Origin of the sequence: Brevundimonas sp. TWP3-1-2b1 (assembly GCF_049896165.1) — a bacterium.
Classification (GTDB): Bacteria; Pseudomonadota; Alphaproteobacteria; order Caulobacterales; family Caulobacteraceae; genus Brevundimonas; species Brevundimonas subvibrioides_B.
Window position 1 is genome coordinate 112,175 of the sequence record NZ_JAFCTT010000003.1, and the last position, 55,730, is coordinate 167,904.

Here is a 55,730-nt window from a genome sequence, read left to right on the forward strand (position 1 = left end):
GCGCGACGCCATTCTGGTCGGGGTGATCTCGTCCTCGTGGCGCACCGATGGCGCCAATCTGGACGGCGCCCTGACCGACAAGGGTTCGGCCGGCGAACCGGTGGCCCAGCTGCCGGCGGCCGAGATGCTGCACGAACATGCCAACTGGTGCGAGACCGGCGGGGTCGAGGGCCAGCCCTCGGTGTTCGACGACGTCGATCTGCGCGGCCTGGGTTCGATCACAGGCCTTAACCTGACCGCACTGTCGGCGAAGCGCGCCGTGTTCTACGGCCTGAACATGGAAGGGGTGCAGTTGCAGGGGGCGCATCTCGAGGGGGCGGACCTGAGGTCGGTCAACCTGCGCCGGGCCGACCTGCGCGGGGCGCGACTCGTCGGGGCGCGGCTGAATGGGGCGGACCTGCGCGAGGCGCAACTGGGGCCGTTGATGCTCGGGCCCGAGCGGCTTCTGCCCGCCGACCTGACTGAAGCCGTGCTGCGCTCGGTCGATTTTTCCGGGGCGGATCTGCGGCGCTGCGTTCTTGCGGGCGCGGATCTAACCCGGGCCGGGATGCATGGCGCCCAGACGCGCCATGCCGATTTCACAGACGCGGTTCTCGCCGGGGTCCGCGGACTTCAGCGGGAGGGAGAACCGGCATGACCATGACCCGACGCCGCCTCGGACAGGGCGATTTCGACATGTTCGCCGCCGCCCATGAGCGGTTCGTCACCGGCAGGCCGGGCGGGCGCAAGCTTTCGCTGAAATTCATCGACCTGACCGGCGTCTCGATGGCGCACCGGATCCTGGACGACGCCGACTTCTCTGGTTCGATCCTGGAGAACTGCAACATGGCCGGGGCGCGGCTGGAACGCGCGATCCTGTTCGGCTGCGACCTGCGCGGCGCCGATCTGACACGGGCCTGCCTGAGGCGGGCGGATATCCGGGGAACCTGTCTGCAGGGCGCCGACCTGTCCGAGGCGGACCTGACCCAGGCCGATTTCCGCGAGGGCGTCATCGCCGTCCCGCATGAGACCAGGGGTCTCGCCTCGGCCCGCCATGAAACCCGCCAGGGGCTGGCCGATGGAGCCCGGTTCGCGGGAGCCACTCTGGACGGCTCGCGTTTCGACGGCGTCAGCGCCTGCAAGGCCGATTTCACCGACTGCTCGATGCGCGGCGCTCGGCTGAACGGCGCCAATCTGAAGGATGCGGACCTGTCCGGCGCCCTGCTGGAAGGCGCCGATGTCGGCGGGGCCAATCTGGCGGGCGCGCGCCTGTGCGGCGCCATCCTGACCGGCGTGGCCATGGATCGGGCCAGGCTGGACCGAACCGACACGACCGGCTCGATCCGCGAGCCCGACGCGGCGACCATCGCCCGGGCCGAGGAACTCTATCAGATCGCGCTGGACGCCAACGCCTGGGCCGAAAGCGGCGGTGTCCTGGGCGGGCCGGCGGTTCTGGACGGCGAGGATCTTCGCCCGCTCGGCGATCGGCTGAAGGGGCTGAAACTCTCGGCCATGAGCGCCAAGGGCGCCTGTCTGGCGGGTCTCGACCTGCGCGGCGCCCAGCTGCAGGGGGCCAATTTCGAAAAGGCCGATCTGCGCGGCGCGCTGCTGGGTAAGGCGGACCTGCGCGGAGCCCGCTTCGGCGAGGCCCTGATGACCAAGGTCGATCTGACAGCCGCCGACATCAGCCCGCTGCCCCTGGGTCCGACCCGCTGCGTGCCGTCGAACCTCGGTGGAGCGCGCATGCGCTATGCCGAACTGGTCCGTGCAGACCTGTCGAAGGCCAATCTAACGGGCGCGGACCTGTCCGGCGCCAACGCCACGGGGGCGAAGCTGGACGGCGCGACCCTGACCGACGCCCGTCTCGACCGCGTCACAGGCCTCGTCCAGCCGGCGGTCGCCGCCTGACAAAAAAGGGCGGCCCGAGGACCGCCCTTTCCCTTCATTCGCGAAGGCCGAGGCTTACGCCGCTTCGCCTTCGATCAGAGCCGCAGTCGGCGCACCCGTCGCGATCTCGATGCGCCGAGGCTTGAGGGCCTCAGGCAGCTCGCGCTTCAGGCTGACGGCCAGGAGACCGTTGTCGAGCGAAGCTTCGGTCACCACCACATAGTCAGCCAGCTGGAAGCGGCGCTCGAAGTCGCGCTCGGCCAGGCCGCGATGCAGATAGGTGCGGTTCGCCGACGCATCGTCATTGGCGGTCTTGCGGCCGATGACGGTGAGCAGGTTTTCCTTGACCTCGATGTTCAGCTCGTCGGGCCTGAAGCCGGCGACGGCGATCTCGATCCGATAGGCGTTCTCGCCCGTCGTCTCGATATTGTAGGGCGGCCAGCCGGTCTCCGGGCCAGTGCGCGCGGCGCTTTCGAGAAGGCCGGCCAGGCGGTCGAAGCCCACGGCGGAACGATAGAGGGGGGTGAAGTCGATGGTACGCATGTCGATCTCCTGATCATCAGCAAGATTGAGCCGCTCCGCGTTGCCCGGAGCAGCGGTGGGAATCAGTCCGAGCAGTCCCTGTTGGGCCCCGTCCGGTCTGCGAGAGCCCGGGATCGGCGCTCTCAGATGAACAGGTGGGATGCCTGAGTGCGACGTCAAGGGCGGGCCGGTTGCGGGATCGTCACTTGCCCGCGTGCGACCTGTCCGTAAGGTGCCGCCCAACCCTTCCTCTGTTTCGGAGCCGACCATGCGCGCGTCCAGACTCGTCCTTGTCACCACCCTCGCCCTGCTCTCGGCAGGAGCCGCCGCCGCCCAGACCGCACCTTCCTCTGGAGAGACCCCAGCCCAGCGCGAGGCGCGACGTGAGGCCATGCCGCCGCCGGTGCTTCAGGAGGATGAGGCGCTCCAGGCCGCGATCGGCTCGGATACGCGCCCGGCCGCAGATGTCGCGCGTGACGCCTTCCGCCATCCGTTCGAGACCCTGACCTTCTGGGGGCTGACGCCCGGCTCGACCGTGGTCGAGATCGAACCCGGTCGGGGCGGCTGGTGGAGCGCGATCCTGCAGCCCTACGCCCAGGCGACCGGCGGGACCTATGTCCCCGTCAATCGTCCGCTGGAAGGGATGGTCGTGGCTGACGGCACGGCGGACATGATCGTCGTCGCCCGCGCCTTCCACAACTGGCACCGCTCGAACCCGCAGCGCACCGGCCCCTACCTGGCGGCCTTCTTCAAAGCCCTGAAACCGGGCGGCATCCTGGCCGTGGAACAGCACCGCGCCTTTGAGGGGCTGAACGCGGATGTCACTGCGCCCACCGGCTATGTCCCGGAAAGCCATGTCATTCATGCCGCGCAGGCGGCCGGCTTCGTGCTGGAGGCACGCAGCGAGCTGAACGCCAATCCCGGGGACGACCGCAACCACCCGTTCGGGGTCTGGACCCTGCCGCCGGTGCGGACCAGCGCCGCGCGCGAAGGCAACGCCACCGATCGGGCGACGCCCCTGACCGAGGCCGAACGGACCGAATATGACGCCGTCGGCGAGAGCGATCGGATGACCCTGAGGTTCCGCAAGCCCGCCTGAGTTTCAAGCCTTTGACGGCATTGGCGAACCCCTCTATCCCAACCCGATCCGGGGCGACGGCCGGCTGGGGAGAGTTGATGCGGGATCAGGCGCGGATAGGGCGAACGGGACCATCGCGTCGGGCCATGCTGTCCGGCGTCGGTCTCGTGCTGATCTGCGGCGTCGCGGCCTGTGGCCGGAAGGAAGAGGAGACCGCCGACCCCGAGGCTCCCGCCGGACCGCCGGAAGGCTCACTCGAATGGGCCATCCAGGGGCCATGGCGAGCCGCCGACCGGCCGCGTGACATCTATCGCCACCCCCTGGAGACGCTGCGCTTCTTCGGCCTGCAACCGTCGATGCATGTGGTCGAGTTTTGGCCGGGCAGCGGCTGGTACACCGAAATCCTGGCCCCCTATCTCGCCAAGGGCGACGGCGAATACTACGGCGCGGGCTTCGCGACCGGGCCGGGGACAGATCCTGCCCAGGCGGCTCTGGTGGCCAATTTCGAGCGCCGGTTCGGTTCGGACCGCAGGCTGTACGGCGACGTGAAGTTCAGCGCCTTCGGGTCCGGGACCGGACCCGTGGCGCCGGCCGGGACCGCCGACATGGCTCTGTTCATGCGTAACATCCACGCCTGGATGGCGGCGGGCATCGCCGAAAAAGCTTTCGCGGACGCCTATGCCGCCTTGAAGCCCGGCGGCGTCCTTGGCGTGGAGCAGCACCGGCTGGCTCCCGACGGGGATCAGGATCCGGCCGCCTCCAACGGCTATGTTCAGGAGGCGTTCGTCAAACAGCTGGCGGCCGAGGCCGGGTTCATCTTCGTCGCCGCTTCCGAGATCAACGCCAACCCGGAAGACACAAAGGACCACCCCTTCGGCGTCGAGACCCTGCCGCCGCGCCTCTTGACGGCGGCCCAGGGTGAGGCGCCCGACCCGGCGTTTGATTCCGCCAAATACCGCGCGATCGGCGAAAGCGATCGCATGACCTTGAAGTTCAGGAAGCCCGAGTGAACCGCGCCGCCGCCTTCGCTGCCAATGCCCCGCTGATGGGCGTGCCCGGAGCCGCCGCCCCGCCCGGAGGGGTCGGCGAATGGTTCCGGGGCGCGGGGGGCCTGCGTCTGCGCGCTGCCTTCTGGACCCCGTCCGCCCTGGTCGCGCCGAAGCCGCGAGGCACTGTGGTGCTGTCGCCGGGCCGGACCGAACCGATAGAGAAATATTTCGAGGTCATCGGCAACTTCCTCGCGCGCGGGTGGTGCGTCCTGGCCCACGACTGGCGCGGCCAGGGCCTGTCGGCGCGACTGCTGCCGGACCGGTTGAAGGGTCACGCCCGCGCGGTAGAGGAGTTCCAGGACGACTACGCCCGGCTGCTGGACGCGTTCGAGACGCGCGCGCCCAAGCCCTGGATCATGGTCGGCCACTCGATGGGCGGGGTGCTGAACCTGCTCTGCCTGGAGGCCGGCGAGACCCGGTTCGCCGGGGCTGTCCTGTCCAGTCCCATGCTACGCATCAAGACCGGCAAACGGTCGATGTGGTCGGTCAAGCTGGCGGTGCGCTGGAACGTGCGCCACGGCAAGGCCGGCGACTTCGTGCTGGACGACGCTGACGATCCCTTTGACCATACGTTCGAGAAGGACGCACTGACGTCCGACGAGACCCGCTACGAACTGTGGCGTCAGCAGCTCTACGCCTGTCCGCACCTGGCGGTCGGCGGCCCCACCTGGGGCTGGCTGGCGTTCGGCATCGACGCGGGCGAAAGATCGCTGAAGCCCAAGGCGCTCAAGTCGGTCCAGATTCCCTGCACCATCGTGCAGGCGGGCGACGACGACCGCGTCTGGAAACAGACCAACCGCTGGGCCGCCAAGCGGCTTGGCCGAGGTCGCTATGTCGAGATCGATCACGCCAAGCACGAGGTCATCATGGAGACGGACGACCTGCGGGCGATCTTCCTGAACGAGTTCGACGCGATGGCGGACTATGTCTCGCCGATCGCCGACCTCGAGCCGGCAAGGGCGGAATCCGAAGCGGTGGCCTGAGCCGCTGCTTCGGATGCCTTGATTACATCGGGCGAGTGACGCTGCCGCCGATGTTGGCGATCACTTCGCGGGCGTCGAAGGCGTTGGCGTCGCCGGAGGGCTTGGCGCCGCGACCCATCACGATTTCGGTGGTCGCCTCGTATCGGTCGATCTGGCGAACGTCGAAGTCGTCGCGGCCCCAGAACGGATCGTTCCACCGGCTCCAGCCGCGCGGGCCATAGTAGCGCCACGACGGGCCCCAGAACGGGCTGTAGCGGTTGAAGAACGGATCGCCGATGGTCTGGTAGCGGGTGTCGCGATCGGTGGCGCGATTGACCGTTGAGAACCAGTCGTAGCCGTTCTCGACTGTCAATTCGGCCGAGCGCAGCAAGAGGCCCATCTCGACCTGGTCGCGCGAGGTGACAGAGTTGCCTGAGAAGCTGACGCGATAACGGTCATTCTCCAACCGCTGCTCGGCATAGCCCCCGCGCTGGCCATTGTAGCCGGCAGGGGCGTAGGCGGTGGAGGTGGCGCAGGCCGCCAGCGTCAGGGCTGAGGCGGCCACCACGAGAAGGGATTTGATCGAAGAGGTCATTGGGGGCTCCTGAACTCGAGCAGAAAATCCGTCATTTCACCTGAACGGCGCATGAACAGGGACGTTCCGCCAACCCACAAACCTCTATAATCGCGAGACAATCAGGACCGCGGCAATCAGAAGCAGGGAGCCGACGAAGACACCGAAGCCGCGCCGGAAACGAGGCTCGCCCATCCGCCGCGCCAGAACGGCACCGCTGAGACCGTAGGCGCTCATGGTCAGGACGTCCATGCCGATGACCGCGACCGCGAACAGGGCCAGTTGGGGTGCGGCGGGACGGTCGATATCGAGGAAGGGGGGCAGGACGGCGGTGAAGAAAAGCACCGCCTTCGGATTGGCGATCTGCACCAGGAAACCATCGACGAAGGCGGGTCGGCGCAGGTGGGTTCGGCCCTCGGTCGAGACCTCGCCCGGGGCAGGTTTGAACGCGGATCGGATCGAGGACGCGCCCAGCCAGGCGACATAGAGGGCGCCGGCGACCGCGACCCAGCGAAACACCTCGGGAAAAGCGGTCACCAGGGCGCCGAGTCCAAGCGCGGCGGCGCCGAACCAGACCAGGGTCGCCACGTTCATGCCGGCCACAGCGATCAGCACCGCCCGCCTGCCGCGCTCCATGCCGGTGGCGATGGAGAAAAGGTTGGCGGGCCCCGGCGTCACAGCCATGACCATCATCACGCCCAGGAAGACGAGATAGAGATGCGGATCGACGGGCAGGGCGCTCACCTCGACAGACAGACCACCTGGGCGACCCGCAGGTCGCGGCGCAGGTCGTCCGAGACCCGGCCATAATTATCGACGGTGACAGGCTCGCCCAGCAACTGTTCGTCCGCCTGCTGTTCCCCCCGGATGGCGGGGCCCAGGGTGTCGGGCGCGGTGGTGTAGAGCCGTCCCCGGCGCGGCGCCTCGGCGATGGTCAGGGCGACGACCCGTCCCCGCCTGTCCAGCACGGGGGCGCCGGACAGGCCCGCGAGCGTGCCCTCCAGCCCGGAGGTTCGCCCGACCTCGGCCCAGGCCAGCACGGGCTCGTCATGGGCGCCGCGTCCCCGGACCTTTAGCGTCTCGCGGCCGAGCAGGCGCGAGGTGACCTCGCCCGGCCTGCCCTGCGGGAAACCGGGATGGAAGGCCCGCTGGCCGACGTACAGTGGCGTCTGGGTCGTGACAGGCAGGGCGGGCGGACCGCCGGCGGTGATCAGAAGGGCGATGTCGGCCCGGGGCGACAGCCGCACATCGGCCGCCACGGCGCGACCGCCGCCGACGACCAGCGCCGGCCGACGACACCCCTCGACGACATGGCGCGCGGTCAGCCAGCGCCCGCGCCCGGCGATCGAGAAGGCGGTTCCGGCGACAGGCTGGAAGGGCGCGTCCGGCGCGGTCACCGTCACCGAAGGATCAAAGGGAGTGACGGGCCCCAGCAGGGCGCCCTCGATCTCGTCGGGCGGCGGGGGCGCGGGCGGGGCATCGGCGTTCTCGCGCCGACTGAGCGAACCCAGGACCAGGGCGAAGACCACGCTGGAATAGATCAGCCAGTCCGGCGGACGGGGAAAACGCATCCGCGCGAGCTCAGCCTGTCAGGGCGGCGGCGAGGATCAGGGCGGTCGCCAGCTTGGCCGACACCAGAAGCACGGCGGCGGAGATCTCGCCCTCCTGAATGCGTTGGGGAAGGCCGGTCAGGACCAGATCGACGATGCGGAAGGCCAGAAGCTGCAACACCAGGGTCGCCAGGCCCCACAGGACTATATCCGCCACTGAGGTCGACACCGACATCGACACCGCCAGAGGAATGGCGAGGCCGAGCAATACCCCGCCGAAGGCGACGCCGGCCGCGGCGTTGCCTTCCCGGATCAGGCTGATCTCCTTCCACGGCGTCAGGAGGGCGTAGATGACCGCTCCCGCGCCCAGCAGGCCGAAGGTGACCATGAGGTGGACGACCAGCACGGGGAATCCGCTGGCGAAGGCCTGGACCTCGGGGCTCGACAATGTGTCTGACAGGGAGGAGGGGGCCATGGCGGGCGGTAACGATCTCACGGTGAAGCCGTCGTACGCCGACGGAACGAAAGCAAAGCTGCTTGCCTGATTGTCGCCCCAATCCGCAAGGACGTGGCGGACACACTGGATGACCAATGATTGCAGTCGCGTTACGCCAGACGGTATTGGGCGGCATGACCGAAGCCGCCCTCCCCCCCGTTCTTCCCACCGTCCTTGTCGTCGCCGTCGCCCTGATCGACGTGGACGGCCGGGTGTTGATCGCCCAGCGACCCGAGGGCAAGGCGCTGGCGGGCCTGTGGGAGTTCCCGGGCGGCAAGGTCGAACCCGGCGAACGGCCCGAGGCGGCCCTGATCCGCGAACTGCACGAGGAGTTGGGCATCGACGTCAACGAGGCCTGTCTGGCCCCGTTCGTCTTCGCAAGCCACGCTTACGAATCGTTTCACCTCTTGATGCCACTGTACCTGTGCCGGCGCTGGTCCGGCGTGGTCGTCAAGCGCGAGCACGCCGCCCTCGCCTGGGTGAAGCCGAACATGCTGTCGGACTATCCCATGCCGCCCGCCGACGCCCCGCTGGTCGCCTGGTTGCGCGATCTTCTTTAGGTTTCGCCCAACGGAGGGCCGAATGATGCGCCTGATCCGCCGGTTCCTGAAAAGCGACAGCGGCGCCACCGCCATCGAATACGGACTGATCGTGGCGATGATCTTCCTGGTGATCGTCGGCGCCGTCTCCCTGTTCGCCGGCAAGGCCACAGGAACATTCGACAAGGTCTCGACCGCCGTGAGCGCCGCCACCAGCTAGGCGACGGCGTTCCTGTGACGGATTGGGCCGTGGCGGTGACGACCGCAGGCCGCTAAGGCTGCGGGCGATGTTGCGCCTTTTCGCCCTCCTCTTTTCGCTGCTGCTGTCGACAGCGCCGGCGCTGGCCCAGACGCCGGCGATCAGCCGCGCGCCCGCCTTCGCCCAGCCCGGCCCCCAACGCACGGTGCGGATCGAGGCCGAACTGGTCCCGATGAGCCAGTGGGCCGCGCCCGGCTCCACCGCCATCGTCGCCGTCCGCCAGATGATAGAGCCCGGTTGGCACACCTACTGGCGCAACCCGGGCGATTCCGGCGGCCCCACGACGCTTGACTGGACCCTGCCCGCAGGCGTCGTCGCCGGGGACATCGTCTGGCCGACGCCCGAACGCCAGCGTCTCCAGCACCTGATGAACTACGGCTACTCCGGCGAGGTGCTTCTGCCGGCGCCGATCGAGGTTCCGGCCGACGCCCGTCCCGGCTCCACCCTGCCCCTCATCGTCCGCGCCCTCTTCCTGGTATGCAGCGACGAGATGTGCGTGCCGGATGAGCTGACGCTCAGGCTCGACCTCCCGATCCGCCAGGGCGCGGCGCCGCTGGATGCCCGCTATGGCGCCGCGATCCAGGCCGTCGTCGAGACCGCACCCCGTCCCGCCGGCATCGCCGCCCGGGCTGTTCTGGAGGGCCGGACGCTGCAGCTGACCGCCACGGGAGGACCCCTCGCGGGTCTCGACCTCCGCCGTGCATGGTTCTTCCCGTTCGAGGCCGCTCTGATCGACCATTCCGCGCCCCAGCCGGGCGAGCGGGGGCCGGACGGGGTGACCCTGAACCTGTCCGTCGGCGGCAAGCTGGCGGCCGAGGGGCTGACCGGGCCGATCGGGGGCATCCTCGTCACCGACGACGGCGCCTGGGAGATCGAAGCCACTCCGGGCCCGGCCCTGACCGGCGCGGGCGGAGGCGGCGCGCTGGACCTGTCCGAGGGGCCGGCAGGCGGCGCGCCGTCGTCCTGGACGGGCTTCCTGCAGGCGGCGGCCTTCGCGCTTCTGGGCGGGCTGATCCTGAACCTCATGCCCTGCGTCTTCCCGATCCTGGCCATGAAGGCGGCCGCCCTGACCGCCGGCGCCCACGCGCCCGCAGAGGCGCGGCGAGACGGCCTGGCCTTTCTCGCAGGCGTACTGACGACCTTCCTCGTCCTGGCCGGAATCCTGCTCGCCTTACGGGCCGGCGGGCAGGCGGTGGGCTGGGGCTTCCAGCTTCAGTCGCCGGGCGTTGTGGCCGTCCTCGCCCTTCTGATGCTCGCCGTGGGCCTGAACCTGTCGGGCGTCTTCCATGTCGGCTCCGGTTTGCAGGCCGCGGGTTCGGGGCCCCTGTCACGGCTTTCCGGCGGGGTCGGCGCCTTCTTCACCGGCGTGCTGGCGGTGGTGGTGGCGGCGCCCTGCACCGCGCCCTTCATGGCCTTCGCCCTCGGGGCCGCCCTGCTGATGCCCTGGCCGATGGCGCTGGTCGTCTTCGTGATGCTGGGTCTGGGTCTGGCCCTGCCATATCTCATCGTCTCCCTTTCGCCGCGTCTGCTGGCGCGACTGCCTCGCCCCGGCGCCTGGATGGATCGGCTCAAGGGCCTGCTGGCCTTCCCCATGTACGGCGCGGGCCTGTGGCTGGTCTGGGTCTTCGCGCGGCAGGCTGGGGCAGATGCGCTGGGCGTCCTCTTCCTGGCGATCCTCTTCCTGGGTCTCGGCCTGTGGCTGGCGGGGATCAATCAGACCCGTCGCGCGCAAGGCGGGGCAACCGTGATCAGCGCCGTGACAGCGACCCTGTCCATCGTCGCCGCCATCGCCCTGACCGGCGTCGCCATCGGTCAGGCACGGGCGGAAGGCGGAGACGTCACGGCCGCATCCGGTCCGCTGGCCTCGCAACCCTGGTCTGTCGAGGCCGTGGCGGCGGCCCAGGCCGAGGGCCGGCCGGTGCTGGTCAACTTCACCGCCGACTGGTGCGTCACCTGCAAGATCAACGAGCGGACCTCGCTGAGCTCCCCCAGGGTCGCCGAGGCCCTGACGAAGGCGAACGCCGTCTATCTGGTCGGCGACTGGACGCGACGAGATGACGCGATCACCCGCGAGCTGGAGCGCCGACGACGCTCCGGCGTTCCGCTATACCTCTTCTACGCGCCCGGCTCGCCCGAGCCCCGCATCCTGCCCCAGCTCTTGACCGAAGGGGTCGTGATCGACGCCCTGGAGAGCGCCCGTCCCTGACTCGACCCGAAGGAGACCGCCGCCGTGACCCGTCTGCCCATCCTCGCCGCCGCCCTTCTGACCCTCGCGGCCTGCCAGCAGGCCGAGGCCCCCGCCGCCGCCCCGGCGACCGGGGCGACCCCCGCCGTCGCGACGACCGGTCGGGCCCAGGTCGCTCCAGCCTTCACCCTGATCGACAGCGAAGGGGTCGCGCGTTCCCTCGCCGATTTCCGCGGCAAGACCGTCGTCATCGAATGGACCAACGAGGGCTGCCCCTATGTCCAGAAACACTATTCCTCAGGGGCCATGCAGGCCCTGCAGCGCGAGGCCGTCGCCGACGGCGTGGTCTGGCTGACCGTCATCTCGTCAGCACCGGGCAAACAGGGCCATGTCGAGGGCGAGGGGGCCCGCGCCTGGCGGACCCGTAATAACGCCGCCTCGACCCATCTGCTGCTGGATCCCGAGGGCACTGTCGGCAAGGCCTACGGCGCGATGACGACGCCCGACATGCGGGTGATCGACGGCGAGGGCCGCATCCTGTTCACGGGCGGCATCGACGACCGTCCGACCAACGAGGTCAGGGACCTGGAAGGCGCGAACAATTTCGTCCGCGCGGCGCTCGAGGACGTGGAAGCCGGCCGGCCCGTTCGCACGGCCTACGCCCAGCCCTATGGTTGTTCGATCAAATACGCGGAAGAGGCCTGATCAGACCTCGGGCTGGGGCGGCGCCGTGATGACTTCGACGTTGTCGTTCAGCAGGTAGGACAGTTCCGCCAGGGCGGTGGCGCGGGTCTCGTCCGTGGTGGCGGCTTCCACAGCCCCGAGTTTCAGCGGGATGTCCTCGGAAATGCCGCGCAGGATGCATTTCAGGTCGCCGTCCGTGCCGCGCTCCTTGAGGATCAGGTGCGCCTGCATGTCGAGAGCGGCGAGTTCCTGCGCCCGAATCTTGAAGGCGTCGAAGTCTGTCAGCACGCCGTTCCAGCCCTCGACGACGGTCTTCAGGGCGCCGGCGCGGCTGACGATGTCGATGAACAGGGGCTCGGACGCGACCGAGACCGGCGCTCCGGCCACCGCGGCCGGCTCGGCGGCGGCCAGGACCACATTGGGGTCGCTCAGGAGGAGGGCGGCGGCGATGGCTATGCCACAGGACATGGTGAACGACCTTTTCGCGAATCTACGATTGAACCGGTCTACGCCCCACCCGTAAACGAGACCTTGCTCAAGGGGATATGTTCGCATGACCGACTGGACCGCCTTCGATGTCGCCGCAGCGCGGGATGCCGACGCGCGCATCGTCGACCAGTTCGCGGCTGACCCGGATCGGCTGGCCCGGATGACGGTCGAGGCGGCCGGCCTCTATCTCGACCTGTCCAAGCAGAGCTGGACAGAAGCCGCCTTCGAGACCTGTCTGGACCTGGCCCGCTCGGCCGGGGTCGAGGCGGCCCGGGCACGGTTGTTCGGCGGCGAGGCGATCAACTTCACCGAGGGCCGCGCCGTGCTCCACCCCGCCCTGCGCGCGGCGACGGGGGCCGACTTCCACGCCCTCGGCGAAGCCGTCTCCGCCGGGGTCGACGCCGTCCGCGCCGACATGGCCGCCTATGCGACCGCCGTCCGCTCGGGCGCCGAGACGGGCGCGACCGGCAAGCCCTTCAAGGCCATCGTCCACATCGGCATCGGCGGCTCGGACCTCGGTCCCCGCGTCGTCTGGGACGGGCTTCGTCCTGTCGACCCGCAGATCGACCTGCGCTTCGTCGCCAACATCGATCCGCGTGACATGGCCGAGGCCCTGACCGGCCTCGCTCCCGAGACCACCCTGGTCGTCGTCGTCTCCAAGACCTTCACCACCCAGGAAACCCTCGCCAATGCCGAGGCTGCCAGGGCCTGGCTGGCGGCCGGCCTGCCCGAGGCCGGCCGCGACAGGCATTTCATCGGCGTGACCGCCGCGCCGGACAAGGCCAAGGCTTTCGGCTGCGCCCGCACCTTCGCCTTCCGGGACTGGGTCGGCGGTCGTTATTCCCTGTGGTCAGCGGTCAGCCTGAGCTGCGTCATCGCCCTGGGGCCGGACGTGTTCGACGCCATGCTGGCCGGCGCTGCGGCCATGGACGACCATTTCGTTTCGGCGCCGCTTGAGAAGAATGCCCCCGTCCTGATGGCCCTGGCCCAGATCTGGAACGTCGACGGCCTGAACCGGCCCGCCCGCACGGTCGCCCCCTACGCCCACGCCCTGCGTCGTCTGCCCTCCTTCCTGCAGCAGCTGGAGATGGAGTCGAACGGCAAGCGGGTGCATCGCGACGGCTTGCCCGTTACACGCCAGACCTGCCCCGTCGTCTTCGGCGAGCCCGGCACCAACGGCCAGCACGCCTTCTTTCAGCAGATTCACCAGGGGCCGCAGGTCGTCCCGGCCGAGTTCGTCATCGTGGCGAAGACGCACGCCGCCGCGCCTGAAAGCCCGCTGTGGTCGAATGCTCTGGCTCAGGGTCAGGCGCTGATGCTGGGCAAGACGACGGAGGAGGCGCGGGCTGAACTGCTCGCCTCCGGCGCGGATGCGGCCGAGGCCGACCGGCTGGCGACGCACAAGACCTTCCCCGGCAATCGACCCTCGACCGCCATCGCCATGGAGCGTCTGACGCCCGGGACGCTGGGCGCCCTTCTGGCCCTCTACGAGCACAAGACCTTCGTCGAAGGGGTGATCTGGGACATCAACTCCTTCGACCAGTGGGGGGTGGAGCTGGGCAAGGTGTTGGCCAGGGAGATCCTGAAGGATGTCTCCGCCGGCGGACCGTCGGCGACGCTCGATCCCTCGACCGCGTCCCTGCTCACGCGCCTGATGTAGAAACGGGCCCCGAAGGGCCCGCTTCAGGTCTCAGTAGTTGCGCCAGCGGCGATCGTCGCGCCGGTCGTCCCGGCGATCGTCTCGCCGATCCGAACGCCACTCGCGGCGATCATCCCTGCGGTCGTCGCGGCGGTCCCAGCCCCGTTCGCGGCTGTTGATGCCTTGCTCGCGCTCCCAGTGGCCGCGATTGCGCCAGCAGCGTCCGTCCCGCCAGTAGTCACAGTCGGAGCGGTATCCACTGTTGCCGTAACCGTAACCATAGCCCGAACCGTAGCTGTAGCCGTAGCTGCTCCCGCCATAGGAGCGATAGCCGCGACGGTCGTCGTCGCTGGCCGCCGCCGCGCCCAGAGCCGCCCCGGCCAGGGCTCCCCCGGCGACATAGCGATCGTCGCCGTCGCCGAGCACCGCGCCGGCGATCCCGCCGACGACCGCGCCGACCAGCAGCCCCGCGACCACATCGCCGTCGTCATTCCGATCGTGCCGGTCATGGCCGCGACCGTAGTTCTGGGCGGCGGCGGCCGGCATGGCGACGGCGCTCAGGGTCAGGGCGGCCGCGCCGACAGCGATCATCCGAAACATCTTCATTCTCTGGCCCTCCAAGGCGGTCAGTGAAGCCTGCTCTACCACCCGGGCGAACAGCGACTGACGAAATCCATTGCTGCGCTCGTGAACCTGAACGGCTGAATTGAATTCCTGTTCATCTGGCGTTCATCGAGCGCGCACGTCTTGACGCTGCTGGGCCGCGACCCTACTTCCGCTGCGCGTTAGCACTCGTGGGGCCCGGCTGCCAAAAAGCCGCCTCCGAGCCGCTACGATGAACTTTTGAAGTCTTCACTGGAGAATACACAGATGGCGTTTCGTCCTCTCGGCGACCGCGTGCTGGTCAAGCGCGTGGAAGAAGAATCCAAGACCAAGGGCGGGATCATCATCCCCGACACCGCCAAGGAAAAGCCGCAGGAAGGCGAAGTCGTCTCCGTCGGCCCCGGCGTTCGTGACGAGCGCGGCACGGTCAACGCCCTGGAACTGAAGGCCGGCGACCGCATCCTGTTCGGCAAATGGTCGGGCACCGAGGTCAAGCTTGAAGGCGAAGACCTGATCATCATGAAGGAATCCGACGTCCTGGGCGTGCTGTAAGCATACCGATCGTCCGACCTTACTTCAACGAAATCAATATTTAGGAGCTGCCCTCAATGGCTGCCAAGATCGTACAGTTCAACACCGACGCGCGCGACAAGATGCTGCGCGGCGTCAACGTCCTCGCCAACGCCGTCAAGGTGACCCTGGGTCCCAAGGGCCGCAACGTCGTGATCCAGAAGTCCTTTGGCGCCCCGCGCTCGACCAAGGACGGCGTCTCGGTCGCCAAAGAGATCGAGCTGGAAGACGCCTTCGAGAACATGGGCGCCCAGATGATCCGCGAAGTCGCTTCGAAGACGAACGACAAGGCGGGTGACGGCACTACCACCGCGACCGTCCTGGCCCAGTCGATCGTGCAGGAAGGCCTCAAGGCCGTCGCCGCCGGCATGAACCCGATGGATCTGAAGCGCGGCATCGACAAGGCCGTCACGGCCGTCCTCGCCGACATCAAGGCCTCGGCCAAGAAGGTCTCGAACAACTCCGAGATCGCCCAGGTCGGCACCATCTCCGCCAACGGCGACGTTGAAGTCGGCGAGATGATCGCCAAGGCCATGGAAAAGGTCGGCAATGAGGGAGTCATAACTGTCGAAGAGGCCAAAACCGCGGAGACGGAATTGGACGTCGTCGAGGGCATGCAGTTCGACCGCGGCTACCTGTCGCCCTACTTCATCACCAACGCCGACAAGATGGAGGTTCAACTCGAAGAGCCCCTGATCATGCTGCACGAGAAGAAGCTGTCGTCGCTGCAGTCGATGCTGCCGATCCTGGAAGCCGTGGTCCAGTCGGGTCGCCCGCTGCTGATCATCGCCGAGGACATCGAGGGCGAGGCCCTGGCCACGCTCGTCGTCAACAAGCTGCGCGGCGGCCTGCGCGTCGCCGCCGTCAAGGCTCCGGGCTTCGGCGACCGCCGCAAGTCGATGCTGGAAGACATCGCCGTCCTGACCGGCGGCCAGGTCATCTCTGAAGACCTCGGCATCAAGCTCGAGAACGTCACCCTCGACATGCTCGGCAAGGCCAAGAAGGTCACCATCACCAAGGACGACACCACCATCGTCGACGGCGTCGGTGAGAAGGACGCGATCGAGGCCCGCATCGGCCAGATCAAGAAGCAGATCGAGGACACCACCTCGGACTACGACAAGGAGAAGCTGCAGGAACGTCTGGCCAAACTGGCCGGCGGCGTCGCGGTCATCCGCGTCGGCGGCTCGACCGAAGTCGAAGTGAAAGAGAAGAAGGACCGCGTCGACGACGCCCTGAACGCCACGCGGGCCGCGGTTGAAGAAGGCATCGTCCCCGGCGGCGGCATCGCCCTGCTGAAGGCGACCAAGGCGCTGGAAGGTCTGAAAGGCGACAACGCCGACCAGACCGCCGGCATCGCCATCATCCGCCGCGCCATCCAGGCCCCGATCCGTCAGATCGTCGAGAACGCCGGCGTCGAAGGCTCGATCGTGGTCGGCAAGGTGCTCGAGAACCCCTCGCTCACCTTCGGCTTCAACGCCCAGACGGAAGAGTACGGCGACCTGGTCGCCATGGGCGTGATCGACCCGGCCAAGGTCGTGCGCACGGCCCTGCAGGACGCGGCCTCGGTCGCCGGCATCCTGATCACCACCGAGGCCGCTGTGGCCGATGCTCCCAAAAAGGGCTCGGGCGGCGGCTCCGGCGGCATGGGCGGCGGCGGCATGGGCGGCATGGGCGACATGGACTTCTAGTCCAGGAAGCTCGGCTCAGGCTGAACCAACAGGAGGGCGGGTCCGGAAACGGGCCCGCCCTTTTTTTCTTGGGCCGCGCCAAGCTGCCCGATCAAACCTGTCGTGAAGCTCATTTTGTTGCGGAGAGGCCATGAGGGCTAACCGGCTCGTTTGCCAGAGGCCAGAATGGGATCAAACAGGAACTGCCAGAGGGTGCGGCGGTCGATGGGAATGTCAGCCCGCAACGCCATGCCCGGCTGCAGCCTCAGGCGCTCTCCGTACGCATCCACGTAGTCCCGCGAAAGCGAGACCCGAACTTCATATACGGCCTCCGTTTGTTGGATTGGAAAGAGTGCCTCGCCAGGACGAATGACTGTTCTGGTCACGTCGAGAATGCGCCCTTCCACAAACCCGAACCGCTGAAAGGGAAACGCTTCGATCTGAAGACGGGTAGTCTGGCCAACCTTCAAGAACCCTGATGCGCGGGTTGGAACGAGCAGGCGAGCTTCAAGCGGCGAACCGTCAGGCGAAATCGACAAGAGCGGCAGATCGGCAGCGGGCGTCATGCCAGGACGCGCCTGTAGGCTGGAAATCGTCCCGGCAATCGGTGCGAGTAGCTGATGCCGTCGTGCCACCTGAAGCTCGGCGCGGCGCTGCGCAACGCTGGCCGCGTCACTTGCCACCCTGGCCGTCGCTTCTGCCAACCGCGCTGGCAAAGCGGCTAGTTGAGACCGCAACTCTGCCGATGTGGCTTCAGACTGAGATATCCGCGCGTCTAGATCAGCCAGCGCCGTGCGTTCGGCGAGGACCGTGCGTCTGCGCCGGTCTACCTCGACGGCGGGTGCATATCCCTGAGCCTGCAAACGCGCCAGGCGCTCCGTATCAGCTTCAGACAGCGCCAGTGCGTCAGCTTGGACTGCGCGCTGCTGGAGGAGGATCTGCTGCAGCCGATTTTGGGCGGCGATCTGATCACGGAGCCGCTCTTGATCGCTCTCGTAGCCTCGGGAGAGTGCGTCCTGCCGATCGTCGAGCGCGGCGCGCTGACGCTCTGTTTCGGCGAGTTGCACGTCAAGGACCGGTCCCTGTCCCAAGCTCGACACGTCGGACGTAAACTCAATGATTGATGCGCCCTCTTCGACGCTCTGTCCTTCCCGCACCAACACCCGCGAGACGCGCCCGGCTTGGACCGCCGTAACCTGAACGATGCCCGCTTCTGGTAGAAGAAAGCCCTGTACAGTTTCCTTGCGGGTGAAGTGCCCGAAAATGAGCGCTGCAAACACGAAGACGCACAAAGCGGTCAGCACCGCAGTCCAGATCACTAAGGATGGCGGCTGGGCCAGCCGTACCTCACCCCAAAGGCGTCGGCGTTTGGCCTCAACTGCTTCCGGACGGAACAAACCCATCATTCGGTCTCGCCAGGCATGGAATGGGTCGAGAGGCCGTCATGAGTTTGAACGGACGGGCGGGCGATCTCGGTAATCAGACCTCGATCAACGCGAAAGACTCGGTCGGCACCGCTCACTGCCGCCTCGCGATGGGCCACCATCACGCGCGTAATCTTCATCTCGGAGAGCGAGGCCATGACCTTCCGCTCTAGCTCTGGATCGAGGTTTGCGGTGCCTTCATCCATGAACAGGATGATGGGGTCTTTGTAGAGCGCGCGGGCCAATAGCAAACGCTGCTTTTGGCCGCCGGAGAGGACGGATCCCATATCGCCTATCAGACTATGGTAACCCATGGACGTCCGCATGATGTCCTCGTGCACTTGCGCGCGCCGGCAGGCGGCCTCGACGCGGTCCATGTCGATATGCGTGTCGAAAAAGCAGATGTTGTCCGCGATCGTACCGCTGAGGAGCTGGTCGTCCTGCATGACCACCCCGAGACGATCCCGGACGGCCCGCAGGCCTAGCGATCGCATTGAGTGGCCGTCGATGAGCACGTCACCTTCAATCGGTTCGTAAATCCCCATCAGCAGCTTAAGCAATGTCGACTTGCCTCCACCAGACGGGCCGACGATGGCGACGGCCTCGCCCGGCCGTATCGACAGCGACGCGCCGTCAAGAACCCACCGCTCATACTGGCCGTAACGGAAGCGCATATTTTGGACGTCGATTGCGCCGACCAGCGGTCGAGCCAACATCGCGGGCCCGTCGAGCCCCCGTTCCGGGTCTGCGTGTACGATGTCTGCGAGACGCTCCAAGTGAAGGCCTAGCATGCGGTACGTGAACAGCGCGCTGATGAGACTCGATACGCGGCCTGAGAACTGTCCAGCGTAGGCCTGAAACGCGAAGTACATACCGAGCGTCATCTGACCGTCGATAACTTGGAGCGCCCCGAAATAAAGCATCGCAAGGCCATGTAGACCTTGCCACACGCCCATTCCTGACCCGCCCCACATGCCAAAGGCTGTCTGGCGGAAGGTGGCGTTTTGGAAGTCCGCGACCGCGTTCTGCCAAAGGCCGTGTCGTTCGGTTTCGCGGCCTGCAATCTTGATTGCCCGAGCACCTCTGACCGTCTCCAGAAAGATGGAATCGGTCTTGGCAGACAGGTTTAAGCTCTCTTCGGCAAACCGCCGTGTGACGGTAAACGTCACCATCCTCACCAGAAAGATCACGATCAAGTTGACCGCCAAGAGCGCCGACAAGATTGGGGAGTACAACACCATCACGATCCCCACCGGAATGACCATCACTGCGTCAAGCAGGGTGCCGACCAAGCCGCCAGTTAGGAAAGATTGAGCCGGATTGAGAGACCCGAACCGGGACATGACATCGCCCACGTGTCGACGCTCAAAAAAGTCAGTGGGTAGGCGGAGCAGATGCTTGAGCAAGTTTCCAGACAACTGGATCGAAAGCCGCTGGCCCGCATGGAGCTGCACAAACCCACGGAGGGTCGAAAGCGCCGTCTGAATGAGCGTTAGAGACCCGAAACCGACCACGATGGCGACCAACAGGTCGCGATCCGAGCGACCGATGACGTCATCAATGACCAACTGGCTCGCCAGGGGCGTGATCAGCCCAATCCCTTGCATGAGCAGGGTCAAAAGGAACATCTGGAATAGGAACCGCCGCAGGCCTGATAGCCGGCTCCAGAGGTCGCCAAGTCGCACTCGCTCAACCGTCTCCTTCTTTTCGAAATGCGGAGCAGGCGTGAGTTCAAGAGCGACGCCAGTGAAGTGACGTGACACCTCCGCCAACGGTAGTTTTCGCTCGCCACGGGCGGGGTCGGCTATCCAAGCGTGGCGGCCCGTGACGCGACGCAACACCACATAATGGTCGAGGCTCCAATGGACGATGGCAGGGGTAGCGAGCTGCCTGAGCTCACTGAGTTCGCACCGAACCGGGCGGCCGGATAAGCCGAGGGTGTCGGCAATGGCCATCAAGTCCTTCAAGCTTGACCCACCGAGGGAGATGGGAAACCGTCGGCGCAGCTCTGAAAGGGTCTCGCGATGGCCATGCGCTGCGGCCACCATCGCTAAGCACGCCAAACCGCACTCGGCAGCTTCAGATTGGAGTATGCTCTCGCGGCCCACGCTACCCTCTGGATTCAGCGAAAGCGATTGATACCGGGGGCGATCTCCTGTCAATCTAGCGTTGTGATATTTCTTGAACAGACGCAGCTGGGCACAAATGCAAAGGTCTCACCCGCTTCAACCAAAGATTACAGGACTATTCATGTTTTGCGTTTTGGCGATTGCGATCTCTATCATAAGTTCGTGCACTCAAGGATCAAGCCATGTGCAAATATCGGGTCGCATCGACGAGGACGTCGCTGAACAATTCCAGTCGCGCTTGCAGGATGGTGCGACCGTTGAACTAGACAGCCTAGGAGGAGATGCGAGTTCTGCATGGCATATCGGACAAGAATTGTATGATGCCCGTGCCACTGTAGAAGTAAAAAATAACTGTGTTTCCGCATGTGCCGAATTCTTGTTGCCAGCTGCCCGACAATTGTTCGTTTCACCTCGGTCCCTTATCGGCTATCATGGCGGAGATTTTATGTTTGACAGGCTGGCGCGCAGATTTCTTAATAACGTGAGTTTTGTTGATCCCGAGCGCTTGAGTTGGCTCGAAGTGCTCTACGGCGAGCGGAGATTAAGCCGTAATTTTTCCGCTGAGGTCCAGCAACGTCTTGATGTTCGCTTTGTACGGCGAGACAATTCTGCGGACGTGCCGCAGCTTGCGATATTCTCAGTGAACTCCTTGTGGTTTCCGACGTCCGATCAGCTAAGAAACTTGCTCGGCTTGCCGATAGCAGGCCCTGTCTGTGCTGATGATCGGCGGTGTTGGGAGCCGCGAATAGTCGCCATTTCGAGGGCAGGCGAACGGATGGTCGTTGGAGATCAGGTTGTGGAAATAGGAGAAAACGGAGCGGTCGAGGTGTCTCCCTGGGCGCCCTCAAGTGTGCAAATTAGGGTTGTGCAAGCTGTGGAGCGCTGACAGATTGCGAACCGGGACAACCGTCCCGCTTGTGCAACGAGGGAGGGTATTATGAGACTGTTATCGGCCTCTGAACTGGAAATCGTCGTGGGTGGTTTCCAGGAGGGCACTCCGCCGACACGCGAAGAGCTCCAGCAATTGCAGCAGCAGATGCAGGAGATGCAAGATCGGCAGCGTGAGCTCGAGGAGCGGCAGGCCGCTCAAGAGCAACGCGAACAGCTACGGCAGCAAATCGAAGATTGCCGAGCGCTCTGGGAGCAGGGTGTTGCGATCCTCGCCGGCGGCGTCGCTGGGGCCGTCGGCCTCATGGGTGCCGGGCCTGTGGGTGCGTGGGGCGGCGTGGCCGGCGGGTACAGTGCCGGCTACGGGGCAGGTGGCATCATCGGCGATCTGACCTGCAACTGAGCTGAGCAGTGAGAATCGCCCGCCATGATTGGCGGGCGATTCTTAGTTTCAATACGGCCTCACGAGGACCTGAGCCTGCTCTTCTTTCATGTCCGTCTCGTTGTGTTTGATGGACTCTCACTCCAACCGAGGGATCACGAGGGGGCGGGTCAGTCAGAGGCTAGCGACGAAATGGGGACACATACCTGTTTCTCTTTGAGCCCGCGTCGCCGCCGTCAAGGCTCCGGGCTTCGGCGACCGCCGCAAGTCGATGCTGGAAGACATCGCCGTCCTGACCGGCGGCCAGGTCATCTCTGAAGACCTCGGCATCAAGCTCGAGAACGTCACCCTCGACATGCTCGGCAAGGCCAAGAAGGTCACCATCACCAAGGACGACACCACCATCGTCGACGGCGTCGGTGAGAAGGACGCGATCGAGGCCCGCATCGGCCAGATCAAGAAGCAGATCGAGGACACCACCTCGGACTACGACAAGGAGAAGCTGCAGGAACGTCTGGCCAAACTGGCCGGCGGCGTCGCGGTCATCCGCGTCGGCGGCTCGACCGAAGTCGAAGTGAAAGAGAAGAAGGACCGCGTCGACGACGCCCTGAACGCCACGCGGGCCGCGGTTGAAGAAGGCATCGTCCCCGGGGGCGACACGGACTTCTAAGAAGAAGTCCAGGGTCCCCCATGCATCCTTGCTGGGCGAGGTCGGGCAAGCCGACCTCGCGGGGGCGACATGGACTTTCAGGCGTCCGGGCGGCGTTTACGCCGCCCGGACGCCCCTGCGCAGGCCGGGGTCCAGTCATCCAGGTTGTCATCCCGGCCTCGAGCCGGGAGGAAATGAAGAGGGCGGGTCCGGCAACGGGCCCGCCCTTTTTCGTCCGGCAAGGCCCGGACTGTTCGGGGAGTCCGGAAAGATCTGCAGTGGCCAGATCGATGAGAAGGCGATGTTGAGTTCAGCGGCCCTTGTGGGCCCGGGTGTAGTCGTCCAGCCAGACGAGGTCGTCCTGTTGCAGCAGATCGGAGACCATGGGCGCGAGGGCATCGGGCTGGATGGGCTTGCAGATATAGCCGGAGGCGCCCGACTGTTTGGCCTGGACCATGTCGTCGATCTCGCTGGAGGCCGTCAGCATCAGGATCCGGACATCGCGCCAGGTCGGCGTAGCACGAAAATGCCGCAACACTTCCAGGCCGGAAATGTCGGGCAATCCCAGATCCAGCAGCACCAGGTCGGGCGCTCGATCCGCCAGCCGGGCGAGGCCCCCTGCACCGGTGCTGGCCGTTGTGACCCGGTACCCGTGAGGAGACAGGACCGCCAAGGCCAACTGCCGAATGAACGGGTCATCGTCGATGACCAGAAGACTGGGGGACGGACTCAAAAGGGCGAGCTCCGGACTTGGCGAATCAGACGGCGAGGGCCGTCCAGCTATCCACAAGTTGTTCCGCCGTAAACGGCTTGGCAAGCTGACGCTTGGCGCCAAATGTCTCGGCCAGTTTGAGATAGAAGCCAGCCCCCAGGCGGCCGCCGGCTGTGACCGCCAGAACGGCCATATCGGGCGCAATCTGTCCCAGCTGCCGGAGCACCTCGACACCGTCCATCACTGGCAGGATCATGTCGAGCACCATGCTGGCGTCCGGGTGCCGGCGCGCCATCTCCAGGGCCTCGACACCATCCGCCGCGTTGATCACGGTGATGTTGGCCTCAAGAAGCGCCGCACCGATTTCCCTGGACCAGAAAGGGTCGTCTTCAACCACGATACATTTGAGCATGGACGAACTCTCTTACGGTCTGGATCAGATCCCCAGCCGAGCGAGCTTTTTTCGTACCTGAGATTTCATGCGCAAGATACGGACTCCAGTAGTTCGCCAATCAACGTATCGAGAGACCCACAGTGCAGATTCTGGTCGCGGCAACGCTTTGCGGCGACTTCCAGCCCGAATGCGGCGGTCGAAACACCTGGAAACCCGAGACCTCCGGCCGTCCCGGCGATCGAATGGGCGAATGCGGCAATGGCGTCGGCGCTCCGGTCGCCGGAGAGCCCCCGCAAGCGCGCAAACTCCTGCTGGAAGGTCTCCATCTGAGAGCGGTAGCGGCTCTTGAGCGCCGCCAGGCGTTCGTCGGACGCGATATTGACGGCCTGGCGTTTTGAAGGTTCTGCGTGGAGGCACGCCACGCGATCGATCAGCTCGAACAGGTCGTCGGTCGAGACGGGTTTGCCCAGATGATCGTCCATGCCGGCGGCACGACAGGCTGCAATCTGTTCGGACATGACATTGGCTGTGAGCGCAACCACCGGGATCCGCTCCACGCGGCCGCCCATGCCGCGGATGGCCCGCGTCGCGGCCATTCCGTCCATGCCGGGCATCTGGACATCCATCAGGACCAGGTCGAACTCTCCCCCGGTGCGCAGGGTCTCGATGGCGGCCTCGCCGGACCCGGCGCAGACGACAGTGTGTCCGGCCCCTGACAGCAGGATTTTCAGGAGTTCCAGATTGGTCTCGATGTCGTCCACGACCAGAATTCTCAGCCCGCGCGAAGCGGATGAGACCTGGGAGGGACGTGGCATGGCAGCAGGGGCGGACGTCGGTGCGTAGGGCAGGGTGAAGATCGCGGTCGTGCCGACATTCTGTTCGCTCTCCAGATCAACGTCGCCGCCCATCATTCGGGCCAGGGAGCGGCTGATGTTGAGTCCGAGCCCTGACCCCCCGAACCGTCGTCCAACCGAGGTGTCCGCCTGGGTAAAGCCGGTGAAAAGCACGGCAAAGGCGTCAGCCGAGATGCCGATACCGGTGTCGTTGACCCGCATCTCAAGGGCCCCCCCGACAAGACGGACCTGGAGGGTTACCTTGCCCTCGTGCGTGAATTTCGCGGCATTCCCGAGCAGGTTCAAAAGGACCTGCCGGGTTCGTTGCTCGTCCCCCACCACCCAGGGCGCGACCTCGGCCGCGCATTCGAGGTCCAGGACGAGACGGTCACCGATGCTGGTGCGGGTGAGGTCAAGCACATCGCTCACAAGCCCGTGCAGATCATAGGCGCGACGCTCGATCCTCATCTTGCCGGCCTCGATCTTGGAGAAGTCGAGGATGTCGTCGATCAGGGCGGACAGGCCCTTTCCGGCCGTACGGATGCGATCAACGTAGCGGCGCTGGTCCTTGCCCAGCTCTGTATTGGAGAGGACTTCGGCAAAGCCGAGGACGCCGTTCAGCGGCGTTCGGATCTCGTGGCTCATGTTGGCGAGGAAATCCGCCTTGGTGCGAGCGGCCTCGACGGCGACCGCGGCCGCGGCCTCCGCCTGATCGCGCGCGCTCCTCAAGAGGTCGTTGGCGTCCTGCAGTTCTTCTTCAGCCCGCTTCAGAGGCGTGACGTCATTCTTGAGCACGTAGAACCCCTGGGTCTGGCCCGTGGAGTCAACGTCAGGAATGTAGTGGCTCCAGATGTACAGGACCTCGCCGGACGCGTTGATCATGGTCCGGGGAAACGACTGACGTTGACCGCTCAGCGCGCTCTGGATGTGGTGCTCATATTCGGGGAATTCTTCCGGGCCGAAGAGCTCCGGAAACGTGATGTTGAGCATGGTGTCGAGGGATCGTCCGAACCAGTGCGCATGGGCCGCATTGGCGAATTTGCAGCGCAGATCCTTGTCCCAGTAGGCGACCATACCGGGCAGGTTGTCGGTCAGGGTGCGGAGAAACCGTTCCGAAGCGACCTGGTCCGTGACGTCCTGGAAAGTGCCCCTCAGGCCCGTAACCGCGCCGGAGGCGTCCCGGCGACAGAAGCCGCGCGCGATGATGTGCCGCTCTTCGCCATTGGGCCTGTAGATCCGTGCGCCGAACTCGTACTCCCGTCCCTCGGCGATCGCTCGCCGGACACAGTTCGCCAGCACCTTCGCATCGTCGGGGTGATAGCGCTCCAGTACGCCCTGGAGCGGCGGCGGTTCGACGTCGGGCACGTAGCCGTGAATGCGATAGACCTGGTCAGACCAGGTGGTGCGGTCGGCAAGGACGTCCCATGACCATGTCCCGAATCCCGCCATCTGTTCGGCCTGTTTCAGCAGTTCGGCCTGCTGGGCGGCAAGGAGCGCAATGCGTTCACGGTCCCGGCTCTCGAGCCGGAGGACCAGGGCCTGGACGACGCTCTTGGCGATCGCCTGCAGACGTGAAGCGTTCGCGGCTGAAAACTTACGGACCACTGTATCGATGATGCAGAGGGTTCCGAGGCGATGACCCTCGGCCGTAATCAGGGGGGCGCCGGCGTAGAAGCGGATATCCGGGGGGCCGGTGACCAGTGGGTTGGTGAAGAAGCGCGGGTCAGCGGTGGCGTCGGGAACCACGAACACATCGTCGGAGACGAGGGCGTGCTGGCAGAAGGACGTATTCAGCGGGGTCTGGTCCACATCGACGCCAATCCATGCCTTGAACCACTGACGTTCACTATCGATCAGGGAAATCAGTGCGATCGGCGCGCTGAAAGTCTGCGCGGCAAGTTCTGTCAGGCTGTCGAAAAGTGGTTCTGGCGGCGCGTCAGGAACCTGAAGTTGATCGAGCGCAGTTCGTGTTTCAATCTCGCTCATTCCATCCACTTCGAATCGCCCCCACAGCTTGTTCGCGCGGCCAAAGCGCTAGCGTTAACAAGGTGAACCGGCCATGCGGCGGCCCGTCGCAGATAGACCTCTCGCCACCCCAGCCAATCAAGGTCAGATCAATCAGGGACTCTTGTTGTGGCTGGATGAGCCACGGGGGTCACGTCAATGGGTCCAGGGCGAAGTCGTCGGACGCGGCAGGGTTTGGCAGTCATTGCCGTCTCCAGCCCGCTGTGCCCCGAAATCCGCCGACTGCAAACTTCCCCGACCCTGAACCGCCAACACCGCCAATCTGATGGGTATCGGGCGGCTGTTAGCGCAATTCCCGCACCTCGCCCTGCTCCTTTTCAAGGGGTTGCGGGAAAATGAGGGGCGCGAACGCGCCCTGGTTCGCGGATCCCTGATACTGCGGGGATGGAACACAGATCACAGACGAGCGGGCGTCTCAGGCGCTCTGTGGTCGCCTCTCACCGGGGCGAGGATCCGGGGCCGGAGGGTCAGAAGCGACATCGGACAGGGTATTTCGTGGCCGGGGAGCGGGTCTGGAAACGGATCGAGATCGAGTTCTCGGCCGGGGCCACGGCGGAATGGCTGTCGGTCAAATACGGGCCGGCGGTGCGGACCATCGGGGCGCGCGCCAAGGCCGGGGGCTGGCGCAAGAAGGATATCGCCCTGAAGGCGGATGCGGCCTGGGACGAGGTGGAGGACGAAGAGCGGCTGGCGGCGGAGACGCGCGTGGCTGTGCGGGAGGCGGCGGATCGGCGGACGGCGGTCAAGGCGGCGATCCGGGGCGCGGGCGAGGGGGAGGCTGAGGCGGTCGATCCGGGGCGCGCCGTGCGGGCGGCCCGGGCCAGGGCGGTCGCGGCGATGGAGGAAGGGGAGCCGCGTCTGGCGCAGGAGTTCCTGAAGCTGGCGCGGATGCTGGAGGGGGAGGGGGAGGAGGATGGGGACGAGGCAGCCGCCCCCGGAGGGCGGACGCCGCAGCAGGAGGCGGCGCTGGCGGCGATCCTGGCGCGGCTGGGGGTGGAGGGGTGAGTCAGGTCCGGGGGAAAGCCCCCTCCGTCCCTCCGCTTCGCTGCGGGCCACCTCCCCCATGAAAGGGGAGGAGAACGTGGGGGTCACGCTTCTGACGAAGGAGGACGTGGAGGCATTGCATCCTGACGATCAGGCGAGGTTGGCCTGGGACGGCGCCGCGCACCGGGGTCAGCGGGCGCCGTCTGGCCCGTGGCGGACCTGGGTGTTTCTGGGCGGGCGGGGGGCGGGTAAGACGCGGGCGGGGGCGGAGTGGGTCTCGGATGTGGCGGCAAGGCTGGGGGCCGGGGGGCGGATCGCCCTGGTGGGGGCGACGATGCACGATGTGCGCGCGGTCATGGTCGAGGGGCCGAGCGGGCTGATGAATCTGCCGTACCGGACGCCGCCGGTGATGGAGAGCTCGCTGAGGCGGCTGGTGTTTCCGGGCGGGGCGGTCGGGGTGATGCTGTCGGCGGCCGAGCCGGAACGGCTGAGAGGGCCGCAGTTTCACGCCGCCTGGGGGGATGAGTTCTGCGCCTGGGACAGGCCGGAGGAGGTGCTGGCGATGTTGCGGCTGGGTCTTCGATTGAGTGCGCGTCGCCCCCTCCGTCCCTCCGCTGCGCTGCGGGCCACCTCCCCCATGAAGGGGGAGGAGAAGTGGGTTCCTCGCCTTCTTCTCACCACGACGCCGAAGCCCTTGGCGGTGCTGCGGCGGGTGTTGGCGGAGGAGGGCTGCGCGCGGAGCCATGCGCCGACGGGGGCCAATGCGGAGAACCTGGCCGAGGGGTTTCTGGAGGCGATGCACGACCTGTACGGCGGGACGCGACGGGCGGCGCAGGAGCTGGACGGGGTGGTGCTGGAGGCCGAGGGGGCGCTGTTCACGCACGCGGACTTCGTCCGCGCGCGTTCTCTTTGCGAGGGCTACCGTTCTTCGGACTACTTGAGCCCGGTGTCGGGGCGGGCCGACCTTCCGACTTTTGAGCGGGCGGTGGTGGCGGTGGATCCGCCGGTCGGGACCCTGTCGGGCGAGGGCGGGGATGCGTGCGGCATCGTGGTGGTCGCGCGCGCCGCGGGGACGGCCTGGGTGCTGGACGACCGCTCGGTGCGGGGGCTGTCGCCGGCGGGCTGGGCGGCGCGGGTGGCGCGGACGGCGAAGGACTGGGAGGCGGCGCTGGGCTGTCCTGTGCGGGTGGTGGCCGAGGGCAACCAGGGCGGGGACATGGTCGAAACGGTGCTCAAGGGGGCGGGGGTGACCCAGGTCGTGCGACGGGTGCAGGCGCGGGTCGGCAAGCGCGCCCGGGCCGAGCCGGTGGCGGCCCTGTATGAACAGGGACGGGTCGGCCACGTCGGGGACCTGACCCTGCTGGAGGAGGAGCTGCTGGGGATGGGGGAGGCGGGGGGCGCGTCGCCTGACCGGGCGGATGCCCTGGTCTGGGCGGTGACCGACCTGCTGATCGACGGGGGCGGGCCGGTGCTGGCGCGGGCCCGGGTGCTGTGAGACGGGATTGTGACTCTTTGTCCATGTTCGGGTCCTGACGATTGCGGACCGGCGTGACGTCGTTAATGTTTGCGCGCTTCAGGAAAAGGACTGTTTCTCGCATGCGTCTTCGCTCCGTCTCGCTCGCCGCCCTTCTGGCCGTGATCGCTCCCGCCGCCCCCGTGCTGGCTCAAACGTCCGCCGCGCCGATGGCGGCGACCACGCCCCAGGCCGCCGAACTGAAGGCCGCCCCGGTGTCGCAGCTGGTCGCCGAGGTCGATATTCCGTGGACGCGGTTCACGCTCGACAACGGCCTGACGGTGATCGTGCACGAGGATCGCAAGGCGCCGGTGGTGGCGGTGTCGGTCTGGTACAATGTCGGCTCCAAGGACGAACCGGCCGGCTCGACCGGCTTCGCCCACCTGTTCGAACACCTGATGTTCGGCGGGTCGGAGAATGCGCCGGGCTCCTATCTGGGCCGGATGCGCAACCTCGGGCCGTCGAACCTGAACGGCACGACCTGGTTCGACCGCACCAACTATTTCGAGACCGTCCCGACCCCGGCGCTGGAACAGGCCCTGTTCCTGGAAAGCGACCGCATGGGTTATCTGCTCGGCGAGATCGGCCAGCCCGTGCTCGATCTGCAGCGCGGCGTGGTCCAGAACGAGAAGCGCCAGGGCGACAACCAGCCCTACGGCCTGGTCCAGTACGCCCGCCTCGAGGCCCTGTTCCCCGAAGGCCACCCCTATCGCCACTCGACCATCGGCTCGATGGCCGATCTGGACGCGGCGAGCCTTGAGACGGTGCGCAACTGGTTCCGCGAGAACTACGGCCCCAACAATGCGATCGTGGTGCTGTCGGGCGACATCGACGAGGCCACGGCGCGTCCACTGATGGAGCGCTATTTCGGAACCATCGCGCGCGGCCCGGTGAACACCCCGGCCGAGGCCGATGTGCCGACCCTGGCCGCCCCGGTGGTCCAGGTCATGCATGACCGGGTGGCCACCACCCGCCTGTCCCGCAGCTGGGCCGTGCCGGGCCTGCTGAGCGACGACGCGGTGCCGCTGTCGGTTGCGGCCTCGGTGCTGGGCGGTCTCGCCTCCTCGCGTCTGGACAACATCCTGGTGCGCGACGAGCAGACGGCCGTACAGGTGTCGTCCTCGATGCAGGACTTCCACCGCCTGGGCTTCTTCGACATCACGGTGAACGTGAAGCCGGGCGTGGACGCCGCCGAGGTGGGCCGCCGCCTGGACGCCATCGTCGCCGACTTCATCGCCAACGGACCGACCGAGGAAGAGGTGGCCCGTGTCGCCACCCAGTATGTCTCGGGCCGGATCCAGAGCCTGGAACAGGTCAACGGCAAGGCCAACGTCCTCGCCGAGGGCCAGCTCTATGCGGGCGATCCGGACCACTACAAGAAGGAACTCGCCGAGTACGCCTCGGTCACCCCGGCCCAGGTCCGCGACGCCATGCAGCGCTGGCTGACCCGTCCGGTCTATGACCTGACCGTCGCGCCGGGCGAGCGCGAGGCCTATGCCGAGGCCGCCGCCGCCCCGTCGGGCGCCGCTCCGGTCCCGGCCGCCGAGATCCAGCGCGTCGCGCGCATCCCGATGCCGGAGATCGGCCAGGTGCCGGATCTGGAGTTCCCCGCCGTCGAGCGCGCCACCCTGTCGAACGGCATCAAGGTGGTCTACGCCCACGTCGACACCGTGCCGGTGACCCGCGTCGGCATCGATTTCGACGCCGGCTACGCCGCCGACCGCGCCGATCGCCTCGGCGCCCACGCCATGATGCTGGACCTGCTGGACGAAGGCACCACGACCCGCGACGCCAACCAACTGGCGGAGGAAGAGGAACGTCTGGGCGCCTCGGTCAATGTCGGGGCCTCGATGGACCGGACCTCGGCCGATCTGTCGACCGTGACCGCCAACCTGGCCCCGTCCCTGACCCTGCTGTCGGACGTGGTGCGCAACCCGGCCTTCGCCCCGTCCGAGATCGAGCGCATCCGCGCCTCGCGCCTGTCGGGCCTGGCCAGCGAAGCGACCCAGCCGGCCGCCATCGCCGCCCGCGCCCTGCCGCCGTTGATGTATGGCGCGGACAGCCCCTATGGCCGGTCCTTTACCGGGTCGGGCGATGTGGCGACCCTGACCGCCCTGACGCGGGCCGATCTGGTCGCCGAGCACGACGCCTGGGTGCGACCGGACAATGCGACGATCTTCGTCGTCTCGGACCTGCCGCTGGCGCAGGTGACCGCACAGCTGGAAGCCGCCTTCGGCGACTGGCGCGCGCCTTCGACGGCAAAGGGGACAAAGGACTTCGCCGACGCCGCCGTGCCCGCGCCGACCAACCGGATCGTCCTGATCGACCGTCCGCAGTCGCCGCAGTCGCTGATCTACGGCGGCGCCGTCCTGCCCGTCTCGGGCACCGACGACCTGCTGGCGCTGAACGCGGCGAACGTGACCCTGGGCTCGGACTTCCTGTCGCGGATCAACTCGGACCTGCGCGAGACCAAGGGCTGGTCCTATGGCGTGCGCGGCGGGGTCAACGCCCTGGAATACCGCGTGCCCTATATCGTCAACGCCCCGGTTCAGGCCAACCGCACCGGGGACTCGGTCGCGGCCCTGATCGCCCAGTACGACCGCTTCCTGCAGACCGACGGCGTCCAGCCGACCGAGCTGGAGCGGACCATCAACGGCAACACCCGGTCGCTGGCCGGCGGGTTCGAGACCTCGGGCCAGATCCTGGGCGCCCTGCGCTCCAACGCCCTGTTCGGCCGCCCCGACGACTATCAGGCTACGCTGGCCAGCCGCACCCGCGCCCTGACGGCCGCCCAGATGGACGAGGCCGCCCGCCAGGTCATCAAGCCCGACCAGTTCGTCTGGGTCGTGGTGGGCGACGCCTCTGTGGTGCGTCCGCAGCTGGAGGCCCTCGGCCTGCCGCTGGAAGTGCGTCCGGCGCAGTAGCGACCGGCTTCGGTCGGACATGAAAGGGGCGGCGAGCGATCGCCGCCCCTTTTTGCTGCGACGCGCACAGATGGGGACGGGCCGTCGGTCGCGCGCCGGGCGGTTCCGGGCCGACCCGGGCGGACGCGCCGGACGTCCGCGAGGGGGTGGGGGGCGGACCCGGGATCACCGACCCCGCACCAGCTCTGGCAGCCATCTCAATGACGGGCGTGCGTGTGTTCCGAGGTCGCCGGGCCAATCAGTCGACGGTTCTCCAGCCGAAAGCCGACCTTGAAGGAATGTGGTGGGTTTGAGTTCGAAACGCAGTTATCTCGGTCATTAGGGGGATCAATGACAGACACACGCAAACCGAGCGATGAGCTTGCTGATGACTTTTTGGGCTTCGCAGGCCGTGAGGTAATCACCGCCAGGGACCTCCTGCTCCGGCCTTCAACCGTTCTGCGGGCATGGATGGAGGCGGGTCCTGAGGGAGGTGGCGCCTATGCCCGCCCGCTGCGCCTCTACCTCGGGCTCAATGCCATCTTGATGTTGATTCTGTTCTTGCAGGGTGGCGCCGGGTTCATTTTGGAGGGTATGCCGCCTGCAGTGATTGACCCGCTGATCGAACGGTCAGGCAAGTCGCAGGACGCTTTCGTGGCAGACGCTGACGGCTGGATGACTCTGGTCATGGTGCCCCTGTTGTCAGCCTTCTACGCATTGGCGGCAGCTCCGCTACTTCGTCTGTGGGACAAGGAAGATCTGGGATGGCGTAGAGGGTTCCGTGCCAGCTTTGGCTGGCTTTGTGCCTGGACCGTTCTGATGCTGCCTTTGGCGTGGTTGTCATACGGCACAGGGCCTAAGGCAGCGATGACATCCGCAGCAATCATGTTGCTAGGGATAGTTGCCTTCGTTCGCATGGGGCATGGGCGATGGTTCCGGTCGCGTGTTGCAGGCGTATTCAAAGGCTTTGCGTTGATGCTTGCTGTGCAGATCGCGGCAGCATTCGGCGGAGTATTGGTTGGAATGGTCGGCGTTGTCGGAGCCCTGATCAGTCCTTGAGGACTGGTTTTTCGGGCGTTTCCCACGTCGGCTAGGGGTGGTGAGCGGACATGCATTCGGTTCGTCTCCTCCCCGTCGCCGCTTTGCGATGGGGAGGGGGACCGCGAAGCGGTGGAGGGGCTTTTGAGCCCGCACCATGTCTAGAGTGAAGAACCCCTCCGTCACGGCGCAAGCGCGCCGCGCCACCTCCCCCTTCGCCAAGAGGCGAACGGGGAGGAGACTCAACTGACGTCTGCAACGGGTCGGAACACGACATCAACGCTAGGCCGAAAACCGGACATTGACCGCCAGGCCTGCTGATCCGCACCAGCCGGCTACACCGGTCGTTCTCCCCGTGCGTATGGGTCTGGATGCCGCGGCCATCCGCTACGGACGCGACCCTTAAATGGACCCGGATATGGGCTGGGCCTCAACGCAAGGATCGAGGCGCATTCTCACGCCGCCTTGTCGAAGCGCTTGGCCAGGAGCGTCTTCACCGGGGTCCAATGCAGTTCAGGATAGCGTGCGTTGTCGAGCGGTTCGAGCTTGCCGCGGCCGCTGAACTGGTCGCGCATGTACTGCATACCCTGCCAGGGCGGGAACGCCTCGTCCTTGCCGGGCACAATCAGCTTCGTGAAACCGATCATCGCCGCCAGCGAGCCGAGGCTTCCCGCCCACAGCGTTCGGTAGCGTTCACCGGTCGCCTCGGTCATGGCCACGGCGAGCTCGCGCGCGCTGACGACGTCGCCGGCGATGCGCAGAATTCGCGGCGCGTTCTCGTCCATCGCGGCGGCCGCAACATAGGCGGCGACATCGTCCTTGGTGGTGAAGTCCAGTTTCTGATCCGCGTCATGCCAGTAGAGGACCCGGCGGATCGCTGGCTGGATGATCGGCATCTCGGCGCCGAGCATGTCCATGAAGGCGCCGTTGAGGATCGACGTCGCCTGGATCGGCGCGGCATCGACGCGGGCCATAAACTCCCGGCGGACATCGAAATTTCGGTTGTCACCAGGTCGGGTCTTGGTGAAGTCGGCGGCATAGTCCGACGGAATGAAGCGCGGCACGTTCGCTCGGACCGCCGAATTGAGCAGGACCGTCTGTCGATCAATGATCACCTCGCGCACGCCATTCAGCGCGGAGACGACGCAGGAAGCGCCGGCGAGGGCGGCGGCCATGGCGTCGATGTCGTGCGGATCGGCAGGCATGATCCTCGCCCCCAGGGTCTCGAGGCGAGATCGCTCTTCGTTGCCGAGATCCGGGCGAACCACCGCGCTGACCGAGGCGCCGCGGGCGATGAGCGCCTTGGTGATTCGGGCGCCTAGATCCCCGGCTGCGCCGGCGATTGCCACATTGTAGGGTTCTGTCATGGCGGGATCCTAGACCGGGATCGCACTCGCGATAGCCCCACTATCGAAAGGGACACACCACAAGTCCGCAAAGGGTCGGACCACGACATCACCTTCAGGCCGAAAACCAGACCTTGACCGCCAGGCCCGAGAGCAGACCTCCCGAACCGCCGCCCGGGGTTGCATTGCGTCACCGCGAGTTCGGTTCGAAGACCCCCGCCGTCCTGCAGTTCTTGGAAAGAGCCTGATTCACGCTTCCGTCCCGAACGCTCACATCTGGAGCCAGGGCTGGACAAGAGCCCTGAGATCGATCCGGGCTTTCAGCCTGGCCGCCAGCAGGGCGGTGCCGCTGATCTTTCGCTGGACGAACAGGATGTCCGAAGGCGGCAGATGCCATGCAGCACTGTCCGCCGCGATCTCCAGCCCCGGTTCGCGCAAGGCCGCGAGGAAGCGGCGATCGCCGAAGTCGAACGGACCGGGGCGCTGAAGCTCGCCGAGGATCACATCGATCATGGCGTCGACGCGCCCGCCATGTCGCGCGACGGCGGCCGGGCCGATGAAGCCCGCCGAGAGCGCTGCGGCCCGCGCGGCCATCCGGTCGCCGGACAGACCCGCGTGCAGGAGCTGGCGGTACCCCATGGCTGTGGCCGGCTGCACCGGGCGGGCGGCGCCGAAATCGAGCAGCACCAGCCGGCCGCTCTCGGGCTGGACGCGGTAGTTGGCGAAGTTCGGATCGGTCTGCATGACGCCGAACTGGAACAGCTCGCGCAGCACCACGGTCATCAGCGTGCGAACGGCCGCGTCGCGCGCCGCCTGGGGGGCGGTTTCGAGCGTCTCGATCGGAAGGCCCGACAGGAAGGTCATCGCCAGGACCCGGGACGTCGTCAGCTGTGGATCGAGGGTGGGCACGATGACCTCGGGGGTATCGGCCAGCAGGTGCTCGAACAGCCTCATCTGTTCGCCCTCGCGTTCGTAGTCGGCCTCTTCGGCAAGCTGCCGTTTGGCCTCGGCAAGGAGCGGCGCGATGTCCAGGCCCCTGGGCAGGGCGCCGGACATCCTCAGCAAGGCGGCGACGTTGTCGACATCGGACACGATGCTTTCGCTGACACCCGGGTACTGCACCTTGATCGCCAGTTCGCGGCCGTCGCGGGTGATGGCCCGATGAACCTGGCCGATGGACGCCGCGGCAACCGGATGCAGGTCGAACCGCTGGAACCGGGTTCGCCAGTCCGGGCCCCACTCGCGCACCAGAACCTTCTGCAGCTGGGCCGGCGGCATGTGTTGGGCGCTGTCGCGCAACCGCGCCATGATGGCGGTCAGCTCCGCAGGCAGCAGGTCTCCGGCGTCCATCGAAATGATCTGGCCCAGCTTCATGGCCGCCCCCCGCAGATGGGACAGGCGGTCGGCGATCCTGCCGACGTTCGACGGCGTCAGGAGCAGGTCTCGCAGCTGCGGGCGCTCGCCCTCCGCGAGCCGTCGCGCGCCCTCCGCCACCATGCCCCCGGCGACCGATCCCGCCAGCCGGCCGAACTGGCTCAGCCGCGACAGGCGCCCGCGCGGCACCGACCGCCCGGGGGATGAGCCCGTGTCCCGGCTCACGCTCTCACCACGCCAACGTCCCGGGGCCGCCCTTGAACGGTCCGGCCAGACGCGAGGTGATCCAGCCGCCGTAGAACCCGCCGACCTGGGGCTCGACCGTCTCGCCGTCGACGCTGCAGCGATCGAAGGGGCCGGCATAGAAGGCGATATGGTCCCGCAAGCCTTCAAACGGAGGGGTCGGCTCCGGATAGCTCCAGCCGACGCGCGGCAGGACCTGGGCGCCGATCACGACGTCCCAATAGGTCGCCGCACCCTTCCATTCGCAGAACGAGCCGCCGCCAGCGCGACGCAGCAGTCCAGGCGCGATGTCCGAGGGCGGAATATAGTAGCTGGGCGGATGACTCGTCTCCAGCGTCCGCACCGCAGAGCGGGTCTCGGCCACGATGACGCCCGCGTGGACGATCAGAACATGCGCGCCGGTCGGCTCGGCGATCGCCGGGCGTGGAAAGGCCCAGACGCTTTCCTGACCGGGCAACACGGGATCGGGACGGGAACTCACGCCAGGGCCGGGACCCGTCACCGCCCCTGCTCCCCGCAATAGATCAACGGCTTACACATGAGGCGGATATGGGAGGACGGCCTGCAAAGTCATCCCGGTGCGACATCGACGCCCGGACCGGCGCCCTGCCGGCCAGAAGGGGCCGGCCAGCGCCAGTTTCGGACCCGCGAAGGTCGTGGACCTGATGGCGGCGCTGCGGAACAGTCCGAAAGGGGTCGGCGGGGGCGAAGAGGAAGGCGGCGTAATCCTCTCCCTCCCCCTCGGGGGAGGGTCGTCGCGCAGCGACGGGGTGGGGGCGACAGGGTGATACGGGTGCAGGCCTTGGTGTCTTGCCTCGCCGCCCCCACCCGGTCTCCGCTTCGCGTCGACCACCCTCCCCCGAGTGGGAGGGAGAAGGTTGGACGTCCTCAATCCTCGGCTTCGATCTCGTCGATGTCGTCGTCGTCGAGGCCCATGTGGTGGCCGATCTCGTGGATGAGGACGTGGGCGATGATCTCGGCGAGGCCGACGTCGCCGCGCTCGCACCATTCGTCGAGGATGGGGCGGCGGTAGAGGAAGACGCGCGACGGCTCTGGCGCAGGGCCGAAGCCTTCGCGGTCGCCGATATGGACGCCGTGATAGAGGCCGGTCAGGTCGAACGGGTCCTCGAGATCGACTGCGGCCAGGGTCTCCGCGTCGGCGAAATCGTCGATGCGGATGACCACATCCCCGGCGGCGGATCTGAACGGCTCCGGCAGGGCGTCGAAGGCCTGGCGCGCCAGCCGGGCGAAGTCGTCGAGCGAGGGGGCCGCTTGATCGTTCCAGGTCATGGTGGGGGAGTTAGGCGCTCGTCCGGGGCAGCGCCACCGTGGCGCACGGGACTCACCGTCGCACATGCCCCGACTACTTGTTAACCATCCATTCGCGCCCGGCGCGGCTTCGGCTATGGTCGCGATTCGATCCAGCGGGTGAACGGGTATGGCGGAGGCCGATATCGCCTTTGCGGCGGCGGCGGGAGCGGCGGGACTGGCCCTGTCGATCAGCGTCTGGGCGTGGCGTCTGCGCCGGGCCGTGGCCGCGCGCGAATCCATGATTGAGCGGGACCGCGCCGCGACGGCGGTGAGCCGGGCCCAGCACGACGGCGCCCTGACCGCCTTCGACGACGTGCGCATCGGGCTGACGCCGGGCGAGCCGCCGCTGTTGCTGGGGCGGCCCGAAAGCATAGAGGCGGTGCGGCTGGCCTTCGCCAGGGATGTGCAGGGGACGCCGGGCGCGGCCCTGGCCGAGGCCCTGCATGCCGGCCTGGCCGAGCCGATCGACGCCCTGCTGGCCGAGGGGACGCCGTTCGAGGCGCACGACGGCGACGCCTGGAAGATCGAGGGCAGCGCCGTCAACGGCACCGCCTGGCTGAGGCTGTCGCCGGTGGCGCGGAGCGTCTCGCAGGGGGACATCGAGGGTGGGCCGGGCGAGGGCGCCGGCGAGCACGGCTTCGGGGCCGGGCTGATCGCCGACGCCTCGCCATCGCCGACCTGGGTCGTGGATCATGACGGGCGTCTGGTCTGGGCCAACAAGGCGTGGCTGGCCGAGGTGAAGTGCGGAACGGTCGAGGCGGCGCGCGAGGCCCGGGCCAGTTTCGACCGCGGCGCCGACCAGCTGGCGGCCGAGGCCGCGCGGGTCGGAACGCATCAGGAAGGCTTCCGCTGGACCGCCGGAGACGGACGTCGCCGGGCCTGGAAGATTCTGGCCGAGCCCCTGTTCTCGGGCGGCGCGGCGGGGCCGGGCGGGCCGGTGCTGGTCTTCGCCATCGACATGACCGAGGCCGAGGAGACGCGCGATACCCTGCGCCGTCACGTCACGGCCCATGACGAGACCCTCAACCATCTGGCCGATGCGGTGGCCATCTTCGGGCCGTCGAAGAAACTGGCCTTCCACAACATCGCCTTCCAGGTGCTGTTCAACCTCGATCCGGCCTGGCTGAACGAACGGCCGACCCACGCCGAGCTGCTGGACCGGCTGCGTCAGCGCCGGATGCTGCCCGAGGTCATCGACTATGCGGGCTGGAAGGCCACGGAGCTGGAGTTCTACGAGGCGACGGAAGCCGCCGCCGACGACAGCTGGTCCCTGCCGGACGGGCGGACTCTGCGGCTGGTGCGCCAGCCCCACCCCCTGGGCGGCATATTGCTGCTGTTCTCGGACATCACGGGCGAACTGAGCCTGCGCAGCCGGTTCAACGCCCAGCTCCAGGTGCAGACGGCGACGCTCGACAAGCTCAACGACGCGGTCGCCGTGTTCGGCTCGGACGGGCGGCTGCGGCTGCACAACGAGGCGTTCGAGACCTTCTGGAGCCTGTCGGCCGAACAGCTGGAGGAGGCGGGGGAGTTCGACGCCATCGCCGAGCTGTGCAAGACGGCCCTGCCCGACGCGGCCCTGTGGCTGGGGCTGAAGGCGCGGGTGGCCGATCCCGATCCCGAGAGCCGCATCGCCGTCTCGGGCGAGGGGCGCACGACCGACGGGCGGACGGCGGCCTGGCAGACCCGGCCCCTGCCCGACGGCGCGACCCTGGTGGCCTTCTCCGACGTGACGGCGCGGCGCGAGCTGGAACAGGCCCTGGCCCAGCGCGAGGCGGCCCTGAAGGAAAGCCAGGCGCTGAAGCGCGAGTTCGTCGGCTCGGTCAGCTATGAGCTGCGGACGCCGCTGACCACGATCGTCGGCTATTCCGAACTGCTGGAGACGATGAGCGATCTGCCCGACCGTAGCCGCCAGTACGCGGGGGCCATCCGCGTCGCCGCCGGCCAGCTGACCCACTCCATCGACGATGTGCTCGACATGGCCCAGATCGACGCGGGCGAGATGGAGCTGTCGCTGGGCGACGTGCGCATCCGCGACCTGTTCGCCGAGGCCGTCGAGAAGCACCGGCCGAGGATCGAGGGACGCGGCGCAACCCTGAAGGCCGTCGCCGCCGCCAACCTGCCGGCCATCCGGGCCGATGCGAGGCGGCTGGCCCAAGCCATCGATCATCTGCTGGACAATGCCGGGCGCTCGGTGTCGGAGGGCGGGTCCGTGTCCCTGCGGGCCGAGGCCAACTCAAGCGAGCTGCGCATCCGGGTCGAGGATACCGGCCGGGGCATCCCCTATCATCTGCAGGCGCACGTCTTCGACCGGTTCGTGAAGCGCGAGCGCGGCGGTCCGGGCGTGGGTCTGGCCCTGGTCAAGGCCCTGGTCGAGCTGCACGGCGGCTGGGCCGAGGTGGAAAGCGAACCCGGCAAGGGCGCGGCCTTCATCCTGCACCTGCCGCTGGAAGCCGACAGCGGGGCGGCGGCGCCGGAATTGGCGCTCGGGTAGTAGCGAGTATCGAGTGGCGAGTGACGAGCCGTCTGATCGCCGGGTTTTGACAGCGTGACCCGCGCTCACTAACCACTCGCCACTCGTCACTCGCCACCGGAGGCCGCATGGCCGACACACCCCTCCTCAAGACCGCCCTGATCTACGATTTCGACGGGACCCTGGCGCGGGGGAACATGCAGGAGGTCACCTTCATTCCGTCGGTGGGGATGGGGGTCGGCGACTTCTGGGGCGAGGCGGACCGGCTGACCAAGTCGGCCGATGGCGACAACATCCTGATGTATATGCAGCTGATGCTGCAGCGGGCGCGGCATAGCGACCAGCCGATCACCAAAAAGCTGCTGGCCGAACATGGCGAGGACGTGAAGCTGTTCGACGGGCTGAAGTCGGACCTGACCGGCAAGGGCTGGTTCGAGCGGATCGACGCCATCGGGGCGAAATACGGGCTGGAGATCGAACACTACATCATCTCGGCCGGGCTGGAGGAGATGATCGACGGCTGTCCGATCCGCGACGCCTTCCACCACGTCTTCGCGTCCAAATTCGCCTATGACGACCACGGGGTGGCCATCTGGCCGGCGGTGGGCGTCAATTACACGACCAAGACCCAGTATCTGTTCCGCATCAACAAGGGGGTGCTGAACCACTGGGACCACGAGCGGATCAACCGGTTCACCGCCGACGAGGACCGGGCGATTCCGTTCGAGCGGATGATCTTCCTCGGCGACGGCGACACCGACGTGCCGACCATGAAGATGATGCACACCAAGGGCGGCTTCTCGATCGCCGTCTATGATCCCCGGAACTCGGAGAAGGATCAGAAGAAGATCTATTCGCTGATCTCCGAGGACCGGGTCAATTTCGTCGCCGCCGCCGACTATCGCGAGGGCCAGCCGCTGGACCTGATCGTCAAGGGGTTGATCGGGCGGATCGCGATCAATGCCGGGACGATGCCGAGGATCGAGTAGGTCTCGCGGGCCTCCCCGGGGACGGGAGGCGCCGCCGGGCGAGTGTCAGCGCCCGCCGGCGCGGATCCACGCCTCGCGGGCCGGGAGCAGGCGGGAGGGGACGAGGCCGCGCAGGGCGGACTGGCCCTTGAGCCTGAGCCCGGCCTCGGCGCCCTTGCGCCAGGCGACGTCCGCCTCGATGGCGAGGCCCGCCGCAACGTCCACAATGGTGACGCTGGCGGGCAGGGAAAGCTGACGGTCGGTGCGGACCTTGAGGCCGCCCGCCGAGGTGTCGACGATCACACAGGCCATCTCGATCCCGGGTGCGACCAGAACGGCGCGCGCGTTCGCGGGCGAGCGGGTCTGGAGGCGACGGTCGATGGGTTGGGTCAAGGCCACGATACTCAACGCGCGGCGGGCGCTTCAGGCGCCGCCATGGTCCCGGATGTGAAGCACGGCGCGGTCTTCGTCCAGTTCGATGACGATGTCCGCCGTGACGCCGCCGGCGAGCATATGGCGGGTGATGCGCTCGAAGGCCTGGATGAAGCGGGCCAGTTCGGTGCGGCGGGCCCCGGGCACGGCGGCAGGACGGAGGCCGAGCAATCCCGCCTCCTGTTCGACCCGCCAGTCGAGGATGCGGTCGAAGGTCGGGGCCTTGAGGAACAGCAGGGCGTCGAAGGTGGCGAACAGGCGGGCGTAACGGGTCGCCAGTGAATGGTTGATCGCGCGGCGCCAGACGGCGTCCGGGTCGTCGATCCGCTCGAGGTCATTGATGGATTCCGACAATTCGGCCGGTCCTTGCGGCGACGCGCCGAGGCACCAGCCCTCCAGCAGGACAGAGCGGGGCCGGCCTTCGAAGACGGGCCAGTCCGCCTCGGCCCGGCGGTCGTCGGCGAGCTTGTCGAAGGCAGGGATCGCCGTGCGGTCCCCTGGCCCGGCGGCGCGCAGGCGGACCAGGGTCTGATCCAGCAGGTCGAGGTCGTGGGCGCCGGGCGGACCCCGAACGGCGAACAGAGGATGGACGCGGGCGGCGAGGTCGGCGCGCTCGGCGCGGGTCAGATAGACGTCGTCGAGGGACAGGGCGGCGCAGGACAGGCGCGTCGCCGCCTCGGCCGCCAGGGTGCTCTTGCCGGACCCCTGGGCGCCCGCGATGGCGATCAGGGGGACGTGGCCCGGCCGTTCGTGGCGGCGGATCAGGTCGTCCACGGCCTGGATCAGCCGCGGATCGACCATGATCAGTGCTGGTTGGCCGGCAGGCGCACGATCAGGCCGTCGAGGGCGTCCGAGACGCGGATCTGGCACGACAGGCGCGAGTTGGGCTCCACCTCTTCGGCGAAGTCGAGCATCGACTCTTCCATGGCGGACGGCTTGCCGGTCGCCTCGCGCCAGGCCTCGTCGACATAGACGTGGCAGGTGGCGCAAGCGCAGGCCCCGCCGCAGTCGGCGTCAATGCCGGGCACAGTGTTGCGGACCGCCCCCTCCATGACGGAGAGGCCAGACTTGACCTCCACGGCATGTTCGCGGCCGTCGTGCTCGATGTAGGTGACCTTGGGCATTCGGACTCAGGCTTGTTGTTCAACGGCGCGGATCGAACCTATCTCTCCGCTCATCCCCGCGAAAGCGGGGACCCAGTTCTGTGGGCGATAGGCTTTACCTGCCCTGCCCCGACATCGATCCGGCGCACCAGTGCCTCACGAAAGCACTGGGTCCCCGCTTTCGCGGGGATGAGCGGATTTAAAGTGGGCTACGCCGCCTGCTTCTTGCGTCCCGGGGCGATCATCAGCTTCTTGGTCTCGGCGATGGCCTTGGCCGGGTTCAGGCCCTTGGGGCAGACCTGGGCGCAGTTCATGATCGTGTGGCAGCGGTAGAGCTTGAACGGGTCCTCGAGGTCGTCGAGCCGTTCCTGGGTCTTGTCGTCGCGGCTGTCGGAGATCCAGCGATAGGACTGCAGCAGGGCCGCGGGACCCAGGTACTCGGTCTGGTTCCACCAGTAGCTGGGGCAGGAGGTCGAGCAGCAGGCGCACAGGATGCATTCGTAGAGGCCATCCAGTTTGGCGCGGTCCTCGGGCGACTGCAGGCGCTCGGTGGTGGGATCCGGATCGTCGGACTGGAGGTAGGGCTTGATCGAGTCGTACTGGGCGTAGAACAGGGTCAGGTCCGTCACCAGATCCTTGATCACGGCCTGGTGCGGCAGGGGGCCGATGGCGATGGTCGAGGACGAGCATTCGTCCCAGCCCTTGGTGCAGGCCAGGGTGTTGCGGCCGTCGATGTTCATCGAGCAGGAGCCGCAGATGCCCTCGCGGCACGAGCGCCGGAACGACAGGGTCGGGTCGATCTCGTTCTTGATATGGATCAGGGCGTCGAGCAGCATGGGGCCGTGATCGTCGGCCGAGACCTCGAAGACGTCCCACGAGGGGTTGGCGTCGACGTTGGGGTCATAGCGATAGACCTTGTAGGTCTTGACGTTCCTGGCGCCCTTGGGAGCCTTGTGGACCTTGCCCCTGGTCGGGGCGGAGCCGCGCGGGAGGGTGAGTTGAACCATCTCAGTAAACCCTCGCCTTGGGCTTGATGTACTCGATGTCCGAGGACATCGTGTAGGTGTGCACGGGACGGTAGTCGATCGCGACGCCCTCGCCGGGCTTCTTCCAGGCCAGGGTGTGCTTCATCCATTCGTCGTCGTGACGATCGGGGAAGTCCTCGCGGGCGTGAGCCCCCCGGCTTTCCTTGCGGTTGGCCGCGCTCTCGATCGTGACCAGGGCCTGGTCGATCAGGTTGTCGTATTCCAGCGCCTCGACCAGATCCGTGTTCCAGATCATGCCGCGATCGGTGGTCTTGATGTCGGCCGAGCGGGCGGCGATGTCGCGCAGCTTGGCGACGCCCCCGTCCAGGGTCTCACCGGTGCGGAACACGGCCGCGTCCGACTGCATGGCGTGCTGCATCTCTTTACGCAGTCTGGCCGTCGACTGGGAGCCGTTGGCGAAGCGGAAGCGATCGAGACGCGCCAGATGTCCGGCGGTCACCGAGGCCGGGGCGGCGGGGACCGGGGCGGCCTTGTCGACCACCTCACCGGCCCGAAGGCCGGCGGCGCGGCCGAAGACGACGAGATCGGTCAGGCTGTTCGACCCCAGGCGGTTGGCGCCGTGGACCGAGACGCAGGCCGCCTCGCCCACGGCCATCAGGCCGGGGACCACGGTGTCGGCGTTGTCGCCGACCTTGGTCAGGACCTCGCCGTGATAGTTGGTGGGGATGCCGCCCATATTGTAGTGGACGGTCGGGATGACCGGGATCGGCTGTTTCGTGACATCGACGCCGGCGAAGATCTTGGCCGATTCCGAGATGCCCGGCAGGCGCTCGTGCAGCACGGCCGGGTCGAGGTGATCCAGGTGCAGGTTGATGTGGTCCTTGTTCGGACCGACGCCGCGACCCTCGCGGATCTCCATCGTCATGGAGCGGCTGACGACGTCGCGTGAGGCCAGATCCTTGGCCGACGGGGCGTAGCGTTCCATGAACCGCTCGCCCTCGGAGTTGGTCAGATAGCCGCCCTCGCCCCGGGCGCCCTCGGTGATCAGACAGCCGGCGCCATAGATGCCGGTCGGGTGGAACTGGACGAATTCCATGTCCTGCAGCGGCAGGCCGGCGCGCAGGACCATGGCATTGCCGTCGCCGGTGCAGGTGTGGGCCGAGGTGGCCGAGAAATAGGCGCGGCCGTAGCCGCCGGTGGCCAGGATGACGAGCTTGGCGCGGAACTGGTGGATGGTGCCGTCGTCGAGCTTCCAGGCGGTGACGCCCGTGCATTTGCCGTCCTGCATGATCAGGTCGAGGGCGAAATACTCGATGAAGAACTCGACCTCGCGGCGCACCGACTGGCCGTAGAGGGTGTGGAGGATGGCGTGGCCGGTGCGGTCGGCGGCGGCGCAGGTCCGCTGGACCGGGCCCTCGCCGTAGTTCTTCGTCATGCCGCCGAAGGCGCGCTGATAGATCTTGCCTTCGTCGGTGCGCGAGAAGGGCACGCCCCAGTGTTCCAGCTCGTAGACGGCCTTGGGGGCCTCGCGGACCAGATATTCGATGGCGTCCTGGTCACCCAGCCAGTCCGACCCCTTGACGGTGTCGTACATGTGCCACTTCCAGGAATCCTCGCCCATGTTGCCGAGCGCGGCGGAGATGCCGCCCTGGGCGGCCACGGTGTGGGAGCGGGTCGGGAAGACCTTGGTGACGCAGGCGACCTTGAGTCCCTGCTGCGCCGCCCCGAGGGCCGCGCGGAGGCCCGAGCCCCCGGCGCCGACGACGACGACGTCGTATTCGTGATCGACGATTTGATAGTCAGCCATTTTTCTCGATCAGATCCCGAAACCGGCCGGCAGCGGCGCCGAACCCAGCGCCAGCCGCACGATGAAGAAGACGCTGGCGGCGGCCAGCGCGAGGAAGATCAGGTTCAGCAGGCCCAGCAGCAGGGCCTTGTTCCCCGGACGGTGGATGTAGTCCTCGACGATCACCTTCCAGGCCAGGCTGGCGAAACCGAAGAAGACCAGGGCCGTGACGACCAGCAGCCCGGCGTTCAGCCGGCTGGCGAACCAATGGAGGACGACATCGTATCCGGCGCCGGCCAGGGTGAAGGCGGTCGACAGCAGCCAGACGCCGAGCGGCATCATCAGGGCCAGCAGGATCTTTTCCAGGGTCCATTCCCCGGCGCCGTGGCGTTCGGAGACCCGGACGCCGTTCTTGTACTGGGCCTGAGCGCTCACAACGAAACCCTTCCGGTGGCGAACAGGGCGACCCAGAACAGGATAGCCAGGGGGACGGGACCGTAGACGGCGACGGAGGACAGCCGGTCGGCGGACGTGATCGTCAGACCGGCGCCGGTGTCGTTGATCAGGTGGCGACCGCCATTCAGCAGGAGCGAGAACAGCACCACCGTCAGGCCGAAGCCGACGAGCATACCCAGGGACGAGGCCGCCAGACCGAGAGCGGCGGCATAAGCCTCCGGCCCGAAGGCTGCGGCGGCCGTCCAGGCGACCACGAAGATCGCGCCGACGCTGGCTGCGCCGATGGTGACGCGGAACAGGATCGAGGCCGTCATGGTGATATGCCAGCGCCAGGTCTGCAGATGCGGAGACAGGGGGCGGGGGCGGCCGTTGGGCTGGGAGACGAAACGACCGGTCTGGTCGTCAGCCGCGTCGCCGATAGGGTTCGACATGCGAGTAGTTCTCAAAAAGCTGAGACGGATCAAGGCGTCAAGCGCGATTGCGCAAGGCTTTACGGACGGTCGCGGGCCGGTGTCAACGCGAGGGTGCAGTGCAAAACAGGCGAATGGTCGCGCTGGTCACGCCGCGTGCGGAGCCGATCACGATTTCGCGTGCCGCACGTCGGCGCTGGTCATGGCCGCCGGGAGACGACACTCTGGCGGTCATGGTTGTTTTCGCACTGATTTCGCTCGCCGTTTCGCCCGTTGCCGTGATCGGGCAGTCGTCGCCGGTGGCCTATACGGCCCAGGTCTATCAGGCCCCGGTGGTGCGACCTTTCGAGCCGCCGTCGAATTTCGGCCGTGTCACGGAGGAAGGCGACGGCGGGGGCGATACCCGCCTTCGCGTCATTACGGCTCCGGTCTCGGTCGAGGCCTACCGCCGCAGCTACGAGCATGCGCCGTCGCGGGCGGACAATGCTTATGATGCGGGCGTCGAGGCCGCCGAGCGCGGCATGGACGCGCGCATGGGGCCGCTGGACGGGCGCTGGCTGCTGAAGGACGGCGAGGGGCGGACGCTGATGACCGTGTCCCTGATGGACCAGGGCGAGACCAGGCCGCTGGACGGCGCCTATCGCACTGCCGACGCCACGGCCGAGGTCGGACCTCTGACGACGGCGGAACGGTCGGCGGGCGTTCTGGTGCTGGAGATGGGCGGCGGACGACTGTCGCTGCAGTCTTCGGGCGAAGGCTGGAGCGGGACGCTGGCCCAGGGCGGCCGCGAGCGGGCGGTTACGCTGGTTCGCTGATTCAGCCCAACCCCGTGCATCCCCGCGAAGCCGGGGACCCAGTGCTGTGGGCGACAGGGAGCGCCAGGTGCGTGTTGACCGTGATCCTAGAGCGTTCGACGGGTGAGTTGCGGCGCCCTTGGAGCGCGGACCTGGAGGTCCGCGCTCCTTTTAGCCCCTTTGACCGCCGAACGCTCCAGGCGCCGTGCGCGTGGCTAAAACCTGGGTCCCCGCCTTCGCGGGGATGCACGGATTTTAATCGGCGATCCGCGCCAACCGGTCCGTGAGGGCCTCCGGCTCATATCGTATCATTCCCGGCCGACCCCAGACCGGATCCGGCCACAGGCCGTCGTCGCGGCGGCGGCCGACGACATGCAGGTGCAGCTGGGCTGTGACATTGCCGAGAACCGCGACGTTCAGCTTGTCGATAGGCTTTCCTGCCGCCCCGGCCAGGGCGCGGACGATCGCGCCGGCCCGGATCGTCTCCTCCATCAGCACGGCGCGGTCGGCGACCGGGAGATGCTCCAGCTCGGTCGCGCCTGCGACCCGGGGGATCAGGATCAGCCACGGGAAACGGGCGTCGTCCTGCAGCCGGACGTGACACAGGGGCCAGTCGGCGGCGAAGACGGACCCGGCCGCGAAGGCCGGGTCGACGACGAACTCCGCCACTAGTTGAGGCCGTAGACCACGCAGGCCTGGTCGGTCAGGACCTGGAGCGGCGGCTGGAGGGCCAGTCGCGCCGCCTCGATCTGGGCCTCCGAGGGGGCCTGACCCGGTGCGGGCGGCGGCGGGGGAGGCGGGGCCATGGCCATGATCCGGCTGGCGGTCACGACAACGTCTTCCGACACAGTGGTCGCCTGGGACGCGCCCGAACCGTAGGAGGGCCAGCCGGCGAGGACGTCGGTCTGACAAGCCCGGCCGGTCGGGTCGATCACCCGCACCGATCCCAGGGTCGCGCCGGCGTTCTCTGCGGCCGCGCGCGCCCGGTTGGCGGCGTCGCGCACGGCCTCGCGGGCGAGATTGGACTTGGCGACATTGTCGGGCTCCAGGCTGAAATAGACCTGGCTGATGGAGTTGGGCTGGGAGGCGACCACGGTCGCGTAGATCCGCTCCAGCAGGGCCGTGTCGCGGACCGACAGGCTGACGGTGGCCTGGGCCTGATAGCGTTCGATGCGGTCGGCCCGGGTGTTGTCGCGCAGGATCCCGTTCTCGTCGCGATACTGGTCGTAGAGGGGCTGGGTCGTCAGGCTGGTCTCGACGCGGACTTTTTCAACGCCATAGGCGGCCAGGGTCTGTGACAGGGCGCGGACCTGGTCGGCGGCCTTCCTCGACGCCTCGGCGACGCTTCGGTCCACGACCTGGAAGGTGGCGTTGAAGCCGGCGCGGTTGGCCTGGAGCTCGACCCGGACGTAGCCGATCGAGGCGATGACCGGATCGCGCATCCACCAGGGGGCGGGAACATACTGCTGGCCGATGGTGGCGGGGGGCGTCTGGGCCATTGCGGGCGCGGCGATGGCGGATAACAGAAGGGCGGCGGCGAAGTGTGCGCGCATCGGTGTCGGCTCCTCGTCTGTGAGACGGAGACCGTCGCAGGACGCCCGCCGCCGGTAAACCCCCGCTTCCCCGCTTGCGACCATGCCGCACCGGGGCTAGACCGCCGCCCGACGGTTTCTGACATCGCATTGCACAACCCGGCCTCAAGTCGCGCTCAGCGCGGCCGGCCCATGACAAGCCCCTGACGGAGAACTCCATGGCTCGCGCGAAGATCGCCCTCATCGGCGCCGGTATGATCGGCGGCACCCTGGCCCATGTGGCCGCGCGCGAAGCCCTGGGCGACGTGATCCTGTTCGACATCGCCGAGGGCACGCCCCAGGGCAAGGCGCTCGACATCGCCGAGGCCACCGCCGTGTTCGGCTCCTCGGTCTCGCTGAAGGGCGCCAACGCCTATTCGGAAATCGCGGGCGCGGACGTCTGCATCGTCACCGCCGGCGTGCCCCGCAAGGACGGCATGAGCCGCGACGACCTGGTCTCCATCAACCTGAAGGTCATGAAGGCCGTCGGCGAGGGCATCAAGGCCCACGCCCCGAACGCCTTCGTCATCTGCATCACCAACCCGCTCGACGCCATGGTCTGGGCCCTGCAGAAATTCTCGGGGCTGCCGCACGAGAAGGTCGTCGGCATGGCCGGCGTGCTCGACTCGGCCCGTTTCGCCTACTTCCTGTCGGAAAAGACCGGCGTCTCGGTGCAGGACATCCACGCCTGGACCCTGGGCGGGCACGGCGACGACATGGTGCCGATGGTGCGTCACTCGACCATCGGCGGCCTGCCCCTGCCTGACGCGGTTTCGGCCGGCTTCCTGTCGCAGGCCGATCTGGACTCCATCGTCACCCGCACCCGCAAGGGCGGCGGCGAGATCGTCGCCCTGCTCAAGACCGGCTCGGCCTTCTACGCCCCGGCTGAATCGGCCATCGCCATGGCCAAGTCCTATCTGCTGGACCAGAAGCGCGTCCTGCCCTGCGCCGTCTGGCTGTCGGGCGAATACGGCCTCAAGGACCTCTATGTGGGCGTGCCGGCCATGATCGGCGCGAACGGCGTCGAGAAGATCGTCGAGTTCACCACCAACGACGAGGAAAAGGCGATGTTCGCGAAGTCGGTCGCCTCGGTCCAGGGTCTGCTGCAGGCCTGCAAGGATATCGAGCCCTCGCTGGCCTGACCGACCCGGTCCCTCTCCCCCTGCGGGGAGAGGGCCTGAGCGCCTGCGGGCAAGGCGTACGGGCGGCCCGGCGTAACCGTTGTGAGGCCGACGCCCGCCGCACACGGCGGTCACAACAGGGGGTGAACGGCTCCGGTCCGGCACGCGCATCGACACGGCGAGGCCCTACGGAGTAACACCGCGCCTCGCTTCCGCCGATGGATACCCCGCCCTTGCGCCTGCCCCAGTCCAAGCTCGACCAGGTCCTGGACCGCTTCCACCAGGTGGAGGCCCGCATGGGCGCGGCCACCGACGGCCAGGAGATCGTGCGCCTGTCGAAGGAGCACGCCGAGATGAAGCCGGTCGCCGACGCCGTCATGGCCCTGGCGAAATCCCGCGCCGAGATCGAGGACCTGCGGGCCATGGCCGAGGATCCCGAGATGGCCGCCATGGCCGGCGACGAACTGGAGACGCTGAACGCCCGCCTGCCCGACATGGAGCGCGACGTCGCCCTGTTGCTGGCCCCGCGCGACGCCGACGAGAACGCCTCGGCCGTGCTGGAGGTCCGCGCCGGCACCGGCGGGGACGAGGCCGCCCTCTTCGCCGGCGACCTGTTCCGCATGTATTCCCGCTACGCCTCCACGCGGGGCTGGCGCGTCGAGCTGGACAGCGCCACCGAGGGTGAAGCCGGCGGCTACAAGGAGATCATCGCCACCGTCACCGGCGACGGCGTGTTCGGCCGGCTGAAGTTCGAGAGCGGCGTGCACCGGGTCCAGCGCGTCCCCGCGACCGAGACCCAGGGCCGCATCCACACCTCGGCCGCCACGGTCGCGGTCCTGCCCGAGGTCGAGGACGTCGAGATCGACATCCAGGACAAGGACATCCGCATCGACACCTTCCGCGCCTCCGGCTCGGGTGGCCAGCACGTCAACAAGACCGATTCCGCCGTGCGCATCACCCACTTCCCGTCCGGGATCGTGGTCACGTCCTCGGAAAAGTCGCAGCATGTGAACCGCGACAAGGCGATGAAGAACCTGCGCGTCCGCCTCTACGACATGCAGCGCCAGATGAAGGACCAGGCCCGGTCCGACACGCGCAAGTCCCAGGTCGGGTCGGGCGACCGGTCGGAGCGGATCCGCACCTATAACTATCCGCAGGGCCGGGTCAGCGACCACCGCATCAACCTGACCCTGCACAGCCTGCCGCAGATCATGGAAGGCGACCTCGACCCCTTGCTCAACGCCCTGATCGCCGAGGATCAGGCCGCGAGACTGTCGGATCTGGAGGCGGAGTTCGCCTGATTTTCTTTCTTCATCCTCCGGCAAGCTGCGCCTTCGCGGCGCAGACCGGGGGACACAGCGGCGCGCGGGAGCGCGAACCTGTCGCGAAGTTGGCTGTGTCCGAGATCGTGCCTGAAAAGATCGCCTTCGGCGCCGCTGGGTCCCCCGGTCTCGCTGCGCTCGCCGGAGGATGACGAAAGAAATCACAGCACCCTCTTCAGCACCGGCCGCAAGTTCGCCGCGCGCGCCCTGAACCCGGCCCACGGATCGGGCTTCTTCAGCAGTGCGGAATATGTGCGCAGGGTGAACCCCTTCGGGTCCGGCCCCGATTTCACCTGCCCCCGGCTCAGCGGACACGCGATCCCCGCCTCCGGACGGGCGCGCGGCGACCAGGGCGGGCCGCCATCGCCAGTCCCCGGGTCGCCAGGCCTCAGGTCGGGAGCGACCGCGTCGCGACCACAGGCCGCCAAGGAAGCCTAAACGGCCTGGTCTTCCGGCGGTTGCCAGTCAGGGTGATCGACGTCCTCGCCCCGCGCTTTCGCTTCCTTCTTCGCCAGCTTTGCTGCCGCCTTGCGGGCGGCCTTCTCGGCGTCCGCCTTGTCGCGTTCCATGCGTTCGAAGCCGTAGTTGGGTTTTCTGGCCATGAAGAGAGATGTCCTTTCGAGCAGAGAGCTCATTCCTGCACACCGTGCACCCCTGCCCCCGGGTCTGGCTAGAGCCAGTCCGAGGATAAACTGCGTCCGGGGTCCAGATGGAAACGTTCGTCAACGGGAACAGAAGTGGTGATGCCTGATCCCGGACGCCAGAATTCGCGGTCCTGGACCCCGACCTTCGTCGGGGTGCACGGAGAGATTTCTCAGTCCACCGCGATGATTTCCACGGACTGTCCGGCCACCATCGCCTCGTCGCCGACGCCCTTGCCGATCAGGGCGCGGGTCAGGGGCGAGACGTGGCTGACGGAACCGTTGGCGGGGTCCGCCTCGTCCTCGCCGACGATCCGCCAGGTCTGGGTGCGGCCGTCGTCCCGCGCGATGGTGACCGAGCCGCCGAAGCGCACGCGACCGTCGACCTCGGTCTCGACCAGCTGGGCGGTGGCGCGCCGCGCCGACCAGTAGCGCAGGTCCCGTGTCGCCCGCGCCATCGCTGTCCGGTCCGCCTCGATCGAGCCGGAGGCCTGGGCCGAGGCATAGGCGGCCCTCGCCGACGCCAGCACATCCTCGATGGCGGCGAGACCCGCAGGCGTCACCAGATTGGGATGGGTGGAGATGGGGCGGTCGGGCAGATCGGCGGCCGTGGCCTCCAGATCCTCCTCGCGCGTGAAGGCGACGCTCATGATCGGAAAAGTGTATGCGGGACACGGACGTTCCCGCGCAACTCTTTCCCTCCCACTCGGGGGAGGGTGGTCGAGCGCAGCGGAGACCGGGTGGGGTCGGCAAGGCAAACCTCACAGGCCTGCATCCGCATAACCCTGTCGCCCCCACCCCGTCGCTTCGCGACGACCCTCCCCCAAGTGGGAGGGAGACGACCGTTCCCTCGCGCGTTACACCCCCGCCCATGACCACCCCCTCCGACCACGCCGTCCACATCATCGGGGCCGGTCCCTCCGGCCTCATGGCCGCCGAGACCCTGGCCAGGGCCGGCGCCCGCGTCGTGGTCCACGATCGTATGCCGTCGGTCGGGCGCAAGCTGCTGATGGCCGGGCGCGGCGGGCTCAACCTGACCCACACCGAGGATCAGCCGGCCTTTCTGGCCCGCTACGCCGAGGCCGCGGAGCCGATCTCCGACTGGCTCGATGCCTTTTCCCCCGACGACATGACCCGGTGGGCGCAAGGGTTGGGCCAGCCGACCTTCGTCGGTTCCAGCGGCCGGGTCTTCCCCCGCGCCATGAAGGCCTCGCCCCTGCTGCGCGCCTGGCTGACCCGGCTGGCCGGGCTCGGCGTCGAGATCCGCACCCGCTCACGCTGGACCGGCTGGCGGGGCGAGGCCCTGACCTTCGATACGCCCGAAGGCGAACGGGTCGAACATCCTGCCGCCACCGTCCTCGCCCTGGGCGGCGCCAGCTGGCCCCGGCTCGGTTCGGACGGGCTCTGGGTCCCGGCGCTGGAGGGCGCGGGCGTCGCCGTCTCGCCCCTGGTTCCCGCCAACGCCGGGTTCGACGTCGCCTGGTCCGAGATCCTGAGCGAACGGTTCGCCGGTCAGGTGCTGAAGCCCGCCAGCCTGACCTTCGGCGACCAGACGGTGCGCGGCGAGATGGTCGTCACCCGCTACGGCGTCGAGGGCGGGGCGATCTACGCCCTCTCCGCGCATTTGCGCGCCGCCATCGCCGCCGAGGGCTCCGCCACCCTGGTCGTCGACCTGCGCCCCGACCTGACCGAGGCGGCCCTCGCCGAGCGCCTGTCCCGCCCGCGCGGCAAGGACTCCATGACCAACCACCTGCGCAAGGCCGGCGGCCTGTCACCCGTCGCCGTCGCCCTGCTGCGCGAGATCGGCGACATTCCGCCGGGCTTCGACAAGCTGGCCAAACGGATCAAGGCGGTGCGGCTGAAGCTGACCGGCATCCAGGGGCTGGAGCGGGCGATTTCCACGGCGGGCGGCGTCGAATTCGCCGCTCTGAATCCATCGTTGATGCTGACCTCCAAACCGGGCGTCTTCGTCGCCGGGGAGATGATCGACTGGGAGGCGCCCACGGGCGGCTACCTGCTGCAGGCCAGCCTCGCCTCGGGCGTCGTCGCGGCCAATGGCGTGCAGCAGTGGCTCGTATCGCAAACCCCGGATAAGACCCCGGCATGACCAGTGCCCCCGAGATTTCCGGCGTCTGCCCGCCCCGCTTCCATGCTGTGAAAGACGCTTTCGCCGCAAACTTCACCGACGCACCCGGCGGGCTGAACGAACAGGCGGCCCGCTTCTCGGTCGTCATCGCCGGCGAGACGGTCATTGACCTGTGGGCCGGGGTCGCCGATCCGCGCGAGAAGACGCCCTTCACGGACAACAGCCTCGTGCCCGTCTTCTCGTCCGGCAAGGCGGTCATGGCCCTTCTGATGGCCTCGGCCGTGCAGCGCGGCAGGCTGGCCTATGAGGAGAAGGTCGCCCACCTGTGGCCGGCCTATGGCGCCAACGGCAAGGCCGAGGTCACCGTCGCCCAGCTGCTGTCGCATCAGGACGGCCTGCCCGGCTTCGACGAACCCGTCGATCCGGCCATCTGGTTCGACCAGGGCGCCGTGCTCGACCGCCTGGCCGCCCAGGCGCCGATGTGGCCGCCGGGAACCGCCTCCGGCTACCACCCCGTCACGGTCGGCTTCCTCGCCAACGAGGTCCATCGCCTCGCTGACGGCCGCAGTCTGGGTCAGGCCCTGCGGCAGGATTTCGCCAGGCCGTTCGGGCTCGACCTGTGGATCGGCCTGCCCGAGGCCGAGCACGACCGCGTCGCGGCCCTTCGCAAGCCGTCGAAAGCCCCCGACCTCGGCCCCATCGACGCCATCAAGACCGCCGCCTTCCTCGACAAGGGTTCGGCCCCCGGCGGGCGCGGCTCGGCCGAGTGGCGCTCGATCGAGATCCCGTCCGCCAACCTGCACGGCACGGCCCTGGCCCTCGCCCGCGTCATGGGGGTGTTCGCCAACGAGGGCGCGCTCGACGGCCAGACCATCCTCTCCCCCGCCGTCCTCGCCGAGGCGACGAAGCCGCGCATCTCGGGACCGGACAAGGTCCTACCCTTTGACATCACCTGGGCGGCGGGCCTGATGCGCAACGCGGGGCTGAACATCTTCGGCCCCAACCCGGACACGGTCGGCCACTGCGGCTGGGGCGGCAGCTGCGTCATGGCCGACCCGGAGATCAGGCTGTCGGCCGCCTACGCCATGACCCGCCAGTCCCAGTACCTGATCGGCGACCCCCGTGCGCAACGATTGATCGAGGCCCTCTACACGGCCTTCTGAACCCCATCTTTTTGATTTCTGGCGGGCGCGGTCAGCAGCCCGATGACCCCGGCCAGTCCTGCGCAGACCGAGCAGGCGAGCATCACCCACTGGAAGGCCCAGTGGAAGGCGGCGACCGCCCCGTCCGGGACACCGCCTTCCCCGGCCATCACGGCGCCGAGCTGAGCCCGCGCATCCGGCGCATCGACCCCCGCCCCAAGGCCTGAAACAAACACCGCCGACAACAGCACCCCCAGCAGGGCGACGGCCAGCAGGCCCGCGATCCGGGCCACGGCGTTGTTGACGCCCGAGGCCACGCCCGTGTGGCCCTCCTTCACCGCCCCCATGACCGCCGCCGTCAACGGCCCGACGGCCAGGGTCATGCCCACGGCCATCACCGTCATCCCGGCCAGCGGCCCCGCCACATAGCCGGCGTCCGGCGGCATCAGGGCCAGCAGGATCAGGCCGGTCCCCGCCAGCACAGGCCCGAGGCTGAGGGACAGCTTCGCCCCGAACCGGTCGGCCAGCCTGCCCGCCGCGCCCGAGAACAGCCCCATCACCGCCGCGAACGGCAGCATGGCGGACCCCGCCCCGGTCGCCGACCAGCCATGCACCCGGATCAGCTCGAACGGCAGGAAGAACATCGCCCCGCCGAGCGCGAAATAAAGCAGCAGCGTCAACAGATTGATTCCGCTGAACACGGACGAACGGAACAGGCCGAGGGGCATCATTGGATGCGGTTCCTTCGCCTCGGCCCACAGGAATCCCGCCAGCAGCACGACCCCGCCCATCAATCCGCCGATCACCCCCGGGTGGGTCCAGCCCAGATCCGGCGCCGCCGTCAGCCCCCAGATCAGAGCGCCCAGTCCGCCGATGGCCAGCAGGGCCCCGAGCCAGTCCAGCCCCCGGGCGCTCTCGTCCCGGCTCTCCGGCACCGCCTTCAGCGCCACGACCACCGTCAGTACGGCCATGGGGACATTGATCCAGAAGATGAACCGCCAGTCAGCATGGTCCGACAGCCAGCCGCCGACCAGAGGCCCGACCATGCCGAACAGGGCCCCGGCCCCCGCCCAAGCCCCGAAGGCCGCACCGCGCTCGTCTTGCGGAAAGGTCGCCCCGATCAACGCCAGCGCACCCGGCGTCAGCAGGGCCGCGCCGATCCCCTGCGCCGCCCGCCCGGCGATCAACAGTTGCTCGGTGGGCGCGAGTCCACAGGCGATGGACGACAGGGCGAACAGGACGACCCCGATCAGGAACACCCGCCGCCGTCCGAACCGGTCCCCCGCCGCCCCGCCGATCAGGACCAGCGCCCCGAGCGTCAGCAGATAGGCGTTGGAAATCCATTGCACCGCCGCCGGCCCCGCCCCGAGGTCACGCTGGATGGCGGGCAGGGCGACACCGAGCGCCGAACCGTCGATGAAGGTCAGGCTGGACCCCAGCACCGTGGCGACCAGGATCCACCGCTTCTGCGCCTTCGACAGGTCTGGGTGGGCCTCCGCCATGGACTGGAGGCTAGACCGGTTGCGCGGTCTCCGCCATCGCCCGCCTGGCCGCCTGCG

The 55,730-nt window shown here is 67.6% G+C and carries 54 protein-coding genes and 1 pseudogene (2 of these 55 running past the window's edge); 26 read left to right on the forward strand and 29 right to left on the reverse strand.

Annotated features, from left to right (window positions below; genetic code table 11):
• On the forward strand, positions 1–637 hold the 3' portion of the coding sequence (locus ACP7AB_RS04005; protein WP_425990296.1) for a pentapeptide repeat-containing protein. It extends 635 nt beyond the left edge of the window; 637 of the gene's 1,272 nt are visible here — the last part of the coding sequence; the start codon falls outside the window, past its left edge; it ends in the stop codon at positions 635–637.
• On the forward strand, positions 634–1,887 hold the full coding sequence (locus ACP7AB_RS04010) for a pentapeptide repeat-containing protein (protein ID WP_425990294.1): 1,254 nt from the start codon (positions 634–636) through the stop codon (positions 1,885–1,887). Before ACP7AB_RS04005 ends, ACP7AB_RS04010 begins: the two co-directional genes overlap by 4 nt.
• A 54-nt stretch (positions 1,888–1,941) precedes the next feature.
• Here ACP7AB_RS04010 and ACP7AB_RS04015 read toward each other — a convergent pair whose 3' ends face one another.
• Positions 1,942–2,409 (reverse strand): Hsp20 family protein, encoded by a 468-nt coding sequence (locus ACP7AB_RS04015; protein WP_425990292.1) that lies wholly within the window; start codon positions 2,407–2,409, stop codon positions 1,942–1,944.
• A gap of 247 nt (positions 2,410–2,656) precedes the next feature.
• Between ACP7AB_RS04015 and ACP7AB_RS04020 the strand changes: the two genes are divergently transcribed.
• The 3 genes from ACP7AB_RS04020 (at position 2,657) to ACP7AB_RS04030 (ending at position 5,498) form a co-directional block, all read left to right on the forward strand.
• A complete protein-coding gene (locus ACP7AB_RS04020) occupies positions 2,657–3,487 on the forward strand; it encodes a class I SAM-dependent methyltransferase (RefSeq protein ID WP_425990290.1) in 831 nt (276 codons plus the stop codon).
• Positions 3,488–3,612: 125 nt separating this feature from the next.
• Positions 3,613–4,476, forward strand: a complete 864-nt coding sequence (locus ACP7AB_RS04025) for a class I SAM-dependent methyltransferase (RefSeq protein WP_425990288.1) — start codon at positions 3,613–3,615, stop codon at positions 4,474–4,476.
• Positions 4,473–5,498, forward strand: a complete 1,026-nt coding sequence (locus ACP7AB_RS04030) for an alpha/beta fold hydrolase (RefSeq protein ID WP_303694751.1) — start codon at positions 4,473–4,475, stop codon at positions 5,496–5,498. Before ACP7AB_RS04025 ends, ACP7AB_RS04030 begins: the two co-directional genes overlap by 4 nt.
• A gap of 22 nt (positions 5,499–5,520) precedes the next feature.
• Here the strand turns inward: ACP7AB_RS04030 and ACP7AB_RS04035 are convergent, their stop codons facing one another.
• The 4 genes from ACP7AB_RS04035 to ACP7AB_RS04050 all read right to left on the reverse strand — a co-directional run bounded on the left by ACP7AB_RS04035 (position 5,521) and on the right by ACP7AB_RS04050 (position 8,076).
• Positions 5,521–6,072 carry a CC0125/CC1285 family lipoprotein gene (locus ACP7AB_RS04035; RefSeq protein ID WP_425990286.1) on the reverse strand — a complete coding sequence of 184 codons (552 nt, stop codon included), beginning with the start codon at positions 6,070–6,072 and terminating at the stop codon, positions 5,521–5,523.
• Positions 6,073–6,156: 84 nt separating this feature from the next.
• Entirely contained in the window at positions 6,157–6,795 is a 639-nt protein-coding gene (locus ACP7AB_RS04040) for a LysE family translocator (protein WP_426046102.1), read from the reverse strand.
• Positions 6,792–7,622 carry a S1 family peptidase gene (locus ACP7AB_RS04045; protein WP_425990282.1) on the reverse strand — a complete coding sequence of 277 codons (831 nt, stop codon included), beginning with the start codon at positions 7,620–7,622 and terminating at the stop codon, positions 6,792–6,794. The genes ACP7AB_RS04040 and ACP7AB_RS04045 overlap by 4 nt, the downstream gene beginning before the upstream one ends.
• 10 nt (positions 7,623–7,632) lie before the next feature.
• Complete coding sequence (locus ACP7AB_RS04050; protein ID WP_303694747.1) at positions 7,633–8,076, reverse strand: DUF350 domain-containing protein; 444 nt, start codon at positions 8,074–8,076, stop codon at positions 7,633–7,635.
• A gap of 155 nt (positions 8,077–8,231) precedes the next feature.
• Between ACP7AB_RS04050 and ACP7AB_RS04055 the strand changes: the two genes are divergently transcribed.
• From ACP7AB_RS04055 to ACP7AB_RS04070, 4 genes are all read left to right on the forward strand, one after another.
• Positions 8,232–8,657 carry a (deoxy)nucleoside triphosphate pyrophosphohydrolase gene (locus tag ACP7AB_RS04055; protein ID WP_425990485.1) on the forward strand — a complete coding sequence of 142 codons (426 nt, stop codon included), beginning with the start codon at positions 8,232–8,234 and terminating at the stop codon, positions 8,655–8,657.
• Between the two features lie 22 nt (positions 8,658–8,679).
• A complete protein-coding gene (locus ACP7AB_RS04060) occupies positions 8,680–8,856 on the forward strand; it encodes a Flp family type IVb pilin (RefSeq protein WP_425990280.1) in 177 nt (58 codons plus the stop codon).
• Between the two features lie 67 nt (positions 8,857–8,923).
• Positions 8,924–11,101: a protein-disulfide reductase DsbD family protein gene (locus ACP7AB_RS04065; RefSeq protein WP_425990278.1), complete on the forward strand. Its 2,178-nt coding sequence runs from the start codon at positions 8,924–8,926 to the stop codon at positions 11,099–11,101.
• Positions 11,102–11,125: 24 nt separating this feature from the next.
• Positions 11,126–11,785: a redoxin domain-containing protein gene (locus tag ACP7AB_RS04070; RefSeq protein ID WP_425990276.1), complete on the forward strand. Its 660-nt coding sequence runs from the start codon at positions 11,126–11,128 to the stop codon at positions 11,783–11,785.
• On the opposite strand, the gene ACP7AB_RS04075 is transcribed toward ACP7AB_RS04070, so the two are convergent.
• Positions 11,786–12,232 carry a hypothetical protein gene (locus tag ACP7AB_RS04075; protein ID WP_425990275.1) on the reverse strand — a complete coding sequence of 149 codons (447 nt, stop codon included), beginning with the start codon at positions 12,230–12,232 and terminating at the stop codon, positions 11,786–11,788.
• Between the two features lie 85 nt (positions 12,233–12,317).
• On the opposite strand from ACP7AB_RS04075, the gene pgi reads away from it, so the two are divergent.
• A complete protein-coding gene (pgi, locus tag ACP7AB_RS04080) occupies positions 12,318–13,913 on the forward strand; it encodes a glucose-6-phosphate isomerase (protein ID WP_425990273.1) in 1,596 nt (531 codons plus the stop codon).
• A 30-nt stretch (positions 13,914–13,943) separates the two neighbouring features.
• Here pgi and ACP7AB_RS04085 read toward each other — a convergent pair whose 3' ends face one another.
• Positions 13,944–14,498 (reverse strand): hypothetical protein, encoded by a 555-nt coding sequence (locus ACP7AB_RS04085; RefSeq protein WP_425990271.1) that lies wholly within the window; start codon positions 14,496–14,498, stop codon positions 13,944–13,946.
• A gap of 264 nt (positions 14,499–14,762) precedes the next feature.
• Here ACP7AB_RS04085 and groES point away from each other — a divergent pair, with 264 nt between their 5' ends.
• Both groES and groL read left to right on the forward strand, forming a co-directional pair.
• Complete coding sequence (gene groES, locus ACP7AB_RS04090) at positions 14,763–15,047, forward strand: co-chaperone GroES (protein ID WP_309627137.1); 285 nt, start codon at positions 14,763–14,765, stop codon at positions 15,045–15,047.
• A 56-nt stretch (positions 15,048–15,103) separates the two neighbouring features.
• Positions 15,104–16,756: a chaperonin GroEL gene (groL, locus tag ACP7AB_RS04095; RefSeq protein WP_425990269.1), complete on the forward strand. Its 1,653-nt coding sequence runs from the start codon at positions 15,104–15,106 to the stop codon at positions 16,754–16,756.
• 137 nt (positions 16,757–16,893) lie between these two features.
• Here groL and ACP7AB_RS04100 read toward each other — a convergent pair whose 3' ends face one another.
• A complete protein-coding gene (locus ACP7AB_RS04100; protein ID WP_425990267.1) occupies positions 16,894–18,141 on the reverse strand; it encodes an HlyD family secretion protein in 1,248 nt (415 codons plus the stop codon).
• Positions 18,138–20,267 (reverse strand): peptidase domain-containing ABC transporter, encoded by a 2,130-nt coding sequence (locus ACP7AB_RS04105; protein WP_425990265.1) that lies wholly within the window; start codon positions 20,265–20,267, stop codon positions 18,138–18,140. The genes ACP7AB_RS04100 and ACP7AB_RS04105 overlap by 4 nt, the downstream gene beginning before the upstream one ends.
• Before the next feature lie 205 nt (positions 20,268–20,472).
• Between ACP7AB_RS04105 and ACP7AB_RS04110 the strand changes: the two genes are divergently transcribed.
• The 3 genes and pseudogenes from ACP7AB_RS04110 to ACP7AB_RS04120 all read left to right on the forward strand — a co-directional run.
• Complete coding sequence (locus ACP7AB_RS04110) at positions 20,473–21,174, forward strand: hypothetical protein (protein ID WP_425990263.1); 702 nt, start codon at positions 20,473–20,475, stop codon at positions 21,172–21,174.
• A 51-nt stretch (positions 21,175–21,225) separates the two neighbouring features.
• Positions 21,226–21,579, forward strand: a complete 354-nt coding sequence (locus tag ACP7AB_RS04115) for a hypothetical protein (RefSeq protein WP_425990261.1) — start codon at positions 21,226–21,228, stop codon at positions 21,577–21,579.
• A 202-nt stretch (positions 21,580–21,781) separates the two neighbouring features.
• A pseudogene (locus tag ACP7AB_RS04120) lies at positions 21,782–22,219 on the forward strand (TCP-1/cpn60 chaperonin family protein); the annotation flags it as partial.
• A gap of 298 nt (positions 22,220–22,517) precedes the next feature.
• On the opposite strand, the gene ACP7AB_RS04125 reads toward ACP7AB_RS04120, so the two are convergent.
• The 3 genes from ACP7AB_RS04125 to ACP7AB_RS04135 form a co-directional block, all read right to left on the reverse strand.
• Positions 22,518–22,940 carry a response regulator gene (locus ACP7AB_RS04125; protein ID WP_425990259.1) on the reverse strand — a complete coding sequence of 141 codons (423 nt, stop codon included), beginning with the start codon at positions 22,938–22,940 and terminating at the stop codon, positions 22,518–22,520.
• A 25-nt stretch (positions 22,941–22,965) separates the two neighbouring features.
• Complete coding sequence (locus ACP7AB_RS04130) at positions 22,966–23,331, reverse strand: response regulator transcription factor (RefSeq protein WP_425990257.1); 366 nt, start codon at positions 23,329–23,331, stop codon at positions 22,966–22,968.
• Positions 23,332–23,396: 65 nt separating this feature from the next.
• Positions 23,397–26,132, reverse strand: coding sequence for an ATP-binding protein (locus tag ACP7AB_RS04135; RefSeq protein ID WP_425990255.1), 2,736 nt, complete (start codon positions 26,130–26,132; stop codon positions 23,397–23,399).
• Positions 26,133–26,555: 423 nt separating this feature from the next.
• Between ACP7AB_RS04135 and ACP7AB_RS04140 the strand changes: the two genes are divergently transcribed.
• From ACP7AB_RS04140 to ACP7AB_RS04155, 4 genes are all read left to right on the forward strand, one after another.
• Entirely contained in the window at positions 26,556–27,176 is a 621-nt protein-coding gene (locus ACP7AB_RS04140) for a hypothetical protein (protein WP_426046103.1), read from the forward strand.
• Positions 27,177–27,252: 76 nt separating this feature from the next.
• Positions 27,253–28,650 (forward strand): terminase large subunit domain-containing protein, encoded by a 1,398-nt coding sequence (locus tag ACP7AB_RS04145; RefSeq protein ID WP_425990251.1) that lies wholly within the window; start codon positions 27,253–27,255, stop codon positions 28,648–28,650.
• A 101-nt stretch (positions 28,651–28,751) separates the two neighbouring features.
• Complete coding sequence (locus tag ACP7AB_RS04150) at positions 28,752–31,592, forward strand: M16 family metallopeptidase (protein ID WP_425990249.1); 2,841 nt, start codon at positions 28,752–28,754, stop codon at positions 31,590–31,592.
• 330 nt (positions 31,593–31,922) lie between these two features.
• Positions 31,923–32,630, forward strand: a complete 708-nt coding sequence (locus ACP7AB_RS04155; protein ID WP_425990247.1) for a hypothetical protein — start codon at positions 31,923–31,925, stop codon at positions 32,628–32,630.
• Positions 32,631–33,064: 434 nt separating this feature from the next.
• Here ACP7AB_RS04155 and ACP7AB_RS04160 read toward each other — a convergent pair whose 3' ends face one another.
• The 4 genes from ACP7AB_RS04160 to ACP7AB_RS04175 form a co-directional block, all read right to left on the reverse strand.
• Positions 33,065–33,958: an NmrA family NAD(P)-binding protein gene (locus ACP7AB_RS04160; RefSeq protein ID WP_426046104.1), complete on the reverse strand. Its 894-nt coding sequence runs from the start codon at positions 33,956–33,958 to the stop codon at positions 33,065–33,067.
• Positions 33,959–34,225: 267 nt separating this feature from the next.
• On the reverse strand, positions 34,226–35,554 hold the full coding sequence (locus ACP7AB_RS04165; RefSeq protein ID WP_425990244.1) for an ABC1 kinase family protein: 1,329 nt from the start codon (positions 35,552–35,554) through the stop codon (positions 34,226–34,228).
• A 4-nt stretch (positions 35,555–35,558) separates the two neighbouring features.
• Positions 35,559–36,053 (reverse strand): DUF427 domain-containing protein, encoded by a 495-nt coding sequence (locus ACP7AB_RS04170; RefSeq protein WP_425990242.1) that lies wholly within the window; start codon positions 36,051–36,053, stop codon positions 35,559–35,561.
• 407 nt (positions 36,054–36,460) lie between these two features.
• Positions 36,461–36,862, reverse strand: a complete 402-nt coding sequence (locus ACP7AB_RS04175) for a metallopeptidase family protein (protein ID WP_425990240.1) — start codon at positions 36,860–36,862, stop codon at positions 36,461–36,463.
• Positions 36,863–37,010: 148 nt separating this feature from the next.
• On the opposite strand from ACP7AB_RS04175, the gene ACP7AB_RS04180 reads away from it, so the two are divergent.
• Both ACP7AB_RS04180 and ACP7AB_RS04185 read left to right on the forward strand, forming a co-directional pair.
• Positions 37,011–39,374, forward strand: coding sequence for an ATP-binding protein (locus ACP7AB_RS04180; RefSeq protein ID WP_425990238.1), 2,364 nt, complete (start codon positions 37,011–37,013; stop codon positions 39,372–39,374).
• Between the two features lie 107 nt (positions 39,375–39,481).
• A complete protein-coding gene (locus tag ACP7AB_RS04185) occupies positions 39,482–40,342 on the forward strand; it encodes an HAD family hydrolase (protein ID WP_425990236.1) in 861 nt (286 codons plus the stop codon).
• 45 nt (positions 40,343–40,387) lie between these two features.
• Here ACP7AB_RS04185 and ACP7AB_RS04190 read toward each other — a convergent pair whose 3' ends face one another.
• From ACP7AB_RS04190 to sdhC, 7 genes are all read right to left on the reverse strand, one after another.
• On the reverse strand, positions 40,388–40,720 hold the full coding sequence (locus ACP7AB_RS04190) for a PilZ domain-containing protein (protein WP_425990234.1): 333 nt from the start codon (positions 40,718–40,720) through the stop codon (positions 40,388–40,390).
• A 24-nt stretch (positions 40,721–40,744) separates the two neighbouring features.
• On the reverse strand, positions 40,745–41,554 hold the full coding sequence (locus ACP7AB_RS04195) for a kinase (protein ID WP_425990232.1): 810 nt from the start codon (positions 41,552–41,554) through the stop codon (positions 40,745–40,747).
• Positions 41,555–41,556: 2 nt separating this feature from the next.
• Positions 41,557–41,877, reverse strand: coding sequence for a 2Fe-2S iron-sulfur cluster-binding protein (locus ACP7AB_RS04200; protein ID WP_425990230.1), 321 nt, complete (start codon positions 41,875–41,877; stop codon positions 41,557–41,559).
• 188 nt (positions 41,878–42,065) lie between these two features.
• Positions 42,066–42,863 carry a succinate dehydrogenase iron-sulfur subunit gene (locus ACP7AB_RS04205; protein ID WP_425990228.1) on the reverse strand — a complete coding sequence of 266 codons (798 nt, stop codon included), beginning with the start codon at positions 42,861–42,863 and terminating at the stop codon, positions 42,066–42,068.
• A gap of 1 nt (position 42,864) precedes the next feature.
• On the reverse strand, positions 42,865–44,649 hold the full coding sequence (sdhA, locus tag ACP7AB_RS04210; protein ID WP_425990226.1) for a succinate dehydrogenase flavoprotein subunit: 1,785 nt from the start codon (positions 44,647–44,649) through the stop codon (positions 42,865–42,867).
• Positions 44,650–44,658: 9 nt separating this feature from the next.
• The gene (locus tag ACP7AB_RS04215) at positions 44,659–45,063 is read right to left on the reverse strand and encodes a succinate dehydrogenase, hydrophobic membrane anchor protein (RefSeq protein WP_425990224.1); all 405 of its coding nucleotides are present in this window, start codon (positions 45,061–45,063) and stop codon (positions 44,659–44,661) included.
• Positions 45,060–45,515, reverse strand: a complete 456-nt coding sequence (gene sdhC / locus ACP7AB_RS04220; RefSeq protein WP_425990222.1) for a succinate dehydrogenase, cytochrome b556 subunit — start codon at positions 45,513–45,515, stop codon at positions 45,060–45,062. Before sdhC ends, ACP7AB_RS04215 begins: the two co-directional genes overlap by 4 nt.
• A 212-nt stretch (positions 45,516–45,727) precedes the next feature.
• Between sdhC and ACP7AB_RS04225 the strand changes: the two genes are divergently transcribed.
• A complete protein-coding gene (locus tag ACP7AB_RS04225; RefSeq protein WP_425990220.1) occupies positions 45,728–46,309 on the forward strand; it encodes a hypothetical protein in 582 nt (193 codons plus the stop codon).
• Between the two features lie 234 nt (positions 46,310–46,543).
• Here the strand turns inward: ACP7AB_RS04225 and ACP7AB_RS04230 are convergent, their stop codons facing one another.
• Positions 46,544–46,957, reverse strand: coding sequence for an HIT domain-containing protein (locus ACP7AB_RS04230; RefSeq protein WP_425990218.1), 414 nt, complete (start codon positions 46,955–46,957; stop codon positions 46,544–46,546).
• On the reverse strand, positions 46,957–47,841 hold the full coding sequence (locus ACP7AB_RS04235) for an SIMPL domain-containing protein (protein WP_425990216.1): 885 nt from the start codon (positions 47,839–47,841) through the stop codon (positions 46,957–46,959). Before ACP7AB_RS04235 ends, ACP7AB_RS04230 begins: the two co-directional genes overlap by 1 nt.
• Positions 47,842–48,038: 197 nt before the next feature.
• Between ACP7AB_RS04235 and mdh the strand changes: the two genes are divergently transcribed.
• Together mdh and prfA are read left to right on the forward strand one after the other, a co-directional pair.
• The gene (gene mdh / locus ACP7AB_RS04240; protein ID WP_425990214.1) at positions 48,039–49,001 is read left to right on the forward strand and encodes a malate dehydrogenase; all 963 of its coding nucleotides are present in this window, start codon (positions 48,039–48,041) and stop codon (positions 48,999–49,001) included.
• A gap of 212 nt (positions 49,002–49,213) precedes the next feature.
• Positions 49,214–50,281, forward strand: coding sequence for a peptide chain release factor 1 (prfA, locus tag ACP7AB_RS04245; protein WP_425990212.1), 1,068 nt, complete (start codon positions 49,214–49,216; stop codon positions 50,279–50,281).
• 455 nt (positions 50,282–50,736) lie between these two features.
• Here the strand turns inward: prfA and ACP7AB_RS04250 are convergent, their stop codons facing one another.
• Positions 50,737–50,904, reverse strand: coding sequence for a hypothetical protein (locus tag ACP7AB_RS04250; protein ID WP_425990210.1), 168 nt, complete (start codon positions 50,902–50,904; stop codon positions 50,737–50,739).
• Positions 50,905–51,116: 212 nt separating this feature from the next.
• Positions 51,117–51,593, reverse strand: a complete 477-nt coding sequence (gene greA / locus ACP7AB_RS04255; protein WP_425990208.1) for a transcription elongation factor GreA — start codon at positions 51,591–51,593, stop codon at positions 51,117–51,119.
• A gap of 221 nt (positions 51,594–51,814) precedes the next feature.
• On the opposite strand from greA, the gene ACP7AB_RS04260 reads away from it, so the two are divergent.
• Both ACP7AB_RS04260 and ACP7AB_RS04265 read left to right on the forward strand, forming a co-directional pair.
• Positions 51,815–53,050, forward strand: coding sequence for an NAD(P)/FAD-dependent oxidoreductase (locus ACP7AB_RS04260; RefSeq protein ID WP_425990206.1), 1,236 nt, complete (start codon positions 51,815–51,817; stop codon positions 53,048–53,050).
• Positions 53,047–54,192 (forward strand): serine hydrolase domain-containing protein, encoded by a 1,146-nt coding sequence (locus ACP7AB_RS04265; RefSeq protein WP_425990205.1) that lies wholly within the window; start codon positions 53,047–53,049, stop codon positions 54,190–54,192. The genes ACP7AB_RS04260 and ACP7AB_RS04265 overlap by 4 nt, the downstream gene beginning before the upstream one ends.
• Here the strand turns inward: ACP7AB_RS04265 and ACP7AB_RS04270 are convergent.
• Positions 54,177–55,673, reverse strand: a complete 1,497-nt coding sequence (locus tag ACP7AB_RS04270; protein ID WP_425990203.1) for an MFS transporter — start codon at positions 55,671–55,673, stop codon at positions 54,177–54,179. The genes ACP7AB_RS04265 and ACP7AB_RS04270 overlap by 16 nt on opposite strands.
• Positions 55,674–55,683: 10 nt before the next feature.
• Positions 55,684–55,730, reverse strand: the end of a protein-coding gene (gene rarD / locus ACP7AB_RS04275; RefSeq protein ID WP_425990201.1) for an EamA family transporter RarD. Its footprint extends 883 nt past the window's final position; the window shows 47 of its 930 coding nt (coding positions 884–930); its start codon lies off the right edge, out of view; the stop codon is at positions 55,684–55,686.

What these genes read in the sequence shown, in the direction of transcription:
- ACP7AB_RS04010 (WP_425990294.1), top strand. Translation starts at nt 634, where the DNA reads ATGACCATGACCCGACGCCGCCTCGGACAGGGCGATTTCGACATGTTC.
- ACP7AB_RS04015 (WP_425990292.1), bottom strand. Translation starts at nt 2,409, where the DNA reads ATGCGTACCATCGACTTCACCCCCCTCTATCGTTCCGCCGTGGGCTTC.
- ACP7AB_RS04020 (WP_425990290.1), top strand. Translation starts at nt 2,657, where the DNA reads ATGCGCGCGTCCAGACTCGTCCTTGTCACCACCCTCGCCCTGCTCTCG.
- ACP7AB_RS04025 (WP_425990288.1), top strand. Translation starts at nt 3,613, where the DNA reads ATGCTGTCCGGCGTCGGTCTCGTGCTGATCTGCGGCGTCGCGGCCTGT.
- ACP7AB_RS04035 (WP_425990286.1), bottom strand. Translation starts at nt 6,072, where the DNA reads ATGACCTCTTCGATCAAATCCCTTCTCGTGGTGGCCGCCTCAGCCCTG.
- ACP7AB_RS04045 (WP_425990282.1), bottom strand. Translation starts at nt 7,622, where the DNA reads ATGCGTTTTCCCCGTCCGCCGGACTGGCTGATCTATTCCAGCGTGGTC.
- ACP7AB_RS04050 (WP_303694747.1), bottom strand. Translation starts at nt 8,076, where the DNA reads ATGGCCCCCTCCTCCCTGTCAGACACATTGTCGAGCCCCGAGGTCCAG.
- ACP7AB_RS04055 (WP_425990485.1), top strand. Translation starts at nt 8,232, where the DNA reads ATGACCGAAGCCGCCCTCCCCCCCGTTCTTCCCACCGTCCTTGTCGTC.
- ACP7AB_RS04060 (WP_425990280.1), top strand. Translation starts at nt 8,680, where the DNA reads ATGATGCGCCTGATCCGCCGGTTCCTGAAAAGCGACAGCGGCGCCACC.
- ACP7AB_RS04065 (WP_425990278.1), top strand. Translation starts at nt 8,924, where the DNA reads ATGTTGCGCCTTTTCGCCCTCCTCTTTTCGCTGCTGCTGTCGACAGCG.
- ACP7AB_RS04075 (WP_425990275.1), bottom strand. Translation starts at nt 12,232, where the DNA reads ATGTCCTGTGGCATAGCCATCGCCGCCGCCCTCCTCCTGAGCGACCCC.
- pgi (WP_425990273.1), top strand. Translation starts at nt 12,318, where the DNA reads ATGACCGACTGGACCGCCTTCGATGTCGCCGCAGCGCGGGATGCCGAC.
- ACP7AB_RS04085 (WP_425990271.1), bottom strand. Translation starts at nt 14,498, where the DNA reads ATGAAGATGTTTCGGATGATCGCTGTCGGCGCGGCCGCCCTGACCCTG.
- groES (WP_309627137.1), top strand. Translation starts at nt 14,763, where the DNA reads ATGGCGTTTCGTCCTCTCGGCGACCGCGTGCTGGTCAAGCGCGTGGAA.
- groL (WP_425990269.1), top strand. Translation starts at nt 15,104, where the DNA reads ATGGCTGCCAAGATCGTACAGTTCAACACCGACGCGCGCGACAAGATG.
- ACP7AB_RS04100 (WP_425990267.1), bottom strand. Translation starts at nt 18,141, where the DNA reads ATGATGGGTTTGTTCCGTCCGGAAGCAGTTGAGGCCAAACGCCGACGC.
- ACP7AB_RS04115 (WP_425990261.1), top strand. Translation starts at nt 21,226, where the DNA reads ATGAGACTGTTATCGGCCTCTGAACTGGAAATCGTCGTGGGTGGTTTC.
- ACP7AB_RS04130 (WP_425990257.1), bottom strand. Translation starts at nt 23,331, where the DNA reads ATGCTCAAATGTATCGTGGTTGAAGACGACCCTTTCTGGTCCAGGGAA.
- ACP7AB_RS04135 (WP_425990255.1), bottom strand. Translation starts at nt 26,132, where the DNA reads ATGAGCGAGATTGAAACACGAACTGCGCTCGATCAACTTCAGGTTCCT.
- ACP7AB_RS04140 (WP_426046103.1), top strand. Translation starts at nt 26,556, where the DNA reads ATGGAACACAGATCACAGACGAGCGGGCGTCTCAGGCGCTCTGTGGTC.
- ACP7AB_RS04150 (WP_425990249.1), top strand. Translation starts at nt 28,752, where the DNA reads ATGCGTCTTCGCTCCGTCTCGCTCGCCGCCCTTCTGGCCGTGATCGCT.
- ACP7AB_RS04155 (WP_425990247.1), top strand. Translation starts at nt 31,923, where the DNA reads ATGACAGACACACGCAAACCGAGCGATGAGCTTGCTGATGACTTTTTG.
- ACP7AB_RS04175 (WP_425990240.1), bottom strand. Translation starts at nt 36,862, where the DNA reads ATGACCTGGAACGATCAAGCGGCCCCCTCGCTCGACGACTTCGCCCGG.
- ACP7AB_RS04180 (WP_425990238.1), top strand. Translation starts at nt 37,011, where the DNA reads ATGGCGGAGGCCGATATCGCCTTTGCGGCGGCGGCGGGAGCGGCGGGA.
- ACP7AB_RS04185 (WP_425990236.1), top strand. Translation starts at nt 39,482, where the DNA reads ATGGCCGACACACCCCTCCTCAAGACCGCCCTGATCTACGATTTCGAC.
- ACP7AB_RS04195 (WP_425990232.1), bottom strand. Translation starts at nt 41,554, where the DNA reads ATGGTCGATCCGCGGCTGATCCAGGCCGTGGACGACCTGATCCGCCGC.
- ACP7AB_RS04200 (WP_425990230.1), bottom strand. Translation starts at nt 41,877, where the DNA reads ATGCCCAAGGTCACCTACATCGAGCACGACGGCCGCGAACATGCCGTG.
- ACP7AB_RS04205 (WP_425990228.1), bottom strand. Translation starts at nt 42,863, where the DNA reads ATGGTTCAACTCACCCTCCCGCGCGGCTCCGCCCCGACCAGGGGCAAG.
- sdhA (WP_425990226.1), bottom strand. Translation starts at nt 44,649, where the DNA reads ATGGCTGACTATCAAATCGTCGATCACGAATACGACGTCGTCGTCGTC.
- sdhC (WP_425990222.1), bottom strand. Translation starts at nt 45,515, where the DNA reads ATGTCGAACCCTATCGGCGACGCGGCTGACGACCAGACCGGTCGTTTC.
- ACP7AB_RS04225 (WP_425990220.1), top strand. Translation starts at nt 45,728, where the DNA reads ATGGTTGTTTTCGCACTGATTTCGCTCGCCGTTTCGCCCGTTGCCGTG.
- ACP7AB_RS04235 (WP_425990216.1), bottom strand. Translation starts at nt 47,841, where the DNA reads ATGCGCGCACACTTCGCCGCCGCCCTTCTGTTATCCGCCATCGCCGCG.
- mdh (WP_425990214.1), top strand. Translation starts at nt 48,039, where the DNA reads ATGGCTCGCGCGAAGATCGCCCTCATCGGCGCCGGTATGATCGGCGGC.
- ACP7AB_RS04250 (WP_425990210.1), bottom strand. Translation starts at nt 50,904, where the DNA reads ATGGCCAGAAAACCCAACTACGGCTTCGAACGCATGGAACGCGACAAG.
- greA (WP_425990208.1), bottom strand. Translation starts at nt 51,593, where the DNA reads ATGAGCGTCGCCTTCACGCGCGAGGAGGATCTGGAGGCCACGGCCGCC.
- ACP7AB_RS04260 (WP_425990206.1), top strand. Translation starts at nt 51,815, where the DNA reads ATGACCACCCCCTCCGACCACGCCGTCCACATCATCGGGGCCGGTCCC.
- ACP7AB_RS04265 (WP_425990205.1), top strand. Translation starts at nt 53,047, where the DNA reads ATGACCAGTGCCCCCGAGATTTCCGGCGTCTGCCCGCCCCGCTTCCAT.
- ACP7AB_RS04270 (WP_425990203.1), bottom strand. Translation starts at nt 55,673, where the DNA reads ATGGCGGAGGCCCACCCAGACCTGTCGAAGGCGCAGAAGCGGTGGATC.